The organism is Actinomyces acetigenes (assembly GCF_031296635.1).
GTDB lineage: Bacteria > Actinomycetota > Actinomycetes > Actinomycetales > Actinomycetaceae > Actinomyces > Actinomyces acetigenes.
The window spans coordinates 1-57,671 of the sequence record NZ_JASPFC010000007.1 but is presented as its reverse complement, the minus strand read 5'-3'; the positions used below and the strand labels follow the sequence as shown (position 1 = coordinate 57,671).

At 69.3% G+C, this 57,671-nt stretch carries 43 protein-coding genes (1 of these 43 running past the window's edge); 28 read left to right on the top strand and 15 right to left on the bottom strand.

Annotated elements, in window-relative coordinates; genetic code table 11:
• From fbaA to RIV14_RS04215, 5 genes are all read left to right on the top strand, one after another.
• A protein-coding gene (gene fbaA, locus RIV14_RS04235; protein ID WP_075249897.1) for a class II fructose-bisphosphate aldolase crosses the window boundary here: on the top strand, positions 1-682 show its 3' portion. It extends 368 nt beyond the left edge of the window; only the last 682 of its 1,050 coding nucleotides appear in the window; its start codon lies beyond the left edge, outside the window; its stop codon occupies positions 680-682.
• A 410-nt stretch (positions 683-1,092) separates the two neighbouring features.
• Positions 1,093-2,436, top strand: coding sequence for an ABC transporter substrate-binding protein (locus RIV14_RS04230; RefSeq protein ID WP_075373137.1), 1,344 nt, complete (start codon positions 1,093-1,095; stop codon positions 2,434-2,436).
• Positions 2,437-2,627: 191 nt separating this feature from the next.
• On the top strand, positions 2,628-3,473 hold the full coding sequence (locus tag RIV14_RS04225) for a carbohydrate ABC transporter permease (RefSeq protein WP_075373136.1): 846 nt from the start codon (positions 2,628-2,630) through the stop codon (positions 3,471-3,473).
• On the top strand, positions 3,470-4,375 hold the full coding sequence (locus RIV14_RS04220; protein ID WP_075373135.1) for a carbohydrate ABC transporter permease: 906 nt from the start codon (positions 3,470-3,472) through the stop codon (positions 4,373-4,375). The genes RIV14_RS04225 and RIV14_RS04220 overlap by 4 nt, the downstream gene beginning before the upstream one ends.
• Before the next feature lie 112 nt (positions 4,376-4,487).
• Complete coding sequence (locus RIV14_RS04215; protein WP_075373134.1) at positions 4,488-5,168, top strand: MusI family membrane protein; 681 nt, start codon at positions 4,488-4,490, stop codon at positions 5,166-5,168.
• A 71-nt stretch (positions 5,169-5,239) separates the two neighbouring features.
• On the opposite strand, the gene RIV14_RS04210 is transcribed toward RIV14_RS04215, so the two are convergent.
• Positions 5,240-6,325 carry an LppM family (lipo)protein gene (locus tag RIV14_RS04210; protein ID WP_075373133.1) on the bottom strand — a complete coding sequence of 362 codons (1,086 nt, stop codon included), beginning with the start codon at positions 6,323-6,325 and terminating at the stop codon, positions 5,240-5,242.
• A 127-nt stretch (positions 6,326-6,452) separates the two neighbouring features.
• On the opposite strand from RIV14_RS04210, the gene RIV14_RS04205 reads away from it, so the two are divergent.
• Positions 6,453-7,739: an adenylosuccinate synthase gene (locus tag RIV14_RS04205; protein ID WP_075373132.1), complete on the top strand. Its 1,287-nt coding sequence runs from the start codon at positions 6,453-6,455 to the stop codon at positions 7,737-7,739.
• A gap of 268 nt (positions 7,740-8,007) precedes the next feature.
• Here the strand turns inward: RIV14_RS04205 and RIV14_RS04200 are convergent, their stop codons facing one another.
• The 5 genes from RIV14_RS04200 to RIV14_RS04180 form a co-directional block, all read right to left on the bottom strand.
• On the bottom strand, positions 8,008-8,958 hold the full coding sequence (locus tag RIV14_RS04200; protein WP_256699340.1) for a hypothetical protein: 951 nt from the start codon (positions 8,956-8,958) through the stop codon (positions 8,008-8,010).
• Between the two features lie 172 nt (positions 8,959-9,130).
• Positions 9,131-9,922, bottom strand: coding sequence for an LppM family (lipo)protein (locus tag RIV14_RS04195; protein ID WP_256699339.1), 792 nt, complete (start codon positions 9,920-9,922; stop codon positions 9,131-9,133).
• A 197-nt stretch (positions 9,923-10,119) separates the two neighbouring features.
• Positions 10,120-10,971, bottom strand: coding sequence for a hypothetical protein (locus RIV14_RS04190; protein ID WP_075373129.1), 852 nt, complete (start codon positions 10,969-10,971; stop codon positions 10,120-10,122).
• A gap of 76 nt (positions 10,972-11,047) precedes the next feature.
• Positions 11,048-12,079, bottom strand: a complete 1,032-nt coding sequence (locus RIV14_RS04185) for an LppM family (lipo)protein (protein ID WP_075373128.1) — start codon at positions 12,077-12,079, stop codon at positions 11,048-11,050.
• A gap of 48 nt (positions 12,080-12,127) precedes the next feature.
• The gene (locus RIV14_RS04180; protein ID WP_081381875.1) at positions 12,128-12,970 is read right to left on the bottom strand and encodes an LppM family (lipo)protein; all 843 of its coding nucleotides are present in this window, start codon (positions 12,968-12,970) and stop codon (positions 12,128-12,130) included.
• Between the two features lie 243 nt (positions 12,971-13,213).
• Between RIV14_RS04180 and RIV14_RS04175 the strand changes: the two genes are divergently transcribed.
• Positions 13,214-15,061, top strand: coding sequence for a phosphoenolpyruvate carboxykinase (GTP) (locus tag RIV14_RS04175; protein ID WP_075373127.1), 1,848 nt, complete (start codon positions 13,214-13,216; stop codon positions 15,059-15,061).
• Between the two features lie 1,364 nt (positions 15,062-16,425).
• Complete coding sequence (locus RIV14_RS04170; RefSeq protein WP_256699338.1) at positions 16,426-17,526, top strand: hypothetical protein; 1,101 nt, start codon at positions 16,426-16,428, stop codon at positions 17,524-17,526.
• Here the strand turns inward: RIV14_RS04170 and RIV14_RS04165 are convergent.
• From RIV14_RS04165 to RIV14_RS04150, 4 genes are all read right to left on the bottom strand, one after another.
• Positions 17,514-18,059, bottom strand: a complete 546-nt coding sequence (locus RIV14_RS04165) for a hypothetical protein (protein ID WP_256699337.1) — start codon at positions 18,057-18,059, stop codon at positions 17,514-17,516. The genes RIV14_RS04170 and RIV14_RS04165 overlap by 13 nt on opposite strands.
• 141 nt (positions 18,060-18,200) lie before the next feature.
• Complete coding sequence (locus RIV14_RS04160; RefSeq protein WP_075373124.1) at positions 18,201-18,422, bottom strand: type II toxin-antitoxin system VapB family antitoxin; 222 nt, start codon at positions 18,420-18,422, stop codon at positions 18,201-18,203.
• Between the two features lie 254 nt (positions 18,423-18,676).
• Complete coding sequence (locus RIV14_RS04155; protein ID WP_075373123.1) at positions 18,677-20,992, bottom strand: TerD family protein; 2,316 nt, start codon at positions 20,990-20,992, stop codon at positions 18,677-18,679.
• A gap of 106 nt (positions 20,993-21,098) precedes the next feature.
• The gene (locus RIV14_RS04150) at positions 21,099-22,448 is read right to left on the bottom strand and encodes a hypothetical protein (protein WP_075373122.1); all 1,350 of its coding nucleotides are present in this window, start codon (positions 22,446-22,448) and stop codon (positions 21,099-21,101) included.
• Positions 22,449-22,745: 297 nt separating this feature from the next.
• On the opposite strand from RIV14_RS04150, the gene RIV14_RS04145 reads away from it, so the two are divergent.
• The 7 genes from RIV14_RS04145 (at position 22,746) to purQ (ending at position 30,262) form a co-directional block, all read left to right on the top strand.
• Positions 22,746-23,981: a hypothetical protein gene (locus RIV14_RS04145; protein WP_075373121.1), complete on the top strand. Its 1,236-nt coding sequence runs from the start codon at positions 22,746-22,748 to the stop codon at positions 23,979-23,981.
• A 137-nt stretch (positions 23,982-24,118) separates the two neighbouring features.
• Positions 24,119-25,399, top strand: coding sequence for a phosphoribosylamine--glycine ligase (gene purD / locus RIV14_RS04140; protein ID WP_075373120.1), 1,281 nt, complete (start codon positions 24,119-24,121; stop codon positions 25,397-25,399).
• 450 nt (positions 25,400-25,849) lie between these two features.
• Positions 25,850-26,800 (top strand): phosphoribosylaminoimidazolesuccinocarboxamide synthase, encoded by a 951-nt coding sequence (locus RIV14_RS04135; RefSeq protein WP_075373119.1) that lies wholly within the window; start codon positions 25,850-25,852, stop codon positions 26,798-26,800.
• Entirely contained in the window at positions 26,797-27,471 is a 675-nt protein-coding gene (locus RIV14_RS04130; protein WP_075373118.1) for a hypothetical protein, read from the top strand. Before RIV14_RS04135 ends, RIV14_RS04130 begins: the two co-directional genes overlap by 4 nt.
• The gene (locus RIV14_RS04125; protein ID WP_075373117.1) at positions 27,468-29,192 is read left to right on the top strand and encodes a hypothetical protein; all 1,725 of its coding nucleotides are present in this window, start codon (positions 27,468-27,470) and stop codon (positions 29,190-29,192) included. Before RIV14_RS04130 ends, RIV14_RS04125 begins: the two co-directional genes overlap by 4 nt.
• Positions 29,193-29,281: 89 nt before the next feature.
• Positions 29,282-29,536, top strand: coding sequence for a phosphoribosylformylglycinamidine synthase subunit PurS (purS, locus tag RIV14_RS04120; RefSeq protein ID WP_003787688.1), 255 nt, complete (start codon positions 29,282-29,284; stop codon positions 29,534-29,536).
• Between the two features lie 3 nt (positions 29,537-29,539).
• Positions 29,540-30,262 (top strand): phosphoribosylformylglycinamidine synthase subunit PurQ, encoded by a 723-nt coding sequence (gene purQ, locus RIV14_RS04115; RefSeq protein ID WP_070658254.1) that lies wholly within the window; start codon positions 29,540-29,542, stop codon positions 30,260-30,262.
• 589 nt (positions 30,263-30,851) lie between these two features.
• On the opposite strand, the gene RIV14_RS04110 is transcribed toward purQ, so the two are convergent.
• Both RIV14_RS04110 and RIV14_RS04105 read right to left on the bottom strand, forming a co-directional pair.
• Entirely contained in the window at positions 30,852-31,232 is a 381-nt protein-coding gene (locus RIV14_RS04110) for a TfoX/Sxy family protein (RefSeq protein WP_075373116.1), read from the bottom strand.
• Positions 31,233-31,486: 254 nt separating this feature from the next.
• Entirely contained in the window at positions 31,487-32,899 is a 1,413-nt protein-coding gene (locus RIV14_RS04105) for a glycosyltransferase (RefSeq protein ID WP_075373115.1), read from the bottom strand.
• Positions 32,900-33,139: 240 nt separating this feature from the next.
• Between RIV14_RS04105 and purL the strand changes: the two genes are divergently transcribed.
• Together purL and RIV14_RS04095 are read left to right on the top strand one after the other, a co-directional pair.
• The gene (gene purL, locus RIV14_RS04100; protein WP_075373114.1) at positions 33,140-35,500 is read left to right on the top strand and encodes a phosphoribosylformylglycinamidine synthase subunit PurL; all 2,361 of its coding nucleotides are present in this window, start codon (positions 33,140-33,142) and stop codon (positions 35,498-35,500) included.
• Between the two features lie 153 nt (positions 35,501-35,653).
• Positions 35,654-36,046, top strand: a complete 393-nt coding sequence (locus RIV14_RS04095; protein WP_075373113.1) for a VOC family protein — start codon at positions 35,654-35,656, stop codon at positions 36,044-36,046.
• A 167-nt stretch (positions 36,047-36,213) separates the two neighbouring features.
• Here RIV14_RS04095 and RIV14_RS04090 read toward each other — a convergent pair whose 3' ends face one another.
• Entirely contained in the window at positions 36,214-36,408 is a 195-nt protein-coding gene (locus RIV14_RS04090) for a hypothetical protein (RefSeq protein ID WP_075373112.1), read from the bottom strand.
• A gap of 319 nt (positions 36,409-36,727) precedes the next feature.
• Here RIV14_RS04090 and RIV14_RS04085 point away from each other — a divergent pair, with 319 nt between their 5' ends.
• The 3 genes from RIV14_RS04085 to RIV14_RS04075 all read left to right on the top strand — a co-directional run bounded on the left by RIV14_RS04085 (position 36,728) and on the right by RIV14_RS04075 (position 42,237).
• Complete coding sequence (locus RIV14_RS04085) at positions 36,728-37,183, top strand: cupin domain-containing protein (protein ID WP_075373111.1); 456 nt, start codon at positions 36,728-36,730, stop codon at positions 37,181-37,183.
• A gap of 250 nt (positions 37,184-37,433) precedes the next feature.
• On the top strand, positions 37,434-41,303 hold the full coding sequence (locus RIV14_RS04080) for a WD40 domain-containing protein (protein WP_075373110.1): 3,870 nt from the start codon (positions 37,434-37,436) through the stop codon (positions 41,301-41,303).
• Positions 41,304-41,499: 196 nt separating this feature from the next.
• Complete coding sequence (locus RIV14_RS04075; protein ID WP_075373109.1) at positions 41,500-42,237, top strand: CDP-alcohol phosphatidyltransferase family protein; 738 nt, start codon at positions 41,500-41,502, stop codon at positions 42,235-42,237.
• A 5-nt stretch (positions 42,238-42,242) separates the two neighbouring features.
• On the opposite strand, the gene RIV14_RS04070 is transcribed toward RIV14_RS04075, so the two are convergent.
• Positions 42,243-43,247 carry a hypothetical protein gene (locus tag RIV14_RS04070; RefSeq protein ID WP_075373108.1) on the bottom strand — a complete coding sequence of 335 codons (1,005 nt, stop codon included), beginning with the start codon at positions 43,245-43,247 and terminating at the stop codon, positions 42,243-42,245.
• A 116-nt stretch (positions 43,248-43,363) separates the two neighbouring features.
• Positions 43,364-44,197: a class I SAM-dependent methyltransferase gene (locus RIV14_RS04065; RefSeq protein WP_075373107.1), complete on the bottom strand. Its 834-nt coding sequence runs from the start codon at positions 44,195-44,197 to the stop codon at positions 43,364-43,366.
• Between the two features lie 186 nt (positions 44,198-44,383).
• On the opposite strand from RIV14_RS04065, the gene gdhA reads away from it, so the two are divergent.
• From gdhA to purF, 8 genes are all read left to right on the top strand, one after another.
• On the top strand, positions 44,384-45,721 hold the full coding sequence (gene gdhA / locus RIV14_RS04060) for an NADP-specific glutamate dehydrogenase (protein ID WP_075373106.1): 1,338 nt from the start codon (positions 44,384-44,386) through the stop codon (positions 45,719-45,721).
• Between the two features lie 334 nt (positions 45,722-46,055).
• Positions 46,056-48,536, top strand: coding sequence for a bifunctional metallophosphatase/5'-nucleotidase (locus tag RIV14_RS04055; protein WP_075373105.1), 2,481 nt, complete (start codon positions 46,056-46,058; stop codon positions 48,534-48,536).
• A gap of 499 nt (positions 48,537-49,035) precedes the next feature.
• A complete protein-coding gene (locus RIV14_RS04050; protein ID WP_075373154.1) occupies positions 49,036-49,800 on the top strand; it encodes a DeoR/GlpR family DNA-binding transcription regulator in 765 nt (254 codons plus the stop codon).
• Positions 49,797-50,807, top strand: coding sequence for a 1-phosphofructokinase family hexose kinase (locus RIV14_RS04045; RefSeq protein ID WP_075373104.1), 1,011 nt, complete (start codon positions 49,797-49,799; stop codon positions 50,805-50,807). The genes RIV14_RS04050 and RIV14_RS04045 overlap by 4 nt, the downstream gene beginning before the upstream one ends.
• Before the next feature lie 213 nt (positions 50,808-51,020).
• Positions 51,021-53,201 (top strand): PTS fructose transporter subunit IIABC, encoded by a 2,181-nt coding sequence (locus RIV14_RS04040; protein WP_075373103.1) that lies wholly within the window; start codon positions 51,021-51,023, stop codon positions 53,199-53,201.
• A gap of 153 nt (positions 53,202-53,354) precedes the next feature.
• Positions 53,355-53,816, top strand: coding sequence for a sterol carrier family protein (locus RIV14_RS04035; protein ID WP_075373102.1), 462 nt, complete (start codon positions 53,355-53,357; stop codon positions 53,814-53,816).
• Positions 53,817-54,189: 373 nt separating this feature from the next.
• Positions 54,190-55,863: an RNB domain-containing ribonuclease gene (locus RIV14_RS04030; protein ID WP_075373101.1), complete on the top strand. Its 1,674-nt coding sequence runs from the start codon at positions 54,190-54,192 to the stop codon at positions 55,861-55,863.
• Between the two features lie 235 nt (positions 55,864-56,098).
• The coding region (gene purF, locus RIV14_RS04025; protein WP_309324936.1) for an amidophosphoribosyltransferase at positions 56,099-57,671 on the top strand (1,573 nt) is incomplete at its 3' end.

Sequence of the window (57,671 nt, the reverse complement as noted above, 5' to 3'; positions counted from 1 at the left end):
CGCCTTCCAGTCCCACATGTGGGACGGCTCCGCCGAGACCCTCGACGACAACATCAAGCTCGCCGTCGAGCTGCTGGCCATGAGCAAGAAGGCCAACACCATCCTGGAGATCGAGATCGGCGCCGTCGGCGGCGAGGAGGACGGCATCAAGGGCGAGGAGAACGCCAGCCTCTACACCACAGCCGATGACGCCTGGGCCGCCGTCGAGGCCCTGGGCCTGGGCGAGAACGGCCGCTACACCACGGCGCTGACCTTCGGCAACGTGCACGGCGCCTACAAGCCCGGCCACGTCAAGCTCCGCCCCGAGCTCCTGGGCGAGATCCAGGCCGACGTCGCCAAGCGCCTGGGCGACCGCCTGGCCACCAAGGTCGGGGACAAGAAGACCCCCTTCGACCTGGTCATGCACGGCGGCTCCGGCTCCACCGCCGAGGAGATCGCCACGGCGGTGCGCAACGGCGTCATCAAGATGAACGTGGACACCGACACCCAGTACGCCTTCACGCGCCCGGTGGCGGACCACATGTTCAAGAACTACGACGGCGTGCTCAAGATCGACGGCGAGGTCGGCTCCAAGAAGGCCTACGACCCGCGCGCCTGGGGCAAGGCCGCCGAGAAGGGCATGGCCGCCCGCGTCGTCGAGGCCTGCGAGCGCCTCGGCTCCGTCGGCTCCGCCCGCAAGTGAGTCCTCACCCCGTACGGGGGTGAGCGGCGACTGATCGCTGCGCGTGGCCCCGGCACCCTTGTGGTGCCGGGGCCACGTCCTGTTCGCGCAGGGGGTGGTGGGGGTGGTGGAGAGGCTCCCGACGGCGAACTGATCGATCGGTTGCATTCTTGCAAAGGGGGATAAGCGATGATGGTGTCTCCTGGAGGGGAGGTGGGATCTGCGACCTGCCGGGGTGAACGGCCTGTCGAACGAAAGATGTTCAACTGAGACCCAGGCCACTGATTGCAAACCTTGCAGCAATGCGGGCGGAAATGTGCCATGATAGGTCGTCGCCGTTGAGCCGACGGGTCCGCCGCCGGCGACACGGCAGTCGCACCTTGCGGACGCCTCTGTCCGCGCCTGTCCCATGCGTCCAAAGGAGGACCCCAATGCGACTCATCTCCCGCCGCTCCGTGCTCGGTGGAACTGCTGCGATCGCGGTCGCCGCGACCCTGGCGGCCTGCTCGAAGGGCTCGTCCGGTTCCGACGGCGCCGGAGGCGTCTACTTCCTCAACTTCAAGCCCGAGTCGGAGCAGGCGTTCAAGGACATTGCGGCCGCTTACACCAAGAAGACCGGTGTGAACGTCAAGGTCGTCACCGCTGCTTCGGGCACCTATGAGCAGACCCTGAAGTCCGAGGTCGCCAAGTCCAACCCGCCCACGCTGTTCAACCTCAACGGCCCCGTGGGCTACGGCAACTGGAAGGACTACGCCTCCGACCTGTCCGACGCCGACTTCACCAAGCAGCTGACGGATGAGTCCATGGCCCTCAAGGGTGACGAGAGCAAGGTCGTGGGCGTCCCGTTGGCCATCGAGGGCTACGGCATCATCTACAACGCCGCCATCCTCAAGAAGTACTTCGGCATGGAGGGCGCCAAGGCCACCTCCGTCGACGAGATCAAGGGCTTCGACAAGCTCAAGGAGGTCGTCGAGGACATGCAGTCCAAGAAGGCCGACCTTGGCATCGAGGGCGTCTTCGCCGCGACCTCGCTGTCCCCTGGTGAGGACTGGCGCTGGCAGACCCACCTGGCCAACTACCCCGTCTACTACGAGTACCGCGACGCCAAGGTCGACGACCTCGACGAGGTCAAGCTGACCTACTCGGAGAACTACAAGCAGATCTTCGACCTCTACCTCAACAACTCCACGATCAAGCCCACCGAGGCCAGTGCCAAGACGGTCACCGACTCCATGGCCGACTTCGCCCTGGGCAAGGCCGCCATGGTTCAGAACGGCAACTGGGGCTGGTCGCAGATCTCCGAGGTCTCGGGCAACACGGTCAAGGCCGAGGACGTCCACTTCATGCCGATCTACGTCGGCGTCTCCGGCGAGGACAAGTCCAACATCGCCATCGGCACCGAGAATTACCTGACGATCAACTCCCAGGCCGCCGAGGGCGACCAGAAGGCCACCAAGGACTTCCTCACCTGGCTGTTCACCGACGCTGAGGGTGCCAAGCTCGCCGCTGAGAGGCTCAGCATCATTGCGCCCTACAAGGCCTACGCCGAGCTGGCCCCCTCCGACCCGCTGGGCAAGGAGGTCGCTGCGGCCATCACCAACAAGGACCTCACGCCCGTCAAGTGGGTCTTCCCGACCTTCCCGAGCCAGGACTTCAAGGACCAGCTCGGCCAGCACCTGGCGCAGTACGCCTCCGGCAGCGAGGACTGGGCGAAGGTCAAGGACTTCTTCGTGACCACCTGGGCCTCCGAGAAGAAGGCCTCCAAGGAGGGCTGACAACCAGGAGTCGCCCGAGCCCACCGCTGAGCGCGCTGCTCCAGCGGGTATCGCGACGGCGACTCATCTCCCCATCCCCTCTCCTGCCGGGGCGGCACGTTCGAGCCGTTCGTCTCGCGCGCTGCCGCCCCGGTGGGAGCTCTCTGGTACCCGGCCAGTTCGTCGGGTGCCGGTCGCACCACGAGGCAGATATGACCAAGGCACTGAAAAAGTTCTTCCCAGTTTTTGCAGGGCCAACCCTGTTGGCCTTCATGATCGCGTTCATCGTCCCCTTCTTCATGGGGCTCTATCTCTCCTTCACCAAGTTCAGCACCCTCACCAATGCGCGGTTCGTGGGCACTGACAACTACGCCAGGGCACTGGGGGAGCGCAGCGACTTCCCGCATGCTCTCCTCTTCACTGCCGTTGTCTCGGTCATCTCGATCATCACGGTGAACCTGGGAGCCTTCGCCCTGGCCTACTTCCTGACCCGCAAGCTGCGCGGCACCAACTTCTTCCGTGCCGTGTTCTTCATGCCCAACCTCATTGGCGGCATCGTCCTGGGCTACACCTGGCAGGTGATGCTCAACGCGATTCTCCAGCGCTGGGGACAGACGATCGTCAACGACTGGCGACTGGGGCTGGCCGGACTGGTCATGCTCGTCAACTGGCAGCTCATGGGCTACATGATGGTCATCTACATCGCCGGTCTGCAGAACGTGCCGCCCGAGCTCATCGAGGCCTCGCAGATCGACGGCGCCGGCAGGTGGCAGACCCTGCGCAACGTGACGCTGCCGATGATCATGCCCTCGATCACCATCTGCCTGTTCCTCACCCTGGCCAACACCTTCAAGATGTACGACCAGAACCTCGCCCTGACCAACGGTGCGCCCGCTAAGCAGACTCAGATGGCCGCGCTCAGCATCGTCAACACGATGTACAAGAAGATCGGCCAGGAGGGCGTCGCCCAGGCCGAGGCCGTCATCTTCTTCCTCATCGTCGCCGCCATCGCGCTCATCCAGCTGAGCGCCACTCGTTCCAAGGAGGTCGACGCGTGAGCACCGCCGTCAAGACTCAGTCCCCCGGATCCGCCGCCCCTGCCCGTCAGGGCGGTCAGAAGGCCGCTCCGCAGACAACGGGGCAGAAGACACTCGTGGGTCTACTGGCCGTCCTGGCCTTCGTGTGGGTCATTCCACTGGCCTTCATCGTCATCAACTCCTTCAAGGGCAAGTTCTACATCTCCGACAGCCCCTTCGCCCTGCCGACCGCGAAGACCTTCGCCGGCCTGGACAACTACGCCACCGGCCTGGCCCTGTCGGGCTTCGCCAGCGCCATGGGCTGGTCGCTGTTCATCACCGTGGGCTCCGTCGTCGTCATCGTGTTCCTCACGGCGATGACCGCCTACTACATCACCCGCATCAAGACGTGGTGGACCTCCATGATCTACTACGCCTTCGCCTTCTCCATGATCGCCCCCTTCCAGATGGTCATGTTCCCCACCGTCAAGGTGGCCGACCAGCTCGGCCTGGCCACACCCTGGGGCATGATCGTCCTCTACCTCGGTTTCGGTGGTGGGCTGTCGGTGTTCCTGTTCGCCGGCTTCATCAAGTCGATCCCCATGGAGATCGAGGAGGCCGCCTACATGGATGGCTGCTCCCCGCTGCAGACCTACTTCAAGGTGGTCATGCCACTGCTCAAGCCGACGGCGGTCACGGTGGCGATCCTCAACGCCATGTGGGTGTGGAACGACTTCCTCCTGCCCAACCTCGTGATCGGCCAGGACGAGCGCTACAAGACGGTCCCGATCGTCATCCAGTCTCTTGTCGGCTCCAACGGCAACCGGGACATGGGCGCCCAGATGGCCATGCTCGTCTTCGCCATCGTCCCGATCGTCGCCTTCTACCTCTTCGGTCAGAAGCACATCATCGAGGGCGTGGCCGCGGGAGCGGTCAAAGGCTGATGCCCGCATACGAGTCCTGATACGGGCGGTTCTTGAGGCCCCACTGACGGCCTTGAGAACCGCCCGTATCATGTCCACCTGTTACTGCTCGAGTCCGCATGAAGGAGCTCCCGTGGCGCTGTTCCCCGGCCCCGACAGCCCGACCTACCGGGCCTGGTCCGCAGCGGCGGACATCGTCATCCTCAACGTCCTCACCCTGGCCGGCTGCCTGCCGGTGGTGACAGCGGGAGCCTCCTTGACCGCCTGCGCCCGCGTGGCCGGTGAGATGGCGGCCGATGACGACCCGGCGGTCATGAGCACCTGGTGGCGCTCCTTCCGTCTCAACCTGCGCCAGTCCCTGGCCTGGTGGTTGCCAGTGCTCGTCCTGGTGGCCCTGAGCGCCTGGGAGTACCTGCTCCTGTCCGACTCCTCCCTGGGGGAACGGAACGGTGGAACGAGCGGTGCGCTGTCCGGGCTGGTACTGGCCGGGGGAGTGCTCCTGGCTGCGATCATCATCTGGCTGCTGCCGCTGGCCGCCTTCTTCGACGCTCCGGTCGGCCGGCACCTGTCCAATGCGCTTCGTCTCGCGGTGGGCCGTCTGGGAATCACGGTGATTGCTCTGGTGATCGTGGCGGCGCCGATCATCGTCTTCTGGGGGCTGCCGGCCTCGCGGGCCGCGGTCGCGTGGTTCATGGTTCTGATCGGGCCGGCTTTCCAGACCTACCTCATCGCCCTACTGCAGCGTTCCACCATGGCGGCGCTTCGCGGTGCTTCGACGTCGGAGTCCTCAATGATGCGAACGCGCTCTCGGTGAGTGCGGCGTCACCACGCAGCGTCATGGCCCCGGAATCGACTGATTCCGGGGCCATGCGTCTCGGGGGCTCTTTAGAACCCCTGGCCGGGCTGGCCCGGCTGGTTGTTGTAGGGCTGCTGGAAGGGCTCGGTGTAGCCGGGCTGGTAGGGCTGCTGCCCTGGTTGGTAGGGCTGCGGCGTCGGCTGGCCCTGCTGGTAGGGCTCGGTGTAGCCGGGCTGGTAGGGCTGCTGGCCCGGCTGTCCCTGCTGGTAGGGCTGCGCGGCTGGGTCGGTGTAGCCCGGCTGGTAGGGCTGCTGGCCCGGCTGTCCCTGCTGGTAGGGCTGAGTAGCGGGCTCGGCATAACCGGGCTGGTAGGGCTGCTGCATCGGCTGGCCGGGAAATGCCTGGTTGGGGTCGTAGACCTGAGCCGGAGCCGCGTAAGGATTGAACTGGGACTGCTTCTTCTTCCTCTGGCTCATGACGATCGCGGCCACAACGCCGCCCACGATGGCCACGGCAAGCGTGCCGACAAGCACCCAGACCCACACGGGAATGGAGCTGCTGTCCTCCTCTCCCGCAGCGTCCTGTGAGCTGCCGGTCGCTGCGCTCTTGGCGGGCTTGTCCTTCCCCTTGACCTCATGCTGATCGTTGTCGTTGAAGGAGACCTTGGTGCCCTCGACCGTGCCGCCGTCGGCCTCGGTGACCTTACCCGGGAAAGTGACTGACTGGGCGACGTCGACGGAGACATCGGAGGGGAGGTCGTCGAAGTTCAGCGTCTGAACGATGAACTCATCGCCCTCGTGCTTGACGTTCTGCGAGGATGAGGTGATGGGGCCGGTCCCCTCAATCGTGCACGTACGGGTGCCGTTTTCAGACTTGAACTTCACCTTGAGGTCCTTGATGCTCGAGTTGCTTGAATCGGGCGAGGCCTTATCGCACGCGCTCTTGCTGAGCACCGGATCGGGTTCACTCTCAGACATCGTGAGCTTCACGGAGAACGTGTCTTTGTCCTTGATGACGATGTCACTGGAAATGCTGAAGCTCACACCCTCATCAGCCGTGGGGAGGGCGTACCCCGGGGCGCAGGCCAGGGCCAGGACGGCGGATACGGTCAGGACGAGGAGGCTCGCCAGCACAGGGCGCTGTGTGGAACTACGGCGGACGGTGACTTGAGGCATGCCCCCACCGTATCGTCTCCTCGTTCCGTTGGTGGGGGAGCACTGGTGGGAACCTCTCCACCCGGCTCCGGTAGGCTAGAGAACGGTGTGTCCACCGGCACGCCGTCACTGAAGTCAGGGAGCAGCCATGCCAGCCGTTGTCGTCGTCGGGACCCAGTGGGGAGACGAGGGAAAGGGCAAGGCGACTGACCAGCTCGGTCAGGACGTCGACTACGTCGTGAAGTTCAACGGCGGCAACAACGCCGGACACACCGTCGTCATCGACGGCGAGAAGTTCGCCTTCCACCTCCTGCCGGCCGGTGTCCTCACCCCCGGGGTCACGCCCATCATCGGTAACGGCGTCGTCGTCGACCTGGAGGTCCTCTTCAACGAGATCGCTGAGATCACCTCTCGCGGCAAGGACGCCTCCAGTCTCCTCATCAGCGCCAACGCTCACATCATCCCCTCCTACAACCGGGTTCTGGACCGCACCACCGAGCGCTTCCTGGGCTCGCGTCACCTGGGCACCACCGGCCGCGGGATCGGACCGACGTACGCGGACAAGATGAACCGCGTGGGCATCCGCGTCCAGGACCTCTTCGACGAGTCGATCCTGCGTCAGAAGGTGCGCTCCGCCCTGGACCAGAAGAACAGCCTCTTCCTCAAGGTCTTCAACCGGGCCGCCATCGATGCCGACACCGTTGCCGACGAGCTGCTGTCCTACGCGGATCGGGTCCGGCCCATGGTCGTCGACTGCTCCCTGGTGCTCAACAGCGCTCTGGACAAGGGCAAGACCGTCCTGTTCGAGGCCGGCCAGGCCACGATGCTCGACATCGACCACGGCACCTACCCCTTCGTCACCTCCTCCAACCCCACTGCCGGCGGCGCCTGCACCGGCACCGGCGTGGGGCCCACCCGGATCGACTCGGTCGTCGGCGTGGTCAAGGCCTACACGACCCGCGTGGGGGAGGGACCCTTCCCCACCGAGCTGCTTGATGACACGGGGGAGCATCTTCGCACCGAGGGTGGCGAGTACGGGGTCACCACCGGCAGGCCCCGCCGCTGCGGCTGGCACGACGCCGTCGTCACCCGCTACGCGGCACGCGTCAACGGGCTGACCGACCTGGTGATGACCAAGCTCGACGTCCTCACCGGGCACGAGACCATTCCGGTGTGCGTCGCCTACGACATTGACGGCACCGTCACTCAGGAGATGCCGCTGACCCAGTCCGACTTCCACCATGCCGCCCCCGTCTACGAGGAGCTGCCAGGCTGGAGCGAGGACATCAGCGAGGTCCGCAGCTTCGCCGACCTGCCTCAGGCGGCCCAGGACTACGTGCTGCGCATTGAGGAGCTGGCCCGCTGCCGCATCTCCGCCATCGGCGTCGGGCCGGGGCGCGAGGCCACGATCTCCCGTCACTCGCTGATCCGGTGATGTGAGGCCGCAGCGTCAGCGATAGCGGCTACTCGACGGCGCCGCGCCCAGGACGTGGCGTAGAGACCCTCCGGGAGAGTGCCGACCGTGGGCGGGCCGCGGTACTGCCAGCATGATGACCATTGTGATGTGTGCTGGGCAGCCCAGAAGTGATGTCCCTTTCCAGGTCCGATTCTTCTCCAATTTCCTCGTCGTGGGCTGCGTCGATCCGGTCGTACCTTCAGGGAGTCATCATGCGAGCGGAATGATGCCTACCCGGGTCTGAACCTCAGTAGCCGCCGTAACCGTTGTGGTTCGGTGGAAGATGCGGTGCGGAGGTCGGTCCTTGAGAGTACGGCGGCTGGTACTGCTGGGGAGCAGGCGAATAGCCGGGCTGGGCGGGGGGTGGACCTGCCTGTGCTTGAGAGGGGAAGGCGACTGGCTGGGAAGCGGGGATGGGACCGCTTGCTTGAATCGACTGCTGCCCCAGCGCATCCAGGTACTTCTGCTCCCGGTTCTTCTTGAGCGTGTTGCTGACGATGGCGACAACTGCTCCGACAACAGCGATCGCAATGAGTATCACGATGATGCTTGTCATCCCGCCCGATGAGTGAGACGAGGACGTCGAACTGGGGGCGGGCGTCGAACTGGGTGAGGATGCTGAGCTGGGGGCGGGCGTCGAACTGGGTGAGGATGCTGAGCTGGGGGCGGGCGTCGAACTGGACGAGGGTGTTGAGCTGGACTCAGGTTGAGATGCCGCCTGGGCGGTGTCCTTGCCGCGGACCTTGTGGTTGTCGAAGCCGGTGAACGAGACCTTGTTCTGCTCGTCGCCCTCGATCTTCCCTCCATCGGCTTCCGTTACCTTGCCGGGGAAGACGATGGTGAGAGGCGTTGAGTTGTTGTTGCTGCCGTCGGATGTGGAGTCCGGGTAAGTGTCGACGACGTATTCATCTCCGTCGTGAGATACGAGCTTGCTTTCGGATACGGTTTTAGTAAACGTGGCCTTGCAGGTCGGCGTCCCGTTCTCGTTGGTGAAGGTCAGATCGGGCTTTGCGCCATTCTGGTTAAAGTTGCTCTCGACGCAGAACTCTTTGAGGTTACTTTCTCTGGAGGCTGGTGAGGTGATCGTCATGGTGCTGCTCACCTCTTGGTCGGACTTGATGACGATCTCAGCGCTGAGCTTGTCTTCGTTCGTGAGCTTTGCAAGAGCTGCGGCGCTGCTGGGGGGCGCTGCCGCCACGAGGAGGAGTGAGGTCGTGAGACAGAGCATCCCGACGAGACTCGTGACTGGGGTGTGCCTCAAAGTGAGGTAGCGCATGTGCGGCCTTCGAATGGTGTGAGTGAGGTGACTGGAGAGCGGTGTGGAGGGCACTGTCGCTAGGTGCGAAGAGCGTTGGTGCCGCCGTCGGAGCTCAGCCCCTAGTGGAGGAGGGGGCTGGTGGGTAGCCGGGAGGGGGCGGTACAGCCCCCGGAGGCATCGTGCCGCTCGGCCCGGGCTGGTTGTAACCCTGGGCGACGAAGCCGGAAGGAGACGGGGGCACGGCGCCGGGAGCCTGCACCTGGCCAGGGGCGTAGGGCTGCGGTGGCACATAACCCGCGGTGCCGACCGCGTAGGCCTGCTGCTGCGCCTTCTTCTTGCGGTTGAGGAACCAGAAGAGGCTTCCGCCGGTCGCTCCGACCAGCACTACCCCCACGATCACCCATACCCAGGGAAAGGCGGGAGTGTCCTTGCCGCTGACGCGGTACCTTCCAGGCTTGGTGAAGGTCACCGTGCTCCCGTTGACCTTGCCACCGTCAGCATCCGTGACCTTGCCGGGGAATGTCACGGAGAACTTGTACTCAATGTCGAATCCGGAAGAAGAGGAGGGAAAGTTCCCCTTCTGGCTGTCGAGGATGTACTCGTCGCCCTTGTGCTTGATGAATCCATCGGCCTCGGAGAGGTCGATCGACTTGCCGGTGAAGGTGCAGGTGGGGAAGCCGTTGCTCTCGGAATAGGAGGCCTTCAGGTCGTCAAACGGCCCTCCGGCGTCAGAAGAGTTGCAATTCTCCTTCATTTCCCGCTTGTCGGAGGAGGACTTGCTCTTGACTTGACCTATGACGGTCATGTTGTAGGTGTCGTCCTGGTTGATGACGATCCGCACGGATAGCGAGCGGTCTGGATCGTTGTGCGCGGCGGAGGTGACGGCGTGACTTGGAGGGGTCAAGAGCGTCAAGGTCAAGAGAAATGTCAGAAAAACGAGTGCGCCCAAGGAGCGGTGTCGGGGGGCGGTTATAGCCATAGTCCTCACCCTAGCTGGTCAGTGTTGATGGGCTCTCCGCATGGGGAATGATGACGCGAAGAAAGGTGTTGTGGCCCTGGATCGTCAGATCTGAGGGCCACAACAACAGGAGGGGTAATGGGTCAGTAGGTGCCTTGGCCGGGGGCTCCGTAGCCGGGCTGCTGGCCGGGCTGTGCCTGTGGGGCGCCATAGCCCGCCTGTTGGCCGGGGGTACCGTAGCCGGGCTGTGCCTGTGGGGCGCCGTAGCCGGGCTGCTGAGCCGGGAACGCCTGGTTCGGGTCGTAGCCCTGGACGGGGGCTCCGTAAGGCGTCTGGGTCTTGTTCTTCTTGCTGCGGATGACGAAGAAAAGGGTCAGGCCACCGATGAGCGCCAGGGCACCGGCTCCAACAACGATCCAGACCCACATGGGGATGGAGCCGTCCTTGCCCTTCACGGTGTGAGACGAGCCGTCGGTGAAGGAGACCTTGTTGCCTTTGACCTCGCCGCCGTCGGCCTCAGTAACCTTGCCGGGGAAGGTCACCGACTGAGAGAAGCTGACGTTCTCACCAGCAGAGTCAGTGCCGAAATCGGGGGTCTCGACGGTGTACACACCGTCCTTGTGGGTCACCAGGCCCTTGCTGTCGGATACCTTCTCGGTTCCTTCTGCGGTGCAGATGGCGGTGTCGCCATCCTCCTTGTAGTTGACCTTCAGGTTCTTGACGTTCTTGGTGCCAGGAGTTTTGAAGGATTCGTCAGTACACGTTTTTTTCAGCGGGATCTCTTTGCTGGCGGACATCTCGAACTTGGCAGTGTACGTCTCATTGGAGTTGACCACGATGTCCATTGAGCCTTTGAAGCCGATGGAGTCGTCGTCCATGGGGGCGGCGTGCCCCGGGGTGCCGATCAGTGCGAGGGGTGCGGACAGGGTGAGCGCCGCAAGAGCTGTCAAGACGGACAGGGGCCTAGGGATGCGGTGAGCGATGGCAGGTGTCATGCCCACACAGTAGCGGGTCAGATGCCAGGTTGTAACCGGGTCGTCATGGGTATCGTTCCCCGCTCCGGGCAGACCGTTACTGGGGCTGCTCAGACGGGGGCTGGAAGTCGGTGGGACTGTGCCCTTCCTGGTAGGGCATGTGGGTGTACCCGGGTCCGGGTGACTGAGGTTCCCCCTGCCGGGCCCCGTAGGTGCTGAACACGCCTGCGCTTCCAGAGACCTGCGGTGGCGCGAAGACGCTGGTGTCCTGGCCCGGGTCGGCGTAGGGGGCGTAGCCGTCGCGAAGGTTGGTGACGGGATAGGGATGGGTCGATCCCGGCATCGGCTGCAGGGGACCCGGGGAAGACTGGTACGGGCCACCGGTATAGACCTCCGGAGGCATGATGCTGGTCGCCGCAGCACCCTGAAAGGCCTCGCCGTACGGCAGTGCCGGAGCCAGCTGCTTGGCGCGGCGAGTCCTTAGGAGGTACATCACGACGCCGATCACGATGAGGAGGACGACGGCGCAGGCCGTCGCAATCATCCACCACTGCAGGTGGAACTTGCCGTCCCCGCCCTCGGCGTGGAGGGCCTCGGGGCTCTCCATCACGTTGTCCCAGGTGACCTTGTTGTCGTCATTCCTCCCGTTGGACTTCGTCACCTTCTCGGGAAAGGTCACGGCTATCGAGATCTTCATTCCTCCCGAGGCGCTCGGGGAGGAGGGGAGGGAGTCGTCCTGACCGAGCTTGCTCAGCGCCTCGGGGGACAGGTCGAAGACGTACTTCCCGCCCTGGTGCTTGATCGTCCAGATGTCGGTCTGCAGGTTGTTGAGTGGAACCGACTTGGCTGTGACCTGGCACGCCGGTTGCCCGTTGTGGGACGTGAAGGTGTAGATCGCCTTGACTCCCTTGGGCAGGGGGGTGGACTTCTTGAGGTTCTCCTGGGTGCAGCTCTCCCGGGTGATGAGTGACAGCCCCGATGAGTCCCACATGACGTAGGTCAGGTCGGCGGTCTCGTTGTCATGGATGACGAAGTCGTAGTGAGCCCCGCATCCGGACAGCAGCAGTGCCAGGCCGGTCAGTACCGCCACGACCACGCGTCGCCTGACGGTGCGGGAGTCATGATTCATGCGTCGAGTCTAATTCGGTGCCGTGTCTACGCGGAACAGTTGGAATGCTCAGCGCCACCCTTGCGCTGCCTTGCGGGGTGCGCGACCGTTGCTGCGCCGTCGGAGGACGGCCACAGCCAGGATACCGCCGAGCAGGGCCAGCCCCGCGGTCAGCCAGATGCGGGAGCGACTCCACCACGATACGCCCTGAGAGTCCTGGGCGTAGCCCGAGGCGCTCACGCCTTTGGCCACCGTGTCCGGATCGTCCCAGGTGACCGTGGTCCCCGAGACCTTCCCCCCGCCGGACTGCGTCACCGCGCCAGGAAAGGTGACGGAGACCTTGGTGTCGACGATGCCCTTGAAGGACGCGTTGGTCGGCTGGGCTCCGCCCGGGCCGTCCGACGGCGCAGCAGAGGCCTGCGGTGCGCCCCCCTGCGCGTCACCGGGCCCGTTGGCGTCCTGGGAGGGGTCGGAGGGGAAGGGCTGGATCGTCACCTTGTAGACCTCGCCGTCGCGAACGACGATTGTGTTCGGTTCGGCCTGGGAGGCCTGGGGGACCTTGACGCCGCTGATGGTGACCTGGCAGCCGAGTCCGTCGTCGCCGGTGATGGGCTCGGCCTTGACCGTGGTGCCCGCGGGCACGCCCAGAGCGGTGGGGTCGGAGTAGGCCGAGCAGTCGGGGGCCTTTCCCTTCGGGAAGACGGTTCCGGTCGTGTCGCGCATCTCCAGGGCGACGTCGTATCTGCCCTGGGAGCTGATGGTCATGTCCATGTGGGCGGTGCAGGCCGACAGCGTCAGACAGGCGACGGTTGCCACCACGGCCGGTCGAAGGTCCCGGGGTGCCGGCGGGCGGGGCAGGGCGTGCGGCAAGGAGCTCGTGGAACTGGACGCGGAGGACGGCGCGACGGGCATGCGGGCACGCTACACGCTCGCACTGGACCTTCACTGAGGGCGGAACGCCGCCATTTCAAAGGCGGCAAAAGCCGCCATCCTCCCGAATGTGGCCGATCACATGCTGGTCCAGCCGGGGAGAAAGGTCGAGTTGGGACCTTCGGCGATGTGACCTGAGGCGCCAGGTAGGGGAGGATGGCCCTCGACCGAGCGAACCGGCAACGGCGCGCTCACCGGATCAACATACCCAAGGAAGGGACTCGCATGACTGTGTCTGAGAAGGACGTTCGCGCCGCCGCGCCGGCTAACGCCCCTGAGGATGTCATCGAATTCGTCACGCGCATCGCCGAGCTGGCCAAGCCCGAGAACGTCTACTTCACGGACGGTTCACAGGAGGAGTGGGACCGCCTCACCACCGAGATGGTGGAGTCCGGCGTGTTCACGCGCCTCAACCCCGACAAGCGCCCCAACTCCTTCCTCGCGCGCTCCCTGCCCAGCGACGTCGCCCGTGTGGAGTCCAGGACCTTCATCTGCTCCGAGAAGGAGGAGGACGCCGGCCCGACCAACAACTGGTACGACCCGGCCGAGATGAAGAAGATCCTCAACGAGAAGTTCGACGGCGCCATGCGCGGCCGGACCCTCTACGTGATCCCCTTCTCCATGGGCCCCCTGGGTGGCCCCATCTCCCAGCTCGGCATCGAGATCACCGACTCCCCCTACGTGGTGGTCAACATGCGGATCATGACCCGCATGGGTGCAGCCGCCATGGACCTCATCAATGAGGGCCGCCCCTGGGTCCCGGCCGTCCACTCCGTCGGTGCACCGCTGGCCGAGCACGAGAAGGACACCACCTGGCCCTGTAACGACGAGAAGTACATCACCCACTTCCCGGAGACCAACGAGATCTGGTCCTTCGGCTCCGGCTACGGCGGCAACGCCCTGCTGGGCAAGAAGTGCTACGCGCTGCGCATCGCCTCGACCATGGCCCGCCGCGACGGCTGGATGGCCGAGCACATGCTCATCCTGCGTCTGACCGACGAGAAGAGCGGCAAGCAGTACCACGTCACCGCCGCCTTCCCGAGCGCCTGCGGCAAGACCAACCTCGCCATGCTCCAGCCCACCATCCCGGGCTACAAGGTCGAGACCGTCGGTGACGACATCGCCTGGATGCGCCCCGGCCCCGACGGCCGCCTGCGCGCCATCAACCCCGAGGCAGGCTTCTTCGGCGTCGCCCCCGGCACCTCCTACGACACTAACCCCATGGCCATGGACACCATGAAGGCCAACACCATCTTCACCAACGTCGCCCTGACCGACGACGGTGACGTGTGGTGGGAGGGCATCGACGCCCCGATGCCGGAGCACCTCATCGACTGGCAGGGCAACGACTTCACCCCGGCCGACGCCGCCGAGGGCAAGAAGGCCGCCCACCCCAACAGCCGCTTCACCACCCCGGCCTCGCAGTGCCCGATCATCTGCCCCGACTGGGAGGCCCCCGAGGGCGTGGCCATCGACGCCATCCTCTTCGGCGGTCGCCGCGCCACCAACGTGCCGCTGGTCGCTGAGCAGTACGAGAACGCCCACGGCGTGTTCATCGGCTCCGCCGTGGCCTCCGAGGTCACCGCCGCCGCCCTGGACGCCAAGGTCGGCTCCCTGCGTCACGACCCCATGGCCATGCTGCCCTTCTGCGGCTACCACATGGCCGACTACTGGTCGCACTGGCTGGAGATGCAGGAGAAGCTGGGCGACAAGTTCCCCAAGGTCTACCAGGTCAACTGGTTCCGCAAGGACGAGAACGGCAAGTTCATCTGGCCCGGCTACGGCGACAACTCCCGCGTACTCGACTGGATCGTGCGCCGCGCCGCCGGCGAGGTCGAGGCCGTCGACGGCGTCACCGGCCGCTACCCCAAGTTCGAGGACTTCAACCTCGAGGGCCTCGATCTGGGCGAGGAGGAGTGGGCCAAGATGTACGACATCGACCCCGAGGCCTGGGCCGCCGAGATGGACGACACCGAGGAGTACTACAAGCAGTTCGGTGACAAGCTGCCCGAGGCCATCAAGGAGCAGCTCGCCAAGTTCCGTGCGCGCATTGACGAGGCCAAGAAGGCCTGATCGCCACTGAGGTCCTTCCCTGGGGAGGACTGAGGCGGGGGCTCCGACCGGTTCGCCGGTCGGAGCCCCCGCTCGTTGCTGTTGCTGCCGCCCTCACCGCCGGTTCGATGGCCGCTGCGCGCCGTGTCGACGTCGAGAACGCACTCTCAGGCTCGAGAGCTGAGAGCCGGGGCGTGTGTTGGCTCCTCATGTGTGGGACATGTGAGCGTCATGGCTTATGAGACGCTCGCTCGGGCGGGACGCCGGGGCAGGGTGACTGTCCTGGGGGCGACGATAAGCCGAGGGAAGAGGTCTGACGGCTTGTCGGTGTCCATGGTGCTGACATCACAGGCGCACCGGCGTCGCGCGCCGAAGAAGAACCGTAGGATTCCAACGATCCCCACGGGGTCTTTGGCGGCTGGCTCGTTGATGTCAGCGCTGTGGACACCGGGCCGCGCGGGAGTGAGTCCGGGGTCTTGGTGGTAGAGCCCGGCGCTGTGGCGGTGTGGAGCCACCGCCACAGCTGCCTCCGACCCTGCGTCGTCTGCCTCGCCCAGCCCCGCCACCTGGGGCCCATCACCGCGGTAATGGCGCCGAAGGTTTCCACTGGCACCCAGCCCCCGCCACCCGGGGGCCCATCACACGTCACCAACGTCATGACCTCAAACATCGAGCTCTATCCGGCGCCCGCGCGAAGGCCCGGAGGCCATGGTCCGACGCCGACCCCGCCCGCACCGAGCCGGCTCCGCCCCGCTCCTGCCCCGAGTCGGCCTACTCCACGAGGGTCGGGATCCACTGACCACAGGTTGTGCGTACTGCACGAAGGCCCCACCCACCCGCAGTACCCCCAACCCTCATCCAGTAGCACCCCACCCTCGTGCAGTGCGCCCAAACGACGCCAGCAGGCACCCGAGCAGCTGCGAGCAGCCGGGCCGGCCCCACCAGAGAAGCGAGCAGTGGCTCCCGCACACGGTCGGCCCACCCCACCAGCGTCTTGAGATGCCAAGACATTCGAAACTCCCAGAAGTCATGAGACAACACATGAGCACCGGGGCAGTCCTCGAACCCCATGGCGCGTCCACGCGGGGCGACGTCACAGACGGGATGGTGACCGGTGCCCATCGGGGAACGCGACTCGGCGCCGCGGCCGCTACTACAGTGACGAAGGGCCGATGGTGGGAACTTGGATCGCTTTCCCATCGTGCCGGCGACCTGCAGCAGCGTGGAAGGTACGGATCATGAAATGGCAGGACAACGACCTCGGCGGCGGTCGGGGGGACCTGTTCGATGAGACGCTGGGGAAGTCGATGCGGTGGTGGGCGACGGAGACGGCTGATGGGCGACTGCTCCTGCGACGCTCGGTGATGATCCGCTGCTGTGCGCTGGTGGCGCTCGTGGTGGGGGTGCCCGGCATGATCTACAACGCTCTGCCGCTGATGAGCCCCTACATCACCGACTATGAAGTCAAGGACGCCATGATCTGGGTAATCTTGTTCGGCATTCCGGTGGTCTGGGCGATCAATACCCTGCGGCGTCAGACGGTGCTGAGCAAGGACGGCATCGCCATGCGACGCCTGCTGTTCACCGAGCATCGTCCCTGGGCGTCGGTGGCCTCGAGGTTCACGCTGTCGACGCTCAATCTGGCTGAGGACTCGGCGCGCGGCGGATTCATTGAGCGGACTCGGATCGCGATCGAGAACGGCGACGACGACGATGCCATCCGGCTTCCCGGGTGCGTCATCGGGATGACGTGGGGGAGCTCGGAGGACCGCGCTTCTGCGGCTGTGGGGGACTTGCAGTACTACATCTTCGCGCGGGGGTGGAGTGTCTCGGAGGATGCTGCCGTCAGTGAGGACCCTCATCTCGTGGCGGCCCGCGGCAGGCACGGGGCGGAGAAGATGGTGCAGCGCAGCCGCCTGGTGTTCTGCACTCCGCTCTGGCGCAGAGTCAAGGAGCACCTGTGCAACGGTGGGCTCTTCCTCATCGGCATGGGGGTGCTGTTCATGGTGATGGGTGGTCAGCAGCTGTTCTTTGAGACAAAGCCGCTCAGCGGTTCGGATATCGCCTTCGCAGTGTTCTGTCTTCTGCTCGGACCGGTCACCATGGCGTATCCGCTCTACAAGATCTCCGAGTGCTTCCAGCGGGTTACCGTGGACGAACAGGGGATTCGCGTCGGAAGACGTTCGTGCGTCTGGCCGCAGTCCCGCTCCGGTCTGTTCGTCGCTGGAGACCGGATCTTCGTCGTCCACGGCAACGGGAGGCACCTGGCCCTGGATGGCGCCGGTGTCACATGGGGAAGCTTTCAGCGCAGGCAGGAGCAGCTGGTCGCCAGGTGTGAGGCGATCTGGCTCTGGGGGGTCGCCCATGGCGCCACCGGGGAGACTGGTCGTTATGTTTCCCTCGCGAATGTGGGCATGCAGGAGGAGCGAGAGATCCTCGAACGCGGGATCGGTTTAGCGGTCCCTCATCGGGGTCAGCCCGCTTGACTCTGGGCGGCCAGGGCCCGGTGGCGCCAGATCAGCAGGAAGATGGCAAGGATCCAGCAGATCGCCCCGGCGGCCAGGCCGGCGATGAGGGGCACCGTGAACTTGCTGAACGTGAAGGTGGGGCCTACGAGGATCGCGTCGGTGTCATCCAGGCCTTCGCATGAGACCCGGTAGTCTCCCGCCTTGTCGGCTTTGAATGTGAGAACCGAGCTGAAATCGCCGTCGTTGTTGGAGACATGCGTCCCGCCGCTACGGGAGGTGGGGACCTCCTTGCCGTCAGGGGAAACAACGGTGCAGCTGTTGACGGTGGCGGCGTTCGATACGTACAGGGCGCGCTCGTCATTGCTGCTCAGGCTGACCTGCTGTCCGTTAGTGATGACGTCACCACTGGTGGCGATGCTGGCGGCGACGATGGCCGACCCGATGCCCCCGATGAACAGCCCCATCACTGGGCCGATGACGAACAGGATGATCGCCATGACCAGCTTTCCGACGTGCGTCTGGCGGGGACGCTGCTGCCCGTAAGGGGGCACAGCCTGATACGGGGGCTGGTATGGCGGCTGATACGGGGGCTGATTCTGGGGAGTCGACATCGGTCCGTTTTCTGGCTGTGCTTCAACTGCCGTTGTAGCGTAGCAAGTCAGGTTTTCTGCGAAGCGGCCTATTTCCGTCCCTCAGCCGTTGGGCCCTCGACGAAGGAGACTCCGCACTCTTCGGCAGCGCGGAGCGGCGCTCGCCTTCCGATCAGAGCCGCCGAGAGCCGCAAGGCGACGCGCGCTCTCCACCCTGACCAAGGTCTCCAGGCCGGCCCGCAGCAGCTCGGTGCGCTCAGTGATGCCCGTGAGCTCCTGAGCGCTGGCAATGAGGTCATCACTGAGTGTCACGGTGGTTCGCACGATACCTCCTGCACCAGAATCGTCATTAGGTGATGCAAGTTCTAGAGCGGTTCGGATGGGATGACCAGCCCCGCCGTCGCGACCAGGGCGGCCGAACCCGCACGGTGCGCGCTTCCTGCTCACCACGTTCTGATCTTTACGCACTAGTCGGGCGGGGCCACCGGTGGGCCCGCCCGGCTGCGTCCGGGAAGCGAAGGCGCTGGGAGAAATGTGAAGGCAGAAGGAAGCACCCTCATGGCCGGACACGGCTCAGGTTACTCCGCCTGCCGGCCCTCGGCGTCCCCGTCCGCGTCGGAGGCCGCCTCCGCCGTGACCTCCGCGGGGCCCAGCAGCGCCAGGATCCGCTCGGTCTGCCACGGCAGAATCCCACCCTCACCGAAGACCAGCTCGGCCTCATCGGGGTCCTTAACGACGACGTCGGCCAGGAGCCCCAGCAGGTGCGCCAACGGCATGCGCCGCCCCTCCAGCAGGTCGAGCAGGTGCGCCAGGACCCGGTTGCTGCTGCGATCCAGGTTCGCCACCTGGTGCTCACCCACCCCTACGGGCAGGTCCCACCAGATGAGGCGGCGCTCGGCGAGGTCAATGACGAAAGGCGTCGCGTTGAACGTGGGAGAGACCAGGTCGAGGCGCTGCATGACGGTGGAGGCCTCGAAGACCTCCCCGCTCTGCGGGTCCGCGCCGCGGGCCATCGCCCCCGCCCAGCACTCGGGCACCTCGCTGAGCCGGTGGTGGGAGAAGGAATGGACCGTCATGACGACGTAGCGCCACCCCTGGTGCAGCGCCTCGGCCAGGGTGACGTCGATGAACTCGGCCGCCCCGTCGGGCGCCGAGGTGAGGTCGCCGGAGTGTACGGCCGCCGTCGAGCGCAGGTTGTAGTAGGCGATCTGCTCGGTGCGTGTGAAGTCCTCGGAGACGAAGAAGGCCGACAGGTCCAGGTCCACGCGGGTCCCTCCGCTGTCCTCGGCGGCAGGAGGACCGGCAGGCCTCGAGGCCTCGGGTGGGGCCTCGGGCAGGTCGCGCCAGTGCAGGAAGAAGCGGATCGTCTCGCCCTCGGGCAGCGGCAGTCGGGTGCCGCGCCCCGCCGTGCGCAGGCCCGGCGAGGCCGAGCGCAGACCCAGCGGGGCCGTGTAACCCTCATAAAGCCCCTGGTCGACGGCGATCCGCCCCAGGTGCGCCCGCCGGCTCAGGGCCTCCTCGACGACGCGAACCACCTCCGCGTCGACGGGGCCGGGGCGGCGGGTGGAGGGGATGAGCGTCGTCTTGGTGCCCGCGGCCGCCTTGATGGCAACGACCCGCCACGGCAGGGTGTCTGGCCCGGGGGAGGAGAAGTACTCCCACAGGCGCACCAGGACCGGAAGAGAGACCTCGGGCGCGACCCGGGCGAACTCGGCGACCACGCGCTCGCGGGCGGCGTCATCGGCGCACAGCCGCAGCAGCTGGTTGAGTCGGCGGGCGAAGACCCCGGGGCGGGTGGCCAGCAGGCGAAGGGCTCCCTCGACGTCGCGGCGCGCCAGAGCCTCTTCCAGGCGGGAGGTGAAACCCGCTTCAGCGCCCCCGGAGGCGACCTGGTGCAGTAGCGCGGCGGCTCGCGGGAAGCGGCGGGCGTAGTCGCCGGGGCGCAGGTGACGGGCCAGGCGCTTCCACCGCTCGCAGCGCCGAGCCATCTCCTCGGCGCAGTCCCGGACGTCCTGGACCTGCCCGACGGCGTCGAGCAGACCCAGCAGCCGACGCCGCTGGGCGCGGGAGAAGGAGGGGAACCGGCACGGCTCGGCCAGGGAGACATCACCGCCCGCCAGGGCGACCGCCAGGCGCAGCACGTCGGTGACGGTGCGGTAGGAGGCGGAGAAGTCCAGGCCGGGGAAGGTGACCGTGAGGACGGCGAGGTTCTCCTTGACCGCCACGTGCGGTGCCCGCTCGGGGCCGAAGTCGCGCAGGGCCATCAGGTCCGCGCGGTCCTGGGCGCTGAAGGGGGTCGCCTGGGCGGCGAGGTCGGCCACGATCCGCTCCAGGTCCTGCGCCGTGGCCAGGCCCAGCTCGGTGAGGGCGCCGTCGTCTCTCGGCAGGGGCTCGCGGGGGCCGGGCCGGTAGTCCGGCAGGATCCGGGCCCCGACGACGTCGCCCAGGTAGTGCAGGGCGGCATTGACCAGCAGCGTGGCCTCGGAGGCGCTGCGCACCTGGACGGGGAAGTCGGGGTAGAAGGGCCGGTAGTCGGCGGTCGGGGAGCCGGAGGTGAGGCGGGCGGCGGCATTGACCAGCGCCCAGGCCTGCTCGGGGCGGGTGAGGGCCTCCCGGGCGGGGGCGGAGAGCCGGTAGCCCAGAGCGCGCAGCGTGGTCAGGGCCGTGTCGACACCTGCGTCGCTGCCCCGCTGCGGCGCGGGCTCCGCACCCTGCGTTGAAGCGGAGCGCGACGGCGCCGGCCCGCCGGCGGTCGGCGGGAGATAGACGGCCCCGAGCCTGCGGATCGTCACCGCATTGAGCTCCGCGGCGGCCTCAGCACCGGGGGCAGGGGCAGCCGGCGTGCCGGCTCCAGCCGCGAGCGCCCTCCTGGCAGGGGACTGATCGACTTCCACCCGGGCCTCCTGACACATCGCCCTCCAGGGACTCCTCTCCCCGAAAGCGGCTTGAGCCTACCGGAGCATCGCTCCTCGCACTGGGGGTGGGAGGCGGCTGGGTGACTCAGTAGCGTCCGTACGAGTTCTCCAGCAGTGTCCGGAAGGAGTCGATCTCAACCTCAACCTTGCTGAATCCGCTGGTCACCTCGACTCCGTGGTCCCCGACCTGGAACAGGCGCATGAGGAACCCGTCGTTCGTGGTGCGTATCCCGTAGGGGAACCCATAGCGCTGTTCCAGGGCCTGGGCGATTCGCCAGGTGTAGTCGGCCACGTGGCGGTCGTCGAAGCGCAGCCGCTCCTCCTCATCCCCCTCAGGCTTAGTGACCACCTCGATGCCCCAGGTGTCGGAGAATCGCGATTTCTCCGCGAGCCAGCCGTCTCCGCGCAGAATGGGGCGGTCCAACCTGATGCCCGGGCGGCCGCCGAGCCGCTTGAGGACGCTCGTGATGGCGGCGCCGTCGAGGACCTGCTCGACGACGGAGAGGATCTGGGGGATGGACAGTCCGATTCGCATCGGTACGACCTGCCAGTTCACCGGTGGCCGGTCGGGACCGGTGGGGGCGGGCGTGGAGGCGGCCAGCCTGCGAAGCTCATCCATCGTCATTGCGGGCCTGGGCGAGTCCTTCCCCCGATCCTCCAGGAGGAACTCGATATCGTCCCTTTCCATATCGTTCTCGTCTCCGCTGGGGCTGGCGGCGATGAGACCATAGTCGCCGAAGCCCTCGGAGCCGGCGAAGCGGATGTCCATGAGGGGGCGCCCACCGGCCAGGCCGGCGACGACGTCGCGCATACTGATCTGGCTTCGTTCGCTGCCGAGGAGGTTGCGGGGGATGAGGACCTCTTCCCCGGTGGACTCGACGGTGACCGTGAGGCCCTCGACCGTGCCGGTGAAGGAGACGAGCCCCAGGCCCGCGGCGCCCATGTCCCAGCGAAGGGTGAAGGGGCGGCGCCACTGTGGCGGCATGAGAGCCAGGTTGTCGGGAAGGCCGCCGAGAGTCTTCGCCGTGGTCTCCTCGAACATCTCCCAGTTGACGACGTAGGCCTCTCCGGGGCCCCAGTCACTGACCGGCTCCCGTCCAAGTTCTACCGTCCATAAGTATGGATAGTCCTCGGCCTCGCCCCACTTGAAGCTCTGAAACTCGTCGGTATCGATGGGGTAGGTGGGGTTGTAGGAGTTGACAGTCAGCTCGTACTCGTCTCTCAGCGGGCGATAGTCCGGCTCGATCTCGACGACCCGCTCCCCGACCCGCCAGCGGAAGAAGAGGTCCGGGCCGTAGACGGCGAAGGACTCGGTGCCCAGGATGTCGGCGGCGTCGAGCAGGAAGCGGTGCACGTCCGCCTCGGTCAGGGTGGTGCCCATCAGCGAGGCCACGCGGTTGGACATCTCCACCTCGGGGCTCGCGGTGCTGTTCACGTCTGTCCTCCGTCTGTTGCCCTGCCGAACGACTCACCCCAGCATATGCGTCATCTCGCGGATTCATCAGGGCCGGTCTCCCCATGGAAAGTGCCTGGCCCTGGGCTTCTGAGCAGTGGCCCAAGCATCTAGGCTGACCACATTCGACGCCCACTGGACTCATGCGTCGGACTTCTGCGAGAACCAGTGGGCAGAGTAGGGGAAGCATTGGATAGCAGCGAGTGGGTGACCCATGCGGGACATGACTGGAGGATCCTGAACCCAGGCCCGCAAGGTCCCGATCACCTGAGGCTCGGTATGACCCTCGACTACGGCCTCGTCGACGAGGGGCCGTCGCGGATCGGCACGCTGGCTCTGCTTTCGGCGGCGCTGAAAGCGGATCTTCAACGCTCCATCAACGTCAGGGACGCCCAGTCTCCCCCGCCCCTGGTCTCAGTGGACGTGGGGACCATCTCAACCACCGTCATGATCGAGGGGCGGAGCCGAGCTGTCCTGGCAGCCTGGGACCGACTCGGCGAGCTCCTCGCCGCACCGGGCCTGACGGTACCGGCCGAACCGGCGCCCACTCCCAGGCCGGTCTGGCCTCAGGACCTGGCTGCCTACACCGGCGCCAATGCGCTGACGCTGGGCGACCTGCGCATTCGGGGACCGCGGAACCTCGACGTCGCCGACGCTCTCCTGGCCCATGTGGCACCCGCAGCCTGCCGGGTCCGCCACACCTTCGTTACCGACGACCCGCGCGCCGTCGGCACCGGGTGGAGTGGACAACCGTCCTACGGCGTCGCTCCGGCGCGGCGACTCCTCGAGGCCTGCAGGCAGCCCACCCTGGTGCCTTGTGACCGGGACGGCGTCATCGTCTCCGTGGCCGTCCCCGCAGGGATGCGGGGACGCGCCGAGGTGGACTCCCTCAGCCTGAGGATCGGGAACGCTCTGGCCGACCTCGGCCACCGCTCTCGGGTGCACCGGGAGCCGATCCCGCTGGGAAACCTTGACGTCGTCATCTTCTGCCTCGCCGATGAGGAAGCCGCCAGGGCCTGCCGACACCGCGTCCTGGAGCAGCTGCTCAACCGACGGTCATGCCCCGCCGGCGAGGATCTGGTGAACCGCCTCCACATCCCCCTGCGAGACGACACTGCGGACCTCCTCGATACCGGGTGCATCGACGTCAGGGAACCGTGGCTGCCCAACGATGCCAACAGCCTCCTGTGGGCCGATGCGCCCCCGGCGGATGACAGCGGCTCGAGCCTCCAGCACTCCGTTCACCTGACCGACCATCTCATCGCCGAGGGGTTCTACCTGCGGACGTGTGACGCTGAGGGCAGGATGAGGAACGAGTGCATCGGGCAGGCCCATGTCGTCAACCTCGACAACCTCGCCGTCATCGTCCGGCAGACGCAGAACGTCGTCGAGTTCATCGACCACCAGCTCAACCGCGTGCCTCTGCCATGGCCGGACATCATCACCTCCCCGACCTTCAAGGACGACCTCGGTCCCTACCTCGACGCACTCCCGCGCTACGTCCTGGAGAACTGATCGATCCGGGATTGAGGCGCAGCCGATCCGAGGAGACCGCTCCACCAGTCCTCACCGCCGGACATATATGCCCTGCCGAACGTACAGTCCCCGCAGTTCCGGGCGTGGTTATGGCCTCCATCAACTAGGCTGAGGCCGTGAAGATCCTGCTCCTCGGCTCCGGCGCGCGCGAGCACGCCCTGGCCCGCGCCCTCACCCGTGATCCGCAGACCACTGAGCTCCTCGTCGCCCCCGGAAACCCCGGCACCTCGGCCATCGCCACGAACCTCAACATCGACCCCAGTGTCCCCGAGGAGGTCGTGGCCCTGGCCACGCAGATGAAGGCCGACCTCGTCGTCGTCGGCCCCGAGGCGCCCCTGGTAGCCGGTGTCGCCGACGCCGTGCGCGAGGCCGGGATCCCCTGCTTCGGCCCCGGTGCCGAGGCCGCCCGCCTGGAGGGCTCGAAGGCCTTCGCCAAGGAGATCATGACCGCCGCGGGTGTCCCCACCGCCGAGGCCGCCGTGTGCACCACCGAGGCCGAGCTGACCGCCGCCCTGGACCGTTTCGGGGCCCCCTACGTTGTCAAGGAGGATGGCCTGGCCGCCGGCAAGGGCGTCGTCGTCACCGACGAGCGCCCCGTCGCCCTGGCCCATGGGCATGCCTGCCTGACCCGCGGCAGCGGTCGCGTCGTCGTCGAGGACTACCTGGACGGCCCCGAGGCCTCCGTGTTCTGCGTGTGCGACGGAGCCACCGTCCGCCCCCTGGCCCCCGCCCAGGACTTCAAGCGGCTCCTCAACGACGACGCCGGCCCCAACACCGGCGGCATGGGCGCCTACTCGCCCCTGTCCTGGGCGCCGGCCGACCTGGTCGAGCAGGTGGTGCGCGAGATCGCCCAACCTGTCGTCGACGAGATGGCCCGCCGCGGCACCACCTTCATCGGCCTGCTCTACTGCGGCCTGGCCCTGACCAGCCGTGGCCTGCGCGTCGTCGAGTTCAACGTCCGATTCGGCGACCCCGAGACCCAGGCCGTCCTGGCCCGCCTGACCTCATCCCTGCCCGAGCTCCTCCACGCCGCCGCCACTGGCCGCCTCGCCGAGGTCCCCGAGCCCACCTGGTCCGAGCAGTGCGCCGTCGACGTCGTCATCGCCGCCCCCGGCTACCCCGGAACCGTCACCACCGGCGGCACCATCACCGGGATCGAGGCCGCCGAGGAGCTCGACGACGTCCACGTGCTGCACGCCGGCACCGGCACCACCGAACGTGGGGAGCTGGTGGCCATCGGCGGGAGGGTCCTGTCCGTCGTCGCCCTGGGAGCGAGCGTCGAGGCGGCGCGGGAACGCGCCTACGAGGCCGTCGAGCGCATCAACCTCGAGGGGGCCCAGTACCGCACCGACATCGCACGGGCGGCCAGTGCCGGCCGTGCCGACGGGGCCGAGTAACTGAGTAGCTGAGTAGAGCCTCCTGACCGTCGCGACCACGGCGCGCGTCTCGCCGTGCGCTGAACCCTCCGGAAGGCCGCGCCGCCAGACCCGGCCGCGGGGGCGACGCGCGTGACGCACGCACTTCTTCCGAGACCAAACGCACACCGCCCGTCTCTTTCCTGAGGGAGTACTGCGACCCTTCGCCGGATGGTGAGGGGCGGATTCCGGCACCGGTGTTGACCCACATCAGTCCACTGCCTGGCTGCTCGGAAGGGGTGGGAGGAGAGTCCCGTTCCCATCCCGTCGGTGGGATTTGCTCCGGTCGCGCCCCGGCTCCCACCGACGGGCCGACCCGGATGAATGGGCGTCATGGCGCGGCAAGCAGGCGGGCGCCCAGTGGTGAGCCCTGCGGGCGACGCAGTGGCCCGGAATCGGACACAGGGTGCCCGCCGATGGCAGGATGGGGGTATGACTCAGTCCGCGAGCTCCGCCTCAGTTGGTCCCAGTGCCTCAGCAGCCGGCTCCCGGCCCCCCGCCGTCCCCGGGTGGGCGCACCGCTCCAGCGGCAAGGTCCGGGACGTCTACGCCCCCACCTCCGACGGCCCGTGGGGCGGGCAGGACGTGCTCCTCGTGGTCGCCTCGGACCGCATCAGCGCCTACGACCACATCCTGGCCACCCCGATCCCGGACAAGGGCAAGGTCCTCACCGCCCTGAGCGCCTGGTGGTTCGAGCGGCTCGCCGACGTCGTCCCGAGCCACCTCGTCTCCCTCGACGTCCCCGCCCAGGTCGCCGGACGCGCCATGATCTGCCGGCGGCTGGAGATGTACCCGGTGGAGTGCGTGGCCCGCGGCTACCTCACCGGCTCCGGCCTGGTCGAGTACCGCCAGGGCCGCTCCGTGTGCGGCGTCGCCCTGCCCGAGGGACTGACCGAGGCCTCCCGCCTGCCCGAGCCGATCTTCACCCCCGCCGCCAAGGCCGAGCTCGGGGAGCACGACGAGAACGTCACCTTCGAGCGCGTCATCCAGATGGTGGGGAAGGGGCCCGCCACCGCCCTGCGCGAGACCACGTTGGCCCTCTACTCCCGGGCCGCCGAGATCGCCCGGGACCGCGGCATCATCTTGGCCGACACCAAGTTCGAGCTCGGCACCGACGCCGACGGCGAGCTGATCCTGGGAGATGAGGTCCTCACCCCCGACTCCTCCCGTTTCTGGCCCGCTGACGCCTGGGAGCCCGGCCGGGTCACCCCCTCCTTCGACAAGCAGTACGTGCGCGACTGGCTCACCTCCCCGGCCTCCGGCTGGGACCGGGACGGCGGCCAGGAGCCCCCCGCCCTGCCCGACGACGTCGTCGAACGGACCCGAGCCCGCTACCTCGAGGCCTACGAGCGGCTGACCGGCCACCCCCTGGAGCTGTCATGACCACGACCTCACCCACGTCGGACCTCCCCGATACCGGGACCGCCGCCCGCGCCTTCAAACCGGGGCCGGGCTTCTACGTCCTGGTCGGCCTCATCGTCCTGACGATCGTGCTGGCGCTGTCGGCCGCCATCACCTCCGCCCTCGGGGCGGACGAGACCTCCCGCATCCTGGGCGGTATCGCCCTGGTCCTGGTGGGGCTGGGCATGCTCGCCTCCTTAAGGCTCTCCGCACGCTCCCTGGTGGTCAACGCCCCCCGCCTGCGCCTGGAGCGCAACCGGGTCCGCGCGGCCCAGGCCCGGCAGCTCAGCGAGTCCTCCAAGAAGGGGGGAAGCGGCAAGGGGGCCAAGGGCTCCCCGTCCTCGCAGCGGGGCCCGGGGGCCGACGGCGCACGCCTGCCCGGCACTGATCTGGCAACGCTCACCGTTCCGGGAACCAAGGTGCTCGTGCCTGAGTCGACAGGTCGGCGTGAGCTGACCACCCTCGACGTGGTCTCGGGCCCCGTCACCACCGCACTGGCCGCGACGTCATTCGGGCGTGCGGCCGACGAGCGCCTGGCCGGGACCTCCACCGGCGAGACCCTCATCCGTGTCGGCCAGCTCCTGCTCGGCGCCACCGGCTTCGTGCTCGTGGCCCTGGGGCTCGCCTCCATCCTGGGACAGGTGATCTCATGACCCCTCGTGACCGACGTCCCGACAACGAGCAGGGGCCCGTCAACTGGGGCATCATGCCCAAACGGACCCCACGACCGAAGAGCGCCTCCGCCCGGCCCGGCGGCAGTGGCCTGCTTGAGGTCGTCCGCTCCGGCAACAACCCCGCCCCCACCGGCCCGGCTGCCTCGTCCGCCTCGGGAGGCTCCGCGGCCTCCGCCGCCGGCTCGGTCGACGGCTCCGCCGGCGCCCGCGAGGCGGGCGGCACGGGTGACGCGGCGGTCATGACGGAGGAGGACCTGCGCTCGGCCGCGGCCCAGGCCATCGCCTCAGGAACCGCTGACGCCGTCGACGCCGCCATCGCCATTGACCTGGCCGACGTGTCCGACGACGACGCCGGCTGGGCCGACTCCACCCGGTCCGCCGGCTCGCCCGCATCCCCGGCCACCCTGCACGTTGACAGCGCCCCCTCCGACACCCCCGGGGACCACGGTGAGCCCGACCCGACGGGCGCCCCGGACCCGCTCCCCGCCAGCGCCGGCAGTACCGCCGGCGCCCCCGGCTCCCCGACCCCCCAGCAGGAGCGGGCCGCCGTCAGCGCCGACGGTCGCTCACCACGGCCCGTCGTGCGCCCCACCGCCGTCGAGGGACCGGGAAGCGCGCCCCAGACAGGAGCCGCCACCACCCGCGTCTTCACCATCTCCCAGGGCAGGCCCGAGGCCGTGCCCAGCGGCGCCTCAACGGCTTCTGTGGCCTCCGCACCGCCACCGGCGACCGCAGCGCCGGCCGCGACCGCAGCGCCGGTAGCGCCGGCCGCCCAAGCCCCCGGCGAGGGAGCCCCCTCCGCCCGCGGCCGCGGCTACCAGACGCGCCCCAGTGCTGCGTCCACTGCTCCCGCTGCGCCCACGAGCCCAGCGGCCCAGCCGCCCGAGGGCGAGGAGGACGACGCCGGCATCCTGGCCGAGTCCAGCGCCTGGGAAGCAGCCACCAACGCCCTGGACGCCGAGGAGATCCAGGCCCAAGGAGGCACCGACTGGGGTGTGGGACGCGGCCCCGCCAAGGGGCGCGGCTCCCGCCGCCCCTCCTCGGGCACCGACTGGGGCGTGGGGCGCGGACGAGCCAAGAGCTCCAGCGCCCGGACCCGCTCCCCGTGGCCGGCAGCCGTGCGCCGCCAGCGCCTGGCCGGCGTGGCCTTCGCCCTGCTGGGGCTGGTCCTGGCCACCGCCTCGGCCATGAACCTGGCCCGCAACGCCGAAGCCGGCCACCCGTGGATCCCGCCGTGGCTCGTCGCGGTCCTCGGCGGGGCCGGGCTGGTGGCCGCCGCCGGCTACCTCGCCTGGGCCGGAGGCACCCCGGTGCGCCGCGAGGCCGAGCGCTGGAAGCCCGGCGTGCTCGATGCCGCCGCCGGTCTGACCACCGGGTCCGTCAAGGTCCACGACCCCGCCCGGCTGGTGGCCCGCGCTCGCGGACCGCTCCTGCTGGGCACCTCCGAGCGCGGCGACGAGACAGCCCCCACCGTGGACTCGGGCCCCACGCCGGTTATGGGGACCTCCACCGTCGACCAGTCCATCCACGCCCCCGCCGGTGTCGCCGGCGCCGTAGGCGGGTTCATGCTCGCCAGCGCCGTGGTCTGCGCCGTCGTCGCCCTCATCCTGGGCTCCGCCTGGCTCATCGCCACCGCCGCCCTGACCCTGGGCGGAGTCCTGGCGATCCGGCTGGCCGGCGAGTGGCTCGGCCAGGTCTGAGCCCGCGCGGGCCCGCCAGGTCACTGCCTCGGGCTGCATGCGGGTAGTCTTGGGCTGCGCACTCATCCCGCCTTATCCGAGGAGCACCCATGGGACGCATCGTCGTCGAGGTCATGCCCAAGCCCGAGATTCTTGACCCCCAGGGCAAGGCGGTGGTCGGAAGCCTTCCCCGCCTTGGCTTCGAGCAGTTCACCGGTGTGCGTCAGGGCCGCCGCTTCGAGCTGACCGTGGACGGTCCCGTCACCGAGGAGCACCTGGCCGCCGCCCGCGAGGCCGCCGACACCCTCCTGTCCAACCCGATCATCGAGGACGTCGTCTCCGTCGCCGCCGACGAGGAGGCCTGAGCCGTGAGCGAGTCGCCCAGCAGCTCCCCCGCCGCCCGTATTGGCGTCATCACCTTCCCCGGGACCCTCGACGACGTCGACGCCGCCCGCGCCGTGCGCCTGGCCGGGGCCGAGGCGGTGAGCCTGTGGCACAAGGACGCCGACCTGCGCGGGGTCGATGCCGTCGTCGTGCCCGGAGGTTTCTCCTACGGCGACTACCTGCGCTGCGGCGCCATCGCCCGCTTCGCCCCCGTCATGGAGGAGGTCGTGGCCGCCGCCGAGCGCGGCATGCCGGTCCTCGGCATCTGCAACGGCTTCCAGATCCTCGCTGAGGCCCACCTCCTGCCCGGCGCCCTCCTGCGCAACGCGAACCAGCGCTTCATCTGCGTCGAGCAGCGCCTGCGCGTGGAGAACACGCAGACCGCCTGGACCAACCGGTACGCGGAGGGGGAGGAGATCGTCGTCCCCATGAAGAACGGTGAGGGTAACTTCATCGCCTCCCCCGAGGAGCTCGACCGCCTCGAGGGGGAGGGACTCGTCGTCTTCCGCTACGTGGGCAACCCCAACGGCTCGGCCCGCGACATCGCCGGCGTGCGCAACGAGCGCGGTAACGTCGTCGGGCTCATGCCCCACCCCGAGCACGCCGTGGAGCCCGGTTTCGGCCCTGGCTCACAGGCCGGCCCGCGCACCGGGACCGACGGCCTGGGAGTCTTCCGCTCCGCCATCGACTCGCTGCTGTCTGTCTGAGGCCGCCGGGCTCGCTCCGGCAACGCCGCTTCTGACGGTTATCAGGGGGCGAGAACCAGAACACCCCGCTCCTCCGAGTTATCCACAGATCCGTGTCGGGCCTGTGTGGAACTGTGGAGAGGGCGGGGTGACTCCTTGCCCGGACCTCCTCGGAGCGGTCTTGTTCGAGTTGCACGACAATGAAGAATGTGCTGTCGCCGTCGCCGGGGTCGTGGCTGTTGGAATCCCGGGGACAGGACCCGACTGATCGGCTAGTTTCCCTGTCTTTCCAGCCAAAACTCTGTCTATAGCGATGATGCCCCAAGGTGTGCGGGAGTGTTTGTGGGAAGCCTCCAGCATGATCGCTCACCCGGGTTGGAGGTCTCGAACGGGTCTTGTGCACAGGGGGAGTGGCGACATTCCACGAACCCACACACCCCTGCACAAGCCTGTGGACACGACCTGTGGATAACTCCGCTCAGGGTGTGATGAAGCCCCCTGGGCCGGCTCGCCAACGCGCTGCTGTCAGCCACTCACTGGTCGCGGAGGTGCCGCCAGATGTGCTCGTTGGGTTGGGCCCCAAGAGGCCTGACGGCGGTCCTTGAGGGCCTCATGCCCTCCGGGATTTCTTGCCTACCGATTGCCCGCCGGTGACGGTGCGGTTGTGGCGCATGGCGACATCGATCCAGAAGGCGAGGCGGTCGTCGTCGGCGATCGCCTCGGGGGCGACGGTGATCCAGCCGAGCCCCATGTCTCGCCCGGCTCCCATCTGGGCCTGCTCGGCGCCCGGCTCGCCCAGGAGCGTCTCGTGACGGTCGGCGGCGACACGCACCAGGAGGTCCCCGGTCTTCCCGGCGCTGACGATCATCTTGTCGTTGACCATGATCGCCCGGCCTCCGAACATGGGGATCTCGCGCACGTCCGGTTCGTCGTCGACCAGCGCGCGGACGCGCTGAACGAGGTGGTGCTGTTCAGGTGTCATGGCGGCCATGGCGTCGTCTCCCGTCAGCCTGTGCCCGCAGCGTCATATCGACGTCGATCGCCGCGCGTTCGTAGGGTAGCCCGCGCGTTCGTAGGGTAGGTCGCGAGTTCGTACCCTGAACCCCCGAACACGAGGCATAAGGTGCGAACGCGACGACGGCCTACGCGGCCGACTCCTCCTCGGCGACACGGGGTCGTCCACGCGTCGCATGAGGAGCAGCCCCATGGACACCGACACCCCGCCAGGCGTCTTTCGTCGGCTCGTCAGCCCATCAGGTCGGCCAGGATCTGCAGGAGGTCCTGCAGGTGCCGGTTGGACAGGAACTCCCGGCGCACGGACTCGTGGGCGGCCAGCCCCATCTCCTGTGCCCGCTCGGGGAAGAGCAGCAGGTCGCGCACGGCCTCGGCCCAGGCGACGCCGTCAGCCGGGTCAACCAGGACGCCGTCGACGCCGTCGTCGATCTGATCGCGGATGCCGCCTACCGCGGAGGCGACCACCGGGGCCTTCTTCCACATCGCCTCGGCCACGGTCAGCCCGAAGGCCTCGATGAGGGAGCGCTGGGTGACCACCGAGCTGACTCGCTGGACGGCGTTGACGACGGTGGCGTTGACCTCACGGTCCTCCATGCTCACCGCGGCCACGTGGATCCGTGAGGCAACCGATTCCGGCAGCACCGAGCAGCGCTCCACGATCTGGGTGAGGGTGGCCTGCGACTCGGGCCCGTCCGGGGTCGGGCCGACCAGCAGCAGATGGGCGTCCTCGGGCAACGCGGCGATGTTATCGGCAAAGGCCTCCACCAGCTCCAGGCCGCCCTTGAGGCGGTCCCAGCGGTTGACCTGGGTGATGACCCGGGCGCCCAGCGGCACAGGATCGCCGGCCAGGACCGGGTCCTCGGGCAGGCCGCGGAAGGCGTCGGCGCGTCCGTCATAACGCATGAAGGGCACGGCCTCGAAGGGCGGCTCGCCGGCGAAGATCCCCGACAGGCGCGCCACCGACCAGGCCTCGTCCAGGTCCAGGACCCGGTTCTTGGGAGAGTCGGCGTCGATGGAGGGGACCAGGACCGCGCAGCGCTCGGCCTCGATATAGGGCGGGCGGTACTCGGGGCGGGAGACGATGACGAGGTCCACGTCCTCCAGGTATCGGTCCAGGAAGGCCCAGGCGTAGTCAGCGGCCTCGCCCGCGCCCTCGGCCCCGGCGTGGCAGCGCCAGATGACGGTGGCGCCCGCCGCCTTGAGGGCCTTGGCCAGGCCCGCAGTGGGCGGGTCGTGAAGGATGACGATGTCGTCGGGGCGAACCTCCTCGACGATGTTCTCCGCGTTGGAGGCCAGGACGTGCTCGTAGATGTCGCGCTGCTTGTCCCCGAGCTTGCCGCCGTCGCCGTGGTCCCCGTGGATGCCGGCGTGTAGGCGCGTCGCGATCCGGGTGAACTCCTCAGGGGCATCCAGAGTCAGCCAGCGCACGTTAAGGCCGGCTCCCAGGGAGTAGCCCACGAGGGGCGCGACCGTCTCCGCCGGTCCCGAGCCGGCGGCGGCCGACGGCGTGACCGTCCACACGGTGTGCCCCTCCAGCAGGGCCTCGGCGCCCGTCAAGCTCGTGTGCAGTCGTTTGATGGCTACCTCGTCCAGGTGGCTCTCCAAGTGCGACAGGGGCAGCGGGGCGACGTCGATGTCTCTCATGCCATGATCTTCCCCCGAAATCCTGTGAGGCGCAGCACTTTGAGTGTGGGCGTGGCGTCTTGTTGCCGTTTCGGCATTCTTCTGGCGGGCTTCCGCAGCGCCCTGATCGGGCGAACGCGGTGTTCTCGGCGGGAGCGGAGGGTGTGTGGAGTGCGATCCCGCGAGGGTCGTGGTGTGAGGTGCTGCGGGGGCGCGGGTAGGCTTGGCTCGGCCGCACTCCCTCTTCAACCAGGAGCCCCCATGGCGTCCGAGCCTGTGATCCCAGCCGCCCACCCCGACACCGTCGCCGACGCCGCCGCGACGCCCGAGCGGGAGATGCCCTGGAAGGAGCTGGGCCTCAAGGCCGACGAGTACGAGTCCATCCGCGGGCTGCTGGGGCGCCGCCCCACCAACGCCGAGCTGGCCATGTACTCGGTCATGTGGTCCGAGCACTGCTCCTACAAGTCCTCCAAGATCCACCTGCGCCAGTTCGGCGCCAAGACCACCCCTGAGATGCGCGAGCACCTCCTGGTCGGCATGGGTGAGAACGCCGGCGTCGTCGACATCGGCGACGGCTGGGCCGTGACCTACAAGGTCGAGTCCCACAACCACCCCAGCTATGTCGAGCCCTATCAGGGGGCCGCCACCGGTGTGGGCGGCATCGTGCGTGACATCATCTCCATGGGGGCGCGGCCCGTGGCCGTCATGGACCAGCTGCGCTTCGGCGCCGTCGACCACCCCGACACCGCGCGCGTCGTCCACGGCGTCGTGGCCGGCGTAGGCACCTACGGCAACTCCCTGGGCCTGCCCAACATCGGCGGCGAGACCGAGTTCGACTCCTCCTACCAGGAGAACCCGCTGGTCAACGCGCTCTGTGTTGGCGTGCTGCGCCACGAGGACATCCACCTGGCCAACGCCACCGGCGCCGGCAACAAGGTGGTGCTCTTCGGGGCCCGCACCGGCGGGGACGGCATCGGCGGGGCCTCCATCCTGGCCTCGGAGTCCTTCGAGGACGGCATGCCCGCCAAGCGCCCCAGCGTCCAGGTGGGCGACCCCTTCATGGAGAAGGTCCTCATCGAGTGCTGCCTGGACCTGTTCGGTGCCGGGCTCGTGCTCGGCATCCAGGACCTGGGCGCCGCCGGCATCTCCTGCGCCACCTCCGAGCTGGCCTCCAACGGTGACGGCGGCATGCACGTGGACCTGGAGAAGGTGCTCCTGCGCGACCCCACCCTGACCGCCGGGGAGATCCTCATGAGCGAGTCTCAGGAGCGCATGATGGCCGTCGTCGCGCCCGACAAGCTCGAGGAGTTCATGGCCGTCATCGACAAGTGGGACGTCGAGGCCGCCGTCATCGGGGAGGTCAACGGCTCGGGCCGCCTGACCATCGACCACTTCGGGGAGCGGATCGTCGACGTCGACCCGCGCACCGTGGCCCACGAGGGCCCCACCTACGAGCGCCCCTACGCCCGCCCCGCCTGGCAGGACGCGCTCAACGCCGACACCACCGAGCGCCTGGCCCGCCCCGAGTCCGCCACCGAGCTGGCCGAGCAGGTGCGCGCCGTCGTCACCAGCCCCAACCAGGCCTCCGTCGACTGGGTGACCAACCAGTACGACCGTTTCGTGCGCGGCGACACCGCCCTGTGCCAGCCCGACGACGCCGGCGTCATCCGCGTTGATGAGGCCACCGGCCGCGGCGTGGCCATCTCCACCGACGCCAACGGCCGCTTCACCAAGCTCGACCCCGCCACCGGCGCCGCCCAGGCCCTGGCCGAGTCCTACCGCAACGTGTGCACCGTGGGCGCCCGGCCCCTGGCCGTCACCGACTGCCTGAACTTCGGCTCGCCGGAGGACCCCGATGCCATGTGGCAGCTCGTCGAGGCCATCACCGGCCTGGCCGACGCCTGCGCCGCCATGGGGGTGCCGGTCACCGGCGGCAACGTCTCCCTCTACAACTCCCACGGCAAGGTCAAGGGGCAGATCGACTCCTCAATCAACCCCACGCCCGTCGTCGGCGTCCTGGGCGTCATGGACGACGTGCGCCGCGCCAACCCCTCGGGCTGGCACGAGGAGGGCCTGGCCATCATGGCCCTGGGCACCACCGCCGACGAGCTCGACGGCTCGGCCTGGTCCCGCGTGGTCCACGACCACCTCGGCGGACTGCCCCCGCGCGTCGACCTCGAGGCGGAGATGGCGCTCGGGCGGGTCCTGCTGGCCCTGAGCGAGGCGGAGGGGCCCGACGGCGAGTCGCTGGTGCGCGCCGCCCATGACTGCTCGACCGGCGGCCTCATCCAGACCCTCGTGGACTCCTGCCTGCGCTGCGGCGTCGGCGCCAGCGTGGACCTGACCGCTATCCAGGAGGAGGGCGTGGACGACTTCACCGCCCTGTTCTCCGAGTCCGGGGCTCGCGCCATCGTCGCCGTGCGCGAGGAGCTCGTGCCCGCCGTCACCGCGGCCGCAGAGGCCGAGGACGTCGCCGTGGCGCGCCTGGGGACCACCGGTGGCGACCTGCTCGTCGTGGCCGGCAGCGACCTGCTCTCCGACGGCGGTGCCGGGCGTCCCCTCGTCCTGGACCTGGCCGAGCTGGGGGACGACGTCGAGGGCGTCCTGCCGGCGCTGTTCTGAGCCCTCCCCTCTAGCCTCTTGCCGCCGAGCCGGGCATTTCTCGCGTAGCACAACAGAAATTCCGTAGGGCTACGCGAAAAATGCCCGGCTCGACGTCTGAAGGGTGTGCCTCGGGCCTTACGTGTCCTGAGATGCGCAGCTAGGCTGGAGGTGATGATTGATCACATCTCTGTGAATGTCAGTGATCCGGCGGCCTCGAGAGCCTTCTACGAGGCGGCGCTTGCGCCGCTGGGCTACCGCGTGGTCATGGAGTTCGGGCCCGTCACCGGACTGGGTGGGCCGACGCCCGGCGCGCCGGAGGGCGCCCCGGTCCACGCGGACCTGTGGCTGACCCCGGCGGAGAACCCGACGCCCTGCCATATCGCTGTGGCGGCGTCGTCGACGGCGCAGGTGGACGCCTTCCATGAGGCGGCTCTGGCGGCGGGTGGCACCGACAATGGCGGTCCCGGCGAGCGTCCGCACTACCATCCCGGCTACTACGGGGCCTTCGTCCTCGACCCCGACGGCAACAACCTTGAGGCCGTCTTCCACGGCACCGGCAACTGACCTCCGGCTGTGCGCCTCTGACTGCGGACTGTGCACCTCAGCTCCGCGCCTGAGCCTGCCGTCGCCCTCAGCGTTGGTGGCCGGCCCGGAGATGGCGGGGCGACCGGAGAAGGTGCGGTGGAGAGACGACGAGGGACGCCGTGGTGAGACGAACCGAAGAGACTCGCCTACCGCCCGGCCCCGGTGCGGATGTCCCCGCCGGTGATCAGCGCGGAGACGGTGCGTGTGACGCCAATGAGCACCAGACAGAGAATGCCGGCAAGAGCGGTGGCCAGAACGTTCTTGAGCCAGCGGTGCCCGAGGCTCTCACCGGCGGGGGCGAGTCCCTGGCTCGTGGGGCGGGAGGTCGTGATCGCGGTCATGAATCCAGCCTGCGCGATCGTGGCCGAAGGCACATCAGGCCGCCGAATGATTCTGCGTCACCCGCTATCCCCCCTAAGGAGGGCGGATCGCGACGCGATTCCATCTCAGGTTGGAGACGGCTGGCGAAGAGAGCCGTGATGGTGCCGCCAATGTCGTCCGACTCCGAGGGGTGGAAGGACCTGGATGACGCGCCTGGACCGCGCTACCGTCGAGGTCGACCGAGACTGACCACCCCTAACCGGCACGGTTCGGGCAGTACCTGCCATCTCGGACGCCATCGGCCAGCTCGACATCAACACCGACTTAGGAGGAGCCTCGATGACCGCTACCATCGACGAGGCCGTCTTCAATGCCGAGAACATCTTCGGCAAGGGGAGGCGAACACGGCCTTCGTTCGCCCAGTACTTTACGGGTGAGAGTTTCCTTAGAACCCTCGTTACCGATCCCGAGTGCGCGGTGAGCGTTCATAACGTCACCTTCGAGCCCGGCTGCCGCAACAACTGGCACATCCACCACGCCGCCTCCGGTGGCGGGCAGGTCCTCATCTGCACTGCCGGCTCGGGCTGGTATCAGGAGGAGGGCCACGACGCCGTCAGCCTCGAACCGGGCACCGTCATCTTCACCCGTGCCGGTATCAAGCACTGGCACGGTGCGAAGGCCGACTCCTGGTTCTCCCACATCGCCTTGGGCGTGCCCGGCGAGAACACCTCCAACGAGTGGCTCCAGCCCGTCGATGACGCCCACTACGATGCCCTCGGAGGCAGCCGCCCCTGAGTGACCGATCATTCTCCGGACATCTCGGGAAGATATCGAAGCCGCGGGCGAGCCGGTCGAAGCAGGCAGCGCAGCGCCCTCCCGCGCCCGCCCGAACTGGGCGCGGTGGCGCGGAAGGCGGCGACTCAGCGTGTCGTGCACCCGGCGTGGCGCCCTCTCAGCCCCGGATTTGCCAGATATCACTCAGGTAACTGCTCGCAATCGGCTCAAGATGCCGCAGATACCTCGCAGAGATCTCTAGACTTCAACCATGACTGTGCCTTCAGAGACCTCGGCGACGATCGACCCTCGTGAGGTGTCACTGTATGCCGGCCACTTCGACGCGCTGTGGGGCGTGGCCTGGAGCCCGGACGGCACGCGGCTCCTGTCCGGATCGCACGACGGCACGGCCCGGGTCTGGGACGCGAACCGCGGTACCGAGCTGTTCGCGCTGGCCGGCCCCAGCCTGTCCATCAGCGCCGTGGCCTGGAGCCCCGATGGCACGCGGCTCCTCACTGCTGCGGAGGACCACAGCGTCCGCGTCTGGGACGCGACCACCGGCGCCGACCTGCTGACCCTGGGGGTCGGCGGCTCCGGTGTCGGTGGGGCGGTGGCCTGGAGCCCTGACTCCACCCGCATCCTCACCAGCTTCGACGACGCCTCGGCCCGCATCTGGGACGCCTCCAGCGGTCAGGTGGTGCGCACGTTGTCGGGGCACACCGAGCACCTCACCGCGGTGTCGTGGAGCCCGGACGGGACCCGCGTGGCCACCGCCTCCGACGACGGCACCGCCCGGGTCTGGGACGTCACCACCGGCACCGAGCTGCTGCGTGTGGGCCCCATGGCCTTCGTGGGGCGCGGCGCCACCATGGGGCCCGACGGCAGGCCGACCCACGTCGGCCCGATCGAGCCGATGACCAGCCTGTCATGGAGCCCGGACTCGCGCCGCATCATCACCGCCTTCGACTCGGCCGAGCCCCGGGTCTGGGACGCCGCCACCGGCGAGGAGGTCCTCAGCCTCCACGGTCGCGAACGCCGCTGGGTCAGCGTCGTCTCCTGGAGCCCCGACGGCAGCCGCATCATCACCGACGACATCTCCGGCACCACCGCCCACATCTGGGACGCCACCACCGGCGAGGAGCTGCTCAGCCTGAGCGGCCACAACCAGTGGGCCTGCGCCCTGGCCTGGAGCCCGGACTCGCGCCGCGTGGCCACCGGCTCGCACGATGACACCGTGCGCGTCTGGGACGCCACCACCGGCCAGACCCAGCTCGTCCTGGGGGCCGGCAACTCCGTGGAGACCGTCTCCTGGAGCCCCGACGGCACCAGGCTCAGCATCGGCGCCAAGATCGGCGGCAACCGCGTCTGGGACGCCACCACCGGCGAGCCGCGTCTCACGGTGGACAACGGCGCCCGCGAGCTGAGCGAGGTCGTTTGGAGCCCGGACGGCACCCGCCTGGCCACCTCCTCCTACCTCTCGCCGCGCGTTCTCATCCTGGACGCCTCCACCGGCGACGTCGTCCAGGCCCTGACCGCCGGGGAGGACGACGTCAACGACATCGCCTGGAGCCCGGACGGCGAGCGCATCCTCACCGGACTGGGGGACGACCGCGCCGCGATCTGGGACGCCGCCCGCGGCGAGCGCCTCCTGACCCTCGAGGGCCACAGTGACATGATCACCTCGGTCGCCTGGAGCCCCAACGGCCAGCGCGTCCTGACCGGCTCCCAGGACGGGACGGCCCGCATCTGGGACGCCACCACCGGCGAGGTCATCCACACCTACACCGGCAACTGGGTGCGCGACGTCGTGTGGACGCAAGGAGGCCCTCGCGTCGTCACCGGCAGCGCCGACGGCGCCGCCCACGTCTGGGACGTCATCACCTCCGGCGAGCTCGTGACGCTGCGCGACGACGCCGCCATGGTCCGCTCCTACGCCTGGAGCCCCGACGGCACCAAGGTGCTGGCCGGCTTCGACGACGGCGTCGTGCGCGTGTGGGACGAGGTCTCCGGCAAGATCGTGCTGTCCCTGGCCGGCCACCGTTTCGGCGTCACCGACGCGCAGTGGAGCCCCGACGGAACCCGGATCCTCACCGGCTCCGAGGACGGCACCGTGCGCCTGTGGGACGCCACCACCGGTGAGATGACCGGGCTGTTCCTGTGCTTCCTGCCCGACGGCGGGGTCGCCATCCTCGACGCCCCCTCCCTGAGCCTGCGCTCGGGCCCCGGGGAGGTCTGGGACTACCTCGGCCGCCCCGAGATCCTCGCCGGCCAGCTCACCCGTGTAGGCGTGGAACGGCGCCAGTACCTCAACTCCGACCCGCTGCCCGAGGCCGTCGCGGAGCCGTCCCCGGCGGAGGCCACTGACGAGGGCCCGACGACGCAGGTCCCGGCCGAGGCCCACCAGGCGCCTCAGGCCCCTGAGGCCAGTGAGCCCTCCGAGACGGGGAAGGCACCGGAGGCCGACGCACTCGGCGAGTACGCCGAAGTCCCCTCGGTCTTCGCTGTGCCCGCACAGCAAGCGGCTGAGTCCGCTGCTGAGGCCGAGCAGCCCGCCGGTTCCCAGTCCCCTGAGGACGCCCCTGCCCAGGCCCAGGAGTCGTCGGCCCCTGCCAGTGATCCCCTCACCGAGGAGGCCCCCGCCGAGACGCAGGCCCCGCAGGTCGAGGAGTCCGTCTCCGCCCCGGCCGAGGAGCCGGAGAAGACTGAGAGCCCCGCGCCGGTCCCCACCCCCGAGGCGGAGGACCCGGCCGTCGCTCACCAGGCTCGGCACGCGGCGGTGACCGACCACACGCCGGCCGAGACCGAGCCGGTCGCCGCGCCGACGGGGGAGACCCTTCTCGTCCAGCCCTTCCCCGTGGAGCAGGGCCTTGTGGACGGTGAGGTGCGCCCGCCGGCCGAGGCGCAGCCCGCGATGGTTGAGATGCCGCATGCCCCAGCCGTTCCCGAGGAGGAGCTGCAGGCGCAGCCTGCGCCGAGCCCCGCAGAGACCGGTGAGGAGGCCGACGCCGAGGCCGGTGCCGACGAGCTCGCCGTCCCGGCTCCCGAGGCGGAGCTCGTCCGCACCGCGCGCCGGGCCCGGCACGCCGCCGCCACTGCTCAGACCCCGGCCGACGCCGCCCCGGAGCAGGCCGCTGAGGACGCCGCTGAAGCAGCCGTTCCCGCCGAGTCGGAGCCGGCTTCGCCGACCCAGGTGGCCCAGTCCTCCGGGACGGCCGAGTCCGCTTATGAGCCGGTGGCGATCCCCGCCGTCGAGCATGCCGGTGGCGAGCCCGTGGCCGCACCCACGGGTGAGACCGTCGCCCCGGACCAGCTCGCGCTTCCCCTCACCCCGGCCGACGCCGCCGGTCACGAGGGCCATGAGGCCACCCTCGACCTCTCCGAGGAGGCCCCCGAGGCCGCTGCCTCCGTCGAGGCGACGGTGCCCCCCGTCGCCGATACCGCCGAGACGGCGCGTGCCGCCGGCCCGGTGGATGTCCCCGACGCCGCCGATGCGCCAGTGCCTGAGGTGCCGCCGTCCTCCGGTGCTGAGGCCGCCTCCGCGCCGACCACCTCAACGCCCGAGGGCGAGCCCGAGAACCACGCGGCCCAGGAGACCCCAACCGAGCACGCCCCCGTCGAGCCCCCGCAGGCACAAGAGAACCCGGAGAGGTCGCCCGCGCCCGCGGAGGCTGAGGCCTCGCAGGCCACGGATGCCGAGGCCGCCGCCGAGGGCCGGCCGAGCGCCGAGGAGGAGCCGGCCGAGCCCGCCGAGCCGAGCGAGCCGGCCCCGGCGCCTTGGGGCAGCGAGGACCTGCGTCAGCGGATCTACACCGAGGTCCAGGAGTTCGTCGCCGCCATCGCGCGCCGTGACGTCAACGAGCTGGCGAGCCGCTACGGCATCGCCGGCAACGACCTGGCCGGCCTCGATGAGCAGCTGGCGGGCCTGTCGAGCCCCGTTTCAGACCTGACCCTCTACCCTGTCGAACAGGCCGACGAGTACGTCGACGGCCACCACCGCCTGGACCTCAGCGAGCTGGAGGGCGGCGGCGTCGTCATCAGCTCCGAGCTGTGGGCCCACGATCGGGCCTGCGGTGCGCGCCTCATCGCCCACTGGAACCCCATGGGGATCTACCCCTTCGACTTCCGCAACGTGAGTATGTGAGTCATCTCCCGAGCGTCTCCCCAGCGCCCGGCAGCTTGAGTGCGCCCCCGAACCGGCAGGTACGGGGGCGCACACGGTTCTCGGGCGGTACGGGGGAGACGGGGATCGCTTAGGAGCGGCGCCGACGGATATGTGCCGGGGCTGTGAACCGCATAGACTGCCCGCCGTCAGTGTTATCCACCGAGAGGGGGCGTCTGTGTCGACGGCGCAGTACCCGGCACGGGCCCGTGTCGCCGCCTGGGCAGTGCACATCTTGACCATGTCGGGACTGGTGTGGGCCAGCCTGGCCATGCTCACCACCATCAACCCCCACCGGGAGTACACGTGGATGTGGGTCTGGCTACTCGTCGCCCTCGTCGTCGACGGTGTTGACGGCACCCTGGCCCGGCGCGCCCGGGTCTCCGAGATCATCCCCTGGTTCGACGGCGGCATCGTGGACATCGTCGTCGACTACCTCACCTGGACCTTCATCCCGGCGGTCTTCATGTACGTGGCCCTGCCGATGGGCCCCAGGCCGGTGGCGGGACTGCTCATGGCCCTCGTCCTGAGCTCGTCAATGTTCTGCTACGCCAACAAGCAGTGGAAGTCCACCGACTACTACTTCGTGGGCTTCCCGGCCGCCTGGAACATCGTGGCCCTCATGTTCTACGTGCTCCAGACCCCGGCGGTCTTCAACATCATCGTCACCCTTATCTTCGTGGTGCTGACCCTGGTGCCCACGCACTACGCGCACCCGGCCCGCGTCAAGCGCTTCCGCGCCCTCAACATCGGTGCGGTGGCGGTGTGGTTCCTGGCCACCTGCTGGCTGGTGGCGGTCTACCCCTACCGTCCGCTCAGCCTGGTCGTCGTCCTCATCGTCTCCGGCGGGTGGTTCCTGCTCGCCGGGGTGCTGCGCTCGATCCGCGGGGCGGAAACGACGGCGTCGGCGGCGTAGGCCGACTAGCCGCCCCCCGGGGTGCGCAGCCCCCGGGCGACGATTACGTCACGCAGCCAGCGGCCGCCCTCCAGCAGGAAGGTGGCCAGCACCAGGCCGATGACCACCATGATGACCCACTGCGGGTAGCCGGGGCCGTCCCCGTGGGCGCCCGACAGGAAGAAGTACACGTAGGGTGCCACGAAGGTGATGAGGGTGACGAGGAACCCGGCGAAGCGGATGCGGCGTCGCTTGCCTGCCACCATGGCGATGATCCCCCAGGTATAGGGCACCGCGGTGAGGATATCGATGGCCCACAGCACCCAGGGGTTGCCGTGGAAGCCGGGGGCGTAGACGGCCGGAAGCGCCCGCAGCGAGGAGTAGATGAACACCGTCGCGTAGGCCAGGAAGCGGGGGTTGTGCAACAACCGGACGATACCGGCACGCGGCACGAGATCGACCTTCGCCTCCTGCAGGGCGGCCAGGGTGTGCCGCGAGACGCGCAGCGGGTCCGTCCCCTCCAGGACGGTGCGCAGGTAGCGGATCTGCTCGGGTGTCCCGGTGGCCCACTCGTCCAGAAGGCGGCGTGGGCTCACGGCGACGACGACGCTGCCCTCACCGGTTCCCTCGCCCCCGTCTCTCTGAGGGGCTTCGACGGCCTCGGGCGCATCCGGAGAGGCAACGTGGACGAGGTGCTCGCCCAGGATGGTCCGCAGCAGCCCCACACGCCCCTTAGGAACCTCGCTCAGCCACAGGCGCTGCCCGTGCTCCACGGCCAGGGACAGGGCGTGCCCCAGGGCCCAGCCGCGCTCGTCGGGCGCCAGAAGCTCCTCGGGTGCGGAGATCTGGGCCAGCTCGGGCACCTCGGCGACGTTGAAGCGCGTCAGATCACCAACCCGATCGACGGCCGCCACCGTCCGCAGGATCTCGGGGTCCAGGACATGGCGCCGGGTGACGGGAAGCTCCGTGACGGATCGCAGAGCCATCACGTTCGTCACGGAGGAGCGGGGAGCGGGGGTGTGTTCGGGCATTGGAATGAGCCTAGAGGAGTGGGTGCCCGTTGTGTGCGGCCTGGGAGTCAATACGGGTCACTCCTCACCGGCCGGAGCGACGGCTCACGGCGCCGGGCGATCCCGTGTGCCCGCCGTCAGACGCGGGCCAGGACCTCGCCGTGCACGACGACGAACCAGGCGTCCTCGCTGGCGCCCCACTGCCGCCACGCCTGGGCCATCGCCTCCAGGTCGGCCCTGTCCGCCAGCCCCAGCTCGACGGCCCGCGGCCCGAAGGAGGTCAGGCACCGCTGCGCCCAGGTCTGCGACTGCCAGGTGCGGTCGGCGGGCGTGGTGTAGCACCAGGTGGAGGCCGAGGCCGTCACGTCGGTGAAGCCCGCCGCCCGGGCCCAGGACAGCAGCCGGCTGCCGGCATCGGGTTCGCCGCCGTTGGCCCGGGCGGTGGCCATGTAGACCGAGCGCCACTGCTCCATGCCCGCAGGCTCGGGGAACCAGGTCATGGCGGAGTAGACGGCGTCGCGCACGGCCACCATGCCGCCGGGGCGGGTGAGACGGCGCATCTCGGCCAGGGCCCCCACCGGGTCCGCGAGGTGCTGAAGGACCTGGTGGGCGTGGACGACATCGAAGGAGGCGTCCTCGAAGGGCAAGGCCATGACGTCACCGCAGGTCAGCTCCACCTGCTCGGACAGGCCCCGTTCGCTCAGCGTCGCCCGAGCCGCCTGCAGGGCATCGGACGCGGCATCCAGGGCGACGACCCGCCCCGGGGCGACGCGCTCAGCGAGATCCGCGGTGATGGACGCCGGCCCGCAGCCGACGTCGAGCAGGTCCATTCCCGCACTCAGGTGGGCAAGCAGGTAGGCGGCCGAGTCCGCCGCGCGGCGCCGCGAGTGCGCGCTGAGCACCGCCGCACTGTGGCCGTGGGTATAGCGGGCCGTCCCGACTGAACCGTCTGGAAGCTGTTCACTCTTCACACCTCCAGATCATCCAGGAATGTGATCTGTGTTGCGTGAACGTCCGGAATGCGGCCTTTGCGACGGCTATGTTTCCTCCGGATCGCGAGATGTTTCGTCTCAGTGAACGTCACGGTGGAAGTCTTCTCGCGGCGCCGCGGCGACCAGCCAGGTGCTGAGCTAATCCGCAAGGCGAAGGAGTCCCCCATGCAGGACGTTGTCGAGAAGGTCTATGAGCAGGTTGTGGCTCGCAACCGTGGAGAGGTCGAGTTCCACCAGGCCGTCCACGAGGTGCTGGAGTCACTCGGTCCCGTCATCGCCAAGCACCCCCACTACGCCGAGGGCGCCCTCCTGGAGCGCATCGTCGAGCCCGAGCGCCAGATCATGTTCCGGGTCCCGTGGGTCGACGATGCCGGCCAGGTCCACGTCAACCGCGGCTTCCGCATCGAGTTCAACTCGGCGCTGGGCCCCTACAAGGGCGGCCTGCGCTTCCACCCCTCGGTCAACGCAGGCATCATCAAGTTCCTCGGCTTCGAGCAGATCTTCAAGAACGCCCTGACCGCCCAGGGCATCGGCGGCGGCAAGGGCGGCTCCGACTTCGACCCGCACGGACGCTCCGACGCCGAGGTCATGCGCTTCTGCCAGTCCTTCATGACTGAGCTGGCCCGCCACATCGGCCCCTCCACTGACGTGCCCGCCGGCGACATCGGCGTGGGCGGCCGCGAGATCGGCTACCTGTTCGGCCAGTACAAGCGCCTGCGGAACTCCTATGACGCCGGCGTCCTCACCGGTAAGGGCCTGGCCTGGGGCGGCTCCCTCGTGCGCACCGAGGCCACCGGTTACGGCACTGTGCTCTTCGCCCAGTCCATGCTCGCCACCAAGGGCGAGTCCCTCGAGGGCAAGAAGGTTCTCGTCTCCGGTGCCGGAAACGTGGCGATCTACGCCATCGAGAAGGCCCAGCAGCTCGGCGCCACCCCCATCACCTTCTCCGACTCCTCCGGCTACGTCGTCGACGAGGCCGGGGTGGACCTCGAGCTGCTCAAGCAGGTCAAGGAGGTCGAGCGCGGTCGCGTGGCCGACTACGTCGAGCGTCGCCCCGGTGCCCGCCTCGTGACCGGCGGCTCCGTGTGGGACGTCCCCGGCGACGTCGCCCTGCCCTGCGCCACCCAGAACGAGCTCGACGGCGACGCGGCGGTCACCCTGCTGCGGGGCGGCTGCGGCGTGGTCTCCGAGGGCGCCAACATGCCCTCCACCCCCGAGGCCGTCGAGGCCTTCCAGAAGGCCGGCATCCTCTTCGCCCCCGGTAAGGCCGCCAACGCCGGTGGCGTGGCGACCTCCGCCCTCGAGATGGAGCAGAACGCCGGCCGCACCCGCTGGGACTTCGCCACCGCCGAGGCCAAGTTGACCGGCATCATGACCGACATCCACGACTCCTGCGTCGCGGCGGCCGAGGAGTACGGCCGCCCCGGTGACTACGTGCTCGGCGCCAACGCGGCCGGTTTCACCCGCGTTGCCGACGTCATGATCGCCCACGGCATCGTCTGATGCCTGGCTGATCCGGGCTCGCGCCCACAGCGACGGCGTCCGCCGCCTCTTCCCCGAGGTGGCGGACGCCGTCGTCGTGCCGTGGGAGGGAGCGTGCGGGATCGGCGCTCTTGGCAACCATCCACGTGGCTCGTTCCTCGCCGCGCTCCCGCTGTGGAGGCACGTCCCGACGGCGCTGACGGGCACCCGGGGGAGGCGGGCACGAGCGCTGTCTGATGAACGTCAGTAAGTGCCGTGAAAAAGAGTTCCCTGTGTCGCATGAGGCATACGGTTGCGTATGTTCCTCTCCTCGTCTTCTCCCGCGTCACCATCCCTCCGCCTGACAAGGAACGACATGCGACTGCACCCCACGTGGGCGGTCAGGGTCGGCGCCGTCATGTGCGCGCTGACGCTGACAGCCCTTAGTCCCTTCCCGCTCAGCCCACCCGCCAGTGCTGAGGAACCGGCCACCCCGGCCGACGCTCCGGCCGCCGGCACCACCACCATCGACCTGCTGGGCATCACCGACCTGCACGGCCACATCTCCCGGACCACTCAGACGGACCGCAGCACCGGACAGACATCCGTCGAGGACCCCGGTGCCGTCACGCTGGCCTGCGAGGTCTCCGCCGCCCGCGCCGCCAACCCCAACACGCTGTTCGTCTCCGCCGGAGACTCCGTAGGCGGATCGGCCTACGTCTCCTCCATCCTCCAGGACCGCCCCACCATGGAGGCGCTCAACGCGATGTCCCTGGATGCCTCCGCCCTGGGCAACCACGAGCTCGACCAGGGCCTGACCGACCTGGAGACGCGCATCCTGCCCGCCTCGAGCTTCCCGATCCTGGCTGCCAACGTCTCCGGCTCAGCTCCCCTGAGCGCCGAGGGCGGCGGCAACGGGGTCTTCATCAAGGAGGTCGGCGGTGTGCGCGTCGGCTTCGTCGGCGTCGTCACCGATGAGCTTCCCACCCTCGTGTCACCCTCAGCCCTGTCCACCCTCACCCTGAGCCCCGCGGTCGCCGCCGCCAACACCCGTGCCGCCGAGCTCAAGGACGGCGATCCCGCCAACGGTGAGGCCGACGTCGTCGTCGTGCTCAGTCATGAGGACGCGGCCTCCACGGCCACGAGCTTCTCCAAGAACGTCGACGCCGTCTTCTCCGGACACACCCACGTGCCCTTCGCCAAGACCGTCACCGGCGCCGAGGGCAACCCGATCGCCGTCGTCCAGGCCGACCACTACGGCTGGGCGCTGGGCCGCATCCGCCTCAGCTATGACCCCGCCAGCCGGAAGACCTCAGTGGTCAGCGCCGACAACGAGGACCTGCGCAGCTCGAGCTGCACCACCGACGCCTACGGCGTCGCCGGAATCGTGTCCCAGGCGGAGAAGGACTCCGCCGTCGAGGGCGGCAAGCCACTGGCCAGGATCGGCTCGGACTTCCTGCGTGGCTCGGACGGCTCCGGCCCCGGCGCCAACCGAGGCACTGAGTCCACCGCCTCCAACCTCATCGCCGAGTCCTTCCGCAGCTGGCTCGTCACCGACATCCAGCCGACCGGCGCCACCCGCTACGTGGGCATCATGAACCCCGGCGGCGTGCGCGCCGACCTGCTCTACGCCGCCTCCGGCTCGGAAGGCGATGGCGTCCTGACCTCGGGGGAGGCCTACACCGTCCAGCCCTTCGGCAACGAGATGGCCTACACGACCCTCACCGGCGCCGAGCTCAAGACTCTGCTGTCCCAGCAGTGGCAACCCGGCTCCAGCCGTCCCGTGCTCACCCTGGGGCTGTCCAGCAACGTCGACGTCCTCACCGAGGCCACCACCGCCCCCGCATACGGGGGTGAGGCCGCAGCCGCCCCCGCGATCCGCGAGATCCTCGTCGACGGCAAGCCGCTGGCCGACGGCGACAGCGTCGTCGTCGCCTCCAACGCCTTCCTGCTGGCGGGAGGCGACGGCTACACCGTCCTGAAGGACAAGCCCGTGACCAACACCGGTGTCCTCGACCGCGACGTCACCTCCGCCTACCTGGCCTCCTTCGGCGACCAGCCCGTCAAGGCCGGCTACTCCAAGCGGCAGACCGCGATGACCGTGGGGCCGGTGTACATCAGCTCAGGCGGCGCGCGCAGCACTGACACGGTCTCCGTGACCCTGGACTCCCTGGCCTACACCAACGCCACCGAGCAGGCAGCCGGCGCCCGGCGCGTGCGCGTGCGCGCGGGGGATAAGGAGCTCCTGACCAAGGACCTCGACCTCACCGTCGACCCCACCGGCCCGACCACCGGGCGGGTCGACTTCAACCTCACCTTCCCGACCGACGCCCCCACGCGCGCCTGCCGCACGGTCCAGGCCGCCACCTGCCGCTGGGCCTCCGTCGAGACCCTCGACTCCGCAGGCACGGTTCTCAACCGTTTCTCGGTCGAGATCGAGGATGAGGATGCGGCCGGCCCCGGTGCTGAGGCCGGTGATGGAGCAGGTGGCGGAGCGGACCCGGGTGACAAGACGGCAAAGGGGGCTGACGGTACTGCGGACGGGGCCGGCGGCACGGCGGATCGTGCTGACGGCACGGCGGCGTCAACCCCGCAGGGCGGCCGCGCCGCTGATGAGCCCTCCGTGGGTGGCGGCACCGAGTCGTCCGCCCGCAGCAGTGCGCAGCCCGCAGCCAACGCCACCCCGGTCGCGTCCGGGGCGCCCGGCCGGGCGGCCGAACCCGACCACCCGGCCAAGACGGCGAGTGATAGTCCTCTGTCCCGCACCGGCGCCTCGCTCAGCGCAGGGGTGCTCGCCCTCGCCCTGCTCGTCGTCGGCGGCTACCTCATCCTGCGCCGCAGACGGCAGGTCGACTGACGCCGGCTGACGCAGGCTGTGTGCCAGGCTGACCCAGGCTGACCCAGCGATGCGCGGATCGAGACTCGTGCCCGTCACCCTCCACCGGGGGAGGCGGGCACAAGTCCTGTCTGATGGGGGTCGGCGATGGCGGGGCTCCACCGGGGATGGTTCGGGTGGTCCGGGGGCAGGTGGTCCGGGGGTAGTGGGGACTGCGGTTCGCGTCGAGGACGTACTTCCCGTTCGAGGACTGCGTTGTCCTACAGGCCACTGGGTTGCGCCCGCAGTCGTTTGTCGGAGAACGCAGTCCTGGTCGCAGAAGTACGTCCTCGACGGTGCGACGGCGCCCGTTGGGCGGTCCCTGTTCTCAAAACAACCTATGAAATGTATTGTAAGTCACTCAGGGGTAGACATGAATGTTCGAACAGACATACTCTCATGTCTGTTCAGACATTCAGAGTTGAGTGGATGCCCGAACGGGCGTACTGGGCTGACGGCACGGACCTTCCAGGGGGTGAACATGCGCATCAAGGACAGGCACCGCCAGATCGTGGAGCAGGTGCGCGGTGCAGGGCGGGTTCTTGTCACCGAGCTCGCCGAGCACTTCGACGTCACCCCTGAGACGATCCGCCGCGACTTGACCGCCCTGGACCGCAGCGGCGCCCTGCGCAAGGTCCACGGCGGTGCCATTCCCGCCCCCGCCCTGCCGGAGACCGGCGTGACCCAGCGCGAGCAGGTCAATCCCGCCGCCAAGCAGGCCATCGCCCGCGCCGCCCTGGCGCGGCTCGCACCGGGGCCCGGCATCACCCTCCTCATCGACGCCGGAACCACCACCGGGTCGCTCGCCCGCCTCCTGCCGGGCGACAGCGACCTGACCGTCATCACCAACTCCGTCCTGACCGCCGCCTGGCTGGCCGGCGCCGGACGCACCCGGGTGCGGATCCTCGGCGGCCAGCTGCGAGGACTGACCCAGGCCGCCGTCGGCCCCGAGGCTGTCGAGGCCCTGTCCACCCTGAGGGTCGACGTCGCCATCCTGGGTGCCAACGGCCTGAGCGCAGCCCACGGGCTGTCCACGCCCGACCCTGACGAGGCCACCGTCAAACGCGCCATGGTGCGCAGTGCCCGCCTGGTGGTGGCCCTGGTCGACTCCACCAAGATCGGCCAGGAGCACCTGGTCTCCTTCGCCTCCCTCGACGACATCGACCTCCTGGTCACCGACGTCGAGCTCCCACCCGCACTCATCGACCAGCTCACCACCACCGAAACCGAGGTACTTGTCGCATGATCCTGACCCTCACACCCAACCCGTCCCTCGACCGCACCGTCTCCCTGCCCGGGCCCCTCCAGCGCGGCGCCGTCCAGCGCCTGACCGGCGTCGTCATGGAACCGGGAGGCAAGGGCGTCAACGTCGCCCGCGTCCTGTCCAATGCCGGGCGCGCCGCCACCGCCGTCCTTCCCGCCGCCGAGCACGACCCCATCCTCGTCGCCCTGGGCGCCCTCGAACTGCCCGGCCTCACCGTGCGATCCGTGCCCGTGGCCGGACCCGCCCGCATCAACACCGCCGTCACCGAGCCCGACGGCACCACCACCAAGCTCAACGAGCTGGGCGCGGGCCTGAGCCAGGAGGAGATCGACGCCGTCGAGCACGCCCTCCTGGAGACCCTCACCCTCACGGGGGCGTCGTCCGGAACCTCCCCCCACCACTGGGCGGTCCTGTCCGGCTCCCTGCCGCCGGGCGCGCCGGCCAGGTGGTACGCCCGCCTCGTGGGGCTCCTGCGGGAGGTCGCCCCGGGGCTGCGCATCGCCGTCGACACCTCCGACGAGCCCCTGGCGGCCCTGGCTGCCGAGCTGCCCGGATCGGCCCCCGACCTCATCAAGCCCAACGGTGAGGAGCTCGGCCAGCTCGCCGGCCTGCCCGCCGAGCGCGCCATGGCCCTCGAGGAGGGCGCCGTCCAGGGGGACTACGGCCCCGTCGTCGACGCCGCCCGCCTCCTGGTGGGCCTGGGGATCGGCGCCGTCATGGTGACCCTCGGCCCCGCCGGCGCCGTCCTGGTGACCGCCGACGGTGCCTGGCACGCCACCGCCCCCAAGGTCCCGGTGGTCTCCACCGTCGGCGCCGGGGACTCCTCAGTGGCCGGCTACATCCTGGCCGACGTCAACGGCGGCGACGAGGCCGAGCGCCTGCGCACCGCCATGGCCTACGGCTCGGCCGCCGCCTCCCTGCCCGGAACCACCCTGCCCACACCCGCCGACCTGCCCGAGCAGTCGGCCGTCGTCACCCGGCTCGCCTGAGCCGGGGCGCCCGCGGGCGCTGGGGCCGCAGACCCGTGAGCCCCGCCTCCCGGCGCCTGTCGGCGGCCGGCCACCGCCCAGCCGGCTCCGCCGTCGACCGGCCACCGACTGTTTACCACCCGCCCCCCGATCCGCCACCTGACCACCACTCTTGACCACCTGTGACCCGCCGCAGCCCACCGGGCGACGGCACCTCGGACACCAAGGAAGACCATGACCGAGAACAAGCCCCTCATCATCCCCGAGCTGGTCGCGCTCGATGCCGACGCCGGCCCGAGCAAGGAAGACGTCATCGAGTTCCTGGCCACCACCGTGGCCGGCGCGGGCCGGGCCTCCAGCCCCGACGGCCTGGCCGCCGACGCCAAGAAGCGCGAGTCGACCGCCCCCACCGGGATCCCCGGCGGCATCGCCATCCCGCACTGCCGCAGCTCTCACGTCCTGGCCCCCAGCCTCGGCTTCGCCCGCCTGGCGCAGCCGGTCGACTTCGGGGCCGCCGACGGACGGGCCGCCGACCTCATCTTCATGATTGCCGCCCCTGACGGCGCCGACGACTTCCACCTTCAGCTCCTGGCCAAGCTCGCCCGCGGACTCATGCAGACCGAGTTCACCGATGCCCTGCGCCAGGCCGCCGACGCCGAGGAGATCACCCGCATCGTCACCAAGCAGGTCCAGCCTGAGCTGCTCGACGGCGGGCAGGAGAGCGAGGACGGCGCGGCCGGTAAGGCAGGTAAGGCCGGAAGCGCCGCGGGCTCGACCGCAGGGTCCGGCGCCGTGGGGTCCAAGGAGGCTGCGGCGTCGTCGGCCCCGGCGCAGGGGCAGACCGTTATCGTGGGGGTCTCCTCCTGCCCCACCGGCATCGCCCACACCTTCATGGCCGCCGAGGCCCTGGAGCAGGCCGGCAAGGATCGCGGCATCACCGTGGCCATCGAGGGCCAGGGCTCGGGCAAGATCGACGCCCTCGACCCCGAGCTCATCAAACGGGCCAGCGCCGTCATCTTCGCCCACGACCTGCCCGTCAAGGGCCGCGAGCGCTTCGCCGGCAAGCCCGTCATCGACGTCGGGGTCAAGGCCGCCGTCAACGACGCCGGCTCCCTGGTGGACAAGGCCCTGGCCGCGGTCGACGACCCCAGTGCCGCCCGCGTGCCGGCCGGCGGCGGGTCCAGCGAGGAGAGCGAGGAGGGCTCCGAGCACTGGGCCCGGCGCCTGCAGCGCTCGGTCATGACCGGGGTGTCCTACATGATCCCCTTCGTGGCCGCCGGCGGTCTGCTCATCGCCCTGGGCTTCCTCCTGGCCGGGTACGACGTGGCCAACCTCTACGAGAAGATCTCTATCAGCGACTACTCCCTGTGGAACCTGCCCGGCAACGAGTTCGTCCACGAGATCAAGAACTCGGCCGGCAACGTCGTGGGAACCGAGACGATCACCGTCTCCCAGTCCGGGCTGCTGCTGTACATCGGGTGGACGCTGTTCCTGCTGGGGCAGGCGGCCATGAGCTTCCTCGTCCCGGCGCTGGCCGGCTACATCTCCTTCGGGCTGGCTGGCAGGCCCGGGATCGCGCCCGGGTTCGTCATGGGGGTCGTCGCGGTTCAGGTCGGTGCCGGGTTCATCGGCGGCCTGGTCGGCGGCATCCTCGCGGGCTACTTCGCGGCCTGGCTTGCCGGGCTCAATGCGCCGGCCTGGCTGCGAGGGCTCATGCCCGTGGTCGTCATCCCGCTGGGCACCACGCTGGTGGTCGGCGCCGTCATGTACCTGGTCCTCGGGCGGCCCCTGGCCGCCCTCATGACCGGGCTGAAGGACGGGCTGACCTCCATGTCCGGGGGCGGGTCGGCCGTGCTGCTCGGCATCATCCTCGGGCTCATGATGTGCTTCGACCTGGGCGGGCCGGTCAACAAGGCCGCCTACCTGTTCGGCACCGCGGGCCTGTCCGAGGCCAGCGCCAGCAACACCGCCCCCTACGAGATCATGGCCACTGTCATGGCCGCCGGCATGGTGCCGCCGCTGGCGATGTCGGCCGCGACCTTCCTGCGCTCGCGACTGTTCACCAAGGCAGAGATCGAGAACGGGCGCAGCGCCTGGCTGCTGGGGCTGTCCTTCATCTCCGAGGGCGCCATCCCCTTCGCCGCCGCCGACCCGCTGCGCGTCATCCCGGCCACCATGGCCGGCGGCGCCGTGACCGGTGCGATGACCATGGCGATGCACGTCGGTTCCCGCGCGCCCCACGGCGGCGTGTTCGTTGCCTTCGCCATCACCAACTTCGGTGGCTTCCTTCTGGCGATCCTGGCCGGGACGGTGGTGACCACCGCGCTGGTCATCGTCCTCAAGGGGCTCGGTCGCAACGCCGACGGTGGGGGCGGCAAGGAAGGCGCCGAGGTGCAGGCCGCTGCCGCCGCCTGATTGAGCGGGCCTCATCGCCGCGTCGTGCGGGGTCCCGCCAGGTGCGGGGCCCCGCACGACGCGTGTGAGGAGCGAAGAGGCCGAGTCTGAGAGGCTCGGCGTCCCCGTTGACGCAGGACGCTCCCCGGGGAGGTCCGGCATAGGCTTCGCGCCATGGCTGCAAGACGACGCATCGACCCCGCCGCCGGCGCTCAGGCCCTGCGCCAGTGGGCCCAGGAGCAGGACACGTCCGGCGATGGAGCGGCCAACGCCCCTGAAGGACCTGCCGGCGCTGCAAGAGCCGCCGGTGGCGCTGCCACCGCCAGTCCCACCGACCGGGCCGCCCGACGTCGGGTGACCGCCACCGCCGTGCGCTACACCCTCGAAGAGCTCGCTGCCTGCGCGCCCGGGCGCTCGGTCGAGGTGCGAGTCCCGCCCTTCGGCGTCACTCAGGCCGTCGCCGGCACCGTCCACCGGCGAGGCACCCCGCCCAGCGTCGTCGAGACCGACGCCCCCACCTGGCTGGCCCTGGCCACCGGCCGACTCACCTGGCAGGACGCCCTGGCCGGCGGCACCCTGCACGCCTCCGGCGAGCGCTGCGACCTGTCCGCCTACCTGCCGCTGGTCAAGTTCTGAAAGCCTGTTGGACCGACCGGCGCTGGTATGGCCGTCGCCGTGCCGCCGTAGCGCCGCCGCTCCGATTCTGACTGTCGCTCTGCGAACCGGGGCTGCTCCGCGGACTCGTTGGGACACCCCCATGTCCTGAGGCGTCGCGGACCGTTGTGCCAACCGCACAGAGGACGAAAGTGTCACAAATGGCGACTTTTCAACGCGCCCTGTCGGGGCAGGCGTCAGGGCGCAAGGTCCTGACCAGCGTCAACGCGTTCTGACTGGTTGTCTGCGGAGCGCTCTCGGTCCTAAAAGTCGCCGCACGTGACAGATCGGGCCGATTCCGCCCCGTCCGTCTGCTGGTTGCTGCGCCGAGGGCCCGCGCCGGTAGGTTCGTCCCATGAGTCGCACGCGCCTGAGCACCTACACCGCCCCGCCCGCCGAGGTCGCCCGGACCTTGGACGCGTTGCGCGCGCACTACGAGGTCCCCACCGCCTTCCCACCCGAGGCCCTCGCCGAGGCGGAGGCCGCCGCCGGCGCCTGGGCCCAGGACGGCCCCGCCCGTCTCCTGGCCGACGGCGCCCGCGACGCCCGCGACCTGGAGCTGGTCACCATCGACCCGCCCGGCTCCATGGACCTCGACCAGGCGGTGCTCCTGGAGCGCCTGCCCGCGCAGCCCCACCAGGCCGGCACGGCCGCCGGGAACGTCGGGGACACCCCCGAGCCGGCGGCCACTTACCGAGTTCACTACGCCATTGCCTCCCTGGCCACCTTCGTCACCCCCGGTGGTGCCCTGGACGCCGAGCTGCGCCGCCGCGGCGAGACCATCTACGCCCCCGACGCCGCCACACCCCTGCACCCCGAGGTCCTCTCCCACGGCGCCGCCTCCCTGCTTCAGGACGCCGAGCGCCCGGCCTGCCTGTGGACCATTGACCTCGACGAGCGCGGCGAGGTCGTCTCCGCCCGCGTCGAGCGGGCCCTCGTGCGCTCGCGGGCGCGCCTCAGCTACGCCCAGGTCCAGGCCTCCATCGACGGGGAGAGCACCCTGCCCCGTCAGGTGCCGACCGACCTGCCCGAGCTCCTGGCCGAGATCGGTCGCCTGCGCCTGGAGCGTGAGGCCGCCCGCGGTGGCATCAGCATGACCACGCCCGAGCAGGTCGTCGAGGTGAGTGAGGCGGCACAAGCGGCAGAGACAGCACAGGCGGCGGAGCCGGCCTCGCCAGCAGGGGACGCGGACTCCACCGAGGGGCCCGGCCCCGCCGGCTACCGGCTCGCCTACCGTGTACCCGTGCCGGCCGAGCAGTACAACGCCCAGATTTCCCTGCTCACCGGCATGTGCGCCGCCCGGATCATGGTCGAGTGCGGCGTCGGCATCCTGCGGACCCTGCCGCCGGCGCGCCCTGAGGACTACGCCCGCCTGCGGCGCGTCGCCGCGGCCCTGGGCATCGACTGGTCGGCCTCCCAGCCCTACCCCGAGCTCGTGCGCGGCCTGGACCATGCCGTGCCCGCCCACGCGGCCTTCATGGAGCAGGCCATGTCCCTCTTCCGCGGATCGGGCTACCTCGCCTTCGGGGTGGGAGGGGTCGGGGTCCCCGCCGACGACGAGGCCTCCGACGTCGAGGAGGCCGTCCACTCCGCGATCGCCGCCCGCTACGCCCACGTCACCGCCCCGCTGCGCCGACTCGTGGACCGCTACGGCGAGGAGGTCTGCATCGCTGCCTGCGCCCAGGGGCCTGTGCCCGAGTGGGTCCTCCAGGCGCTGCCCGACCTGCCCGGCGTCATGGAGCAGACCGGCAGGCGCGCCCGAGCCATCGGCCGTGGGGCACTGACCGCCCTGGAGGCCCTGGTCCTGCGCGGGCACGAGGGTGAGGTCTTCGACGGCGTCATCACCTCCGAGCGCGACGGCCGCGGCGAGCTCGTCCTGGCCGAGCCCGCCGTCGTCACCGAGATCCGCGCCGGTAAGAGGGCCTTAGACGGCGGCCTCCCGGTGGGTGAGCGCGTGCGGGTCCGTCTCCTGTCCGCCGACCCAGCCTCCGGCATCCGCTTTCAGCTCCTGCGCCAGGAGCGCCCCTGAGACGGGCTGGCTCCGGCGACCGCAATGGGCAGATGGCGCCCGGGCGTGACAGACTGTGCGTGTGCGCACCGGTGAGAACCCCTCGCAGATCACCTTCGATCATTCCGACGGCGCCCGCTCCACACCGCGGGTCGACTCCTCCGATCCCCTGGGGCGGCCCAGCCGACAGAGCCCGCCCGATCCGGCGACCCCCGAGGCTCCCGGGGCTCCCGCAGGGCCCGTCGTCGCCCCCGGCCTGAGCGCCCTGCCCGACGACCACTGCGACGAGCTCGAGCCCTCGCCGCGCGAGGAGTGCGGCGTCTTCGGCGTGTGGGCCCCCGGCGAGGACGTCTCCCGCCTGAGCTACTTCGGCCTGTACGCCCTCCAGCACCGTGGCCAGGAGTCGGCCGGCATTGCCACCTCCAACGGCTCTCAGATCCTCGTCTACAAGGACCTCGGCCTGGTCTCCCAGGTCTTCGACGACCAGGCCCTGTCCAACCTCACCGGCCACATCGCCGTCGGCCACGTCCGCTACGCCACTCAGGGCGCCACCACCTGGGAGAATGCCCAGCCGATGCTCGGCCCGGCGGCCGGCTCCACCCTCGCCCTGGCCCACAACGGCAACCTCACCAACACCCGCGAGCTCATGGACGCCGTGCGCGCCACCTCCGGGGAGGACCTCAGCGGCGAGCTCGGCCGCGGTTCCTCCACCGACACCGCCGTCCTGGCCGCCCTGCTCAACCTCGTCTCCGAGCACGGCGCCCTGGAGGGCTGGGACTCGGCCGCTGACGTCCTCACCTCCGGCATCACCGACGACGCCGAGCTTGACGCCGCCTACTTAGCGCCGGCCCCCTTGAGCGTCCGACAGGCCGCCCACCGGGTCCTGCCCATGCTGCGCGGTGCCTTCTCCTTGGTCTTCATGGACGAGCGCACCCTCTATGCCGCCCGCGACCCCCACGGAGTGCGCCCCCTGGTGCTGGGGCGCCTGGGCAACGGGTGGGCCGTGGCCTCCGAGACCGCCGCCCTGGACATCATCGGCGCCGCCTTCGTGCGCGAGATCGAGCCCGGCGAGCTCATCGAGATCGACGAGGACGGCGTGCGCTCCTCGCGCTTCGCCATCGCCCGGCGGGCCGGCTGCGTCTTCGAGTACGTCTACCTGGCCCGCCCCGACACCCGCATCGCCGGACGCAGCGTCATCACCTCGCGCAACGAGATGGGCGCCGCCCTGGCCCGCGAGCACCCGGTGGAGGCCGACCTTGTCATTGCCACGCCCGAGTCGGGCACCCCGGCCGCCATCGGCTACGCGCAGGCCTCCGGCATCCCCTACGGGCAGGGTCTGGTGAAGAACGCCTACGTGGGGCGCACCTTCATCCAGCCCACCCAGACCCTGCGTCAGCTCGGCATCCGACTCAAGCTCAACCCCCTGCGCGAGGTCATCGAGGGCAAGCGCCTCGTTGTCGTCGACGACTCCATCGTGCGAGGCAACACCCAACGGGCCCTGGTGCGGATGCTGCGCGAGGCCGGCGCCGCCGAGGTCCACGTGCGCATCTCCTCCCCACCGGTGATGTGGCCCTGCTTCTACGGCATCGACTTCGCCACCCGCGCCGAGCTCATCGCCACCGGCATGAGCGTGGAGGAGATTTGTCAGTCCATCGGAGCCGACTCCCTGGGCTTCCTGTCCGTCGAGGGCATGGTGGCCGCCAGCGGCCAGAAGGCCGACGAGCTGTGCATGGCCTGCTTCACCGGCGACTACCCGATCCCGCCGCCGGTGCGCAGCCTGTCGGCCGCCGCCATCCCGGTGCGCCGCGTCCCGACCGCCTACCGCGGCC

What these genes read in the sequence shown, in the direction of transcription:
- RIV14_RS04030 (WP_075373101.1), top strand. Translation starts at nt 54,190, where the DNA reads ATGAGTCGCACGCGCCTGAGCACCTACACCGCCCCGCCCGCCGAGGTC.
- RIV14_RS04225 (WP_075373136.1), top strand. Translation starts at nt 2,628, where the DNA reads ATGACCAAGGCACTGAAAAAGTTCTTCCCAGTTTTTGCAGGGCCAACC.
- RIV14_RS04035 (WP_075373102.1), top strand. Translation starts at nt 53,355, where the DNA reads ATGGCTGCAAGACGACGCATCGACCCCGCCGCCGGCGCTCAGGCCCTG.
- RIV14_RS04110 (WP_075373116.1), bottom strand. Translation starts at nt 31,232, where the DNA reads ATGGCCGCCATGACACCTGAACAGCACCACCTCGTTCAGCGCGTCCGC.
- RIV14_RS04210 (WP_075373133.1), bottom strand. Translation starts at nt 6,325, where the DNA reads ATGCCTCAAGTCACCGTCCGCCGTAGTTCCACACAGCGCCCTGTGCTG.
- RIV14_RS04180 (WP_081381875.1), bottom strand. Translation starts at nt 12,970, where the DNA reads ATGCCCGTCGCGCCGTCCTCCGCGTCCAGTTCCACGAGCTCCTTGCCG.
- purL (WP_075373114.1), top strand. Translation starts at nt 33,140, where the DNA reads ATGGCGTCCGAGCCTGTGATCCCAGCCGCCCACCCCGACACCGTCGCC.
- RIV14_RS04085 (WP_075373111.1), top strand. Translation starts at nt 36,728, where the DNA reads ATGACCGCTACCATCGACGAGGCCGTCTTCAATGCCGAGAACATCTTC.
- RIV14_RS04045 (WP_075373104.1), top strand. Translation starts at nt 49,797, where the DNA reads ATGATCCTGACCCTCACACCCAACCCGTCCCTCGACCGCACCGTCTCC.
- RIV14_RS04040 (WP_075373103.1), top strand. Translation starts at nt 51,021, where the DNA reads ATGACCGAGAACAAGCCCCTCATCATCCCCGAGCTGGTCGCGCTCGAT.
- purS (WP_003787688.1), top strand. Translation starts at nt 29,282, where the DNA reads ATGGGACGCATCGTCGTCGAGGTCATGCCCAAGCCCGAGATTCTTGAC.
- gdhA (WP_075373106.1), top strand. Translation starts at nt 44,384, where the DNA reads ATGCAGGACGTTGTCGAGAAGGTCTATGAGCAGGTTGTGGCTCGCAAC.
- RIV14_RS04185 (WP_075373128.1), bottom strand. Translation starts at nt 12,079, where the DNA reads ATGAATCATGACTCCCGCACCGTCAGGCGACGCGTGGTCGTGGCGGTA.
- RIV14_RS04125 (WP_075373117.1), top strand. Translation starts at nt 27,468, where the DNA reads ATGACCCCTCGTGACCGACGTCCCGACAACGAGCAGGGGCCCGTCAAC.
- RIV14_RS04090 (WP_075373112.1), bottom strand. Translation starts at nt 36,408, where the DNA reads ATGACCGCGATCACGACCTCCCGCCCCACGAGCCAGGGACTCGCCCCC.
- RIV14_RS04070 (WP_075373108.1), bottom strand. Translation starts at nt 43,247, where the DNA reads ATGCCCGAACACACCCCCGCTCCCCGCTCCTCCGTGACGAACGTGATG.
- RIV14_RS04145 (WP_075373121.1), top strand. Translation starts at nt 22,746, where the DNA reads ATGACCCTCGACTACGGCCTCGTCGACGAGGGGCCGTCGCGGATCGGC.
- RIV14_RS04230 (WP_075373137.1), top strand. Translation starts at nt 1,093, where the DNA reads ATGCGACTCATCTCCCGCCGCTCCGTGCTCGGTGGAACTGCTGCGATC.
- RIV14_RS04055 (WP_075373105.1), top strand. Translation starts at nt 46,056, where the DNA reads ATGCGACTGCACCCCACGTGGGCGGTCAGGGTCGGCGCCGTCATGTGC.
- RIV14_RS04175 (WP_075373127.1), top strand. Translation starts at nt 13,214, where the DNA reads ATGACTGTGTCTGAGAAGGACGTTCGCGCCGCCGCGCCGGCTAACGCC.
- RIV14_RS04130 (WP_075373118.1), top strand. Translation starts at nt 26,797, where the DNA reads ATGACCACGACCTCACCCACGTCGGACCTCCCCGATACCGGGACCGCC.
- RIV14_RS04205 (WP_075373132.1), top strand. Translation starts at nt 6,453, where the DNA reads ATGCCAGCCGTTGTCGTCGTCGGGACCCAGTGGGGAGACGAGGGAAAG.
- RIV14_RS04190 (WP_075373129.1), bottom strand. Translation starts at nt 10,971, where the DNA reads ATGACACCTGCCATCGCTCACCGCATCCCTAGGCCCCTGTCCGTCTTG.
- RIV14_RS04105 (WP_075373115.1), bottom strand. Translation starts at nt 32,899, where the DNA reads ATGAGAGACATCGACGTCGCCCCGCTGCCCCTGTCGCACTTGGAGAGC.
- RIV14_RS04135 (WP_075373119.1), top strand. Translation starts at nt 25,850, where the DNA reads ATGACTCAGTCCGCGAGCTCCGCCTCAGTTGGTCCCAGTGCCTCAGCA.
- RIV14_RS04080 (WP_075373110.1), top strand. Translation starts at nt 37,434, where the DNA reads ATGACTGTGCCTTCAGAGACCTCGGCGACGATCGACCCTCGTGAGGTG.
- RIV14_RS04095 (WP_075373113.1), top strand. Translation starts at nt 35,654, where the DNA reads ATGATTGATCACATCTCTGTGAATGTCAGTGATCCGGCGGCCTCGAGA.
- RIV14_RS04050 (WP_075373154.1), top strand. Translation starts at nt 49,036, where the DNA reads ATGCGCATCAAGGACAGGCACCGCCAGATCGTGGAGCAGGTGCGCGGT.